General features: G+C 56.2%; 45 protein-coding genes, 2 tRNA genes and 2 pseudogenes (2 of these 49 only partly in view). 14 read left to right on the top strand and 35 right to left on the bottom strand.

Annotated features, from left to right (window positions below; translation table 11 throughout):
• The 3 genes from polA to BISA_RS04120 all read right to left on the bottom strand — a co-directional run.
• Positions 1-1437: the 5' portion of a DNA polymerase I gene (gene polA, locus BISA_RS04130; RefSeq protein ID WP_033890382.1), read on the bottom strand. Its footprint begins 1452 nt before the window's first position; 1437 of the gene's 2889 nt are visible here — the first part of the coding sequence; it begins with the start codon at positions 1435-1437; its stop codon lies beyond the left edge, outside the window.
• Positions 1427-2215: an ANTAR domain-containing response regulator gene (locus BISA_RS04125; protein WP_033890381.1), complete on the bottom strand. Its 789-nt coding sequence runs from the start codon at positions 2213-2215 to the stop codon at positions 1427-1429. Before BISA_RS04125 ends, polA begins: the two co-directional genes overlap by 11 nt.
• 73 nt (positions 2216-2288) lie before the next feature.
• A tRNA-Leu gene (locus BISA_RS04120) sits at positions 2289-2362 on the bottom strand.
• Between the two features lie 251 nt (positions 2363-2613).
• Here BISA_RS04120 and BISA_RS04115 point away from each other — a divergent pair.
• Positions 2614-3210 carry an NUDIX domain-containing protein gene (locus BISA_RS04115; protein WP_033890380.1) on the top strand — a complete coding sequence of 199 codons (597 nt, stop codon included), beginning with the start codon at positions 2614-2616 and terminating at the stop codon, positions 3208-3210.
• A 137-nt stretch (positions 3211-3347) separates the two neighbouring features.
• Here BISA_RS04115 and pyk read toward each other — a convergent pair whose 3' ends face one another.
• The 6 genes from pyk to BISA_RS04085 form a co-directional block, all read right to left on the bottom strand.
• On the bottom strand, positions 3348-4790 hold the full coding sequence (pyk, locus tag BISA_RS04110; RefSeq protein ID WP_033890379.1) for a pyruvate kinase: 1443 nt from the start codon (positions 4788-4790) through the stop codon (positions 3348-3350).
• Between the two features lie 166 nt (positions 4791-4956).
• Positions 4957-5943 carry a TerC family protein gene (locus BISA_RS04105; protein WP_033890378.1) on the bottom strand — a complete coding sequence of 329 codons (987 nt, stop codon included), beginning with the start codon at positions 5941-5943 and terminating at the stop codon, positions 4957-4959.
• A gap of 256 nt (positions 5944-6199) precedes the next feature.
• Positions 6200-8311 (bottom strand): excinuclease ABC subunit UvrB, encoded by a 2112-nt coding sequence (gene uvrB / locus BISA_RS04100; protein ID WP_033890377.1) that lies wholly within the window; start codon positions 8309-8311, stop codon positions 6200-6202.
• 315 nt (positions 8312-8626) lie between these two features.
• On the bottom strand, positions 8627-9244 hold the full coding sequence (gene coaE, locus BISA_RS04095) for a dephospho-CoA kinase (protein ID WP_033890375.1): 618 nt from the start codon (positions 9242-9244) through the stop codon (positions 8627-8629).
• Between the two features lie 72 nt (positions 9245-9316).
• On the bottom strand, positions 9317-10792 hold the full coding sequence (rpsA, locus tag BISA_RS04090; protein WP_033890373.1) for a 30S ribosomal protein S1: 1476 nt from the start codon (positions 10790-10792) through the stop codon (positions 9317-9319).
• A gap of 114 nt (positions 10793-10906) precedes the next feature.
• Positions 10907-11791, bottom strand: coding sequence for a bifunctional methylenetetrahydrofolate dehydrogenase/methenyltetrahydrofolate cyclohydrolase (locus BISA_RS04085; protein WP_033890372.1), 885 nt, complete (start codon positions 11789-11791; stop codon positions 10907-10909).
• Positions 11792-11887: 96 nt separating this feature from the next.
• On the opposite strand from BISA_RS04085, the gene BISA_RS04080 reads away from it, so the two are divergent.
• The 3 genes from BISA_RS04080 to BISA_RS04070 all read left to right on the top strand — a co-directional run bounded on the left by BISA_RS04080 (position 11888) and on the right by BISA_RS04070 (position 15043).
• On the top strand, positions 11888-13183 hold the full coding sequence (locus tag BISA_RS04080) for a metal ABC transporter solute-binding protein, Zn/Mn family (RefSeq protein ID WP_033890371.1): 1296 nt from the start codon (positions 11888-11890) through the stop codon (positions 13181-13183).
• 139 nt (positions 13184-13322) lie between these two features.
• Complete coding sequence (locus BISA_RS04075) at positions 13323-14177, top strand: ABC transporter ATP-binding protein (protein WP_033890469.1); 855 nt, start codon at positions 13323-13325, stop codon at positions 14175-14177.
• Between the two features lie 29 nt (positions 14178-14206).
• Positions 14207-15043 carry a metal ABC transporter permease gene (locus tag BISA_RS04070; RefSeq protein ID WP_033890370.1) on the top strand — a complete coding sequence of 279 codons (837 nt, stop codon included), beginning with the start codon at positions 14207-14209 and terminating at the stop codon, positions 15041-15043.
• Between the two features lie 356 nt (positions 15044-15399).
• Here BISA_RS04070 and ispF read toward each other — a convergent pair whose 3' ends face one another.
• Positions 15400-15912: a 2-C-methyl-D-erythritol 2,4-cyclodiphosphate synthase gene (gene ispF / locus BISA_RS04065; protein WP_033890468.1), complete on the bottom strand. Its 513-nt coding sequence runs from the start codon at positions 15910-15912 to the stop codon at positions 15400-15402.
• 142 nt (positions 15913-16054) lie between these two features.
• Positions 16055-16648 (bottom strand): CarD family transcriptional regulator, encoded by a 594-nt coding sequence (locus tag BISA_RS04060; RefSeq protein ID WP_033890369.1) that lies wholly within the window; start codon positions 16646-16648, stop codon positions 16055-16057.
• A gap of 178 nt (positions 16649-16826) precedes the next feature.
• Between BISA_RS04060 and glgB the strand changes: the two genes are divergently transcribed.
• From glgB to BISA_RS04045, 3 genes are read left to right on the top strand one after another with little or no spacing between them, the layout of a single operon-like run.
• The gene (gene glgB / locus BISA_RS04055; RefSeq protein ID WP_033890368.1) at positions 16827-19079 is read left to right on the top strand and encodes a 1,4-alpha-glucan branching protein GlgB; all 2253 of its coding nucleotides are present in this window, start codon (positions 16827-16829) and stop codon (positions 19077-19079) included.
• 32 nt (positions 19080-19111) lie between these two features.
• Positions 19112-19834 (top strand): response regulator transcription factor, encoded by a 723-nt coding sequence (locus tag BISA_RS04050; protein ID WP_033890367.1) that lies wholly within the window; start codon positions 19112-19114, stop codon positions 19832-19834.
• Entirely contained in the window at positions 19834-20904 is a 1071-nt protein-coding gene (locus tag BISA_RS04045) for a sensor histidine kinase (RefSeq protein ID WP_033890366.1), read from the top strand. Before BISA_RS04050 ends, BISA_RS04045 begins: the two co-directional genes overlap by 1 nt.
• Here the strand turns inward: BISA_RS04045 and BISA_RS04040 are convergent.
• Both BISA_RS04040 and BISA_RS04035 read right to left on the bottom strand, forming a co-directional pair.
• Entirely contained in the window at positions 20886-21626 is a 741-nt protein-coding gene (locus BISA_RS04040; protein WP_237746089.1) for a ComF family protein, read from the bottom strand. The genes BISA_RS04045 and BISA_RS04040 overlap by 19 nt on opposite strands.
• A 66-nt stretch (positions 21627-21692) precedes the next feature.
• Positions 21693-22511, bottom strand: a complete 819-nt coding sequence (locus BISA_RS04035; RefSeq protein ID WP_033890365.1) for an HAD-IIB family hydrolase — start codon at positions 22509-22511, stop codon at positions 21693-21695.
• A gap of 86 nt (positions 22512-22597) precedes the next feature.
• Here BISA_RS04035 and BISA_RS04030 point away from each other — a divergent pair, with 86 nt between their 5' ends.
• On the top strand, positions 22598-23026 hold the full coding sequence (locus tag BISA_RS04030) for a metallopeptidase family protein (RefSeq protein WP_081890007.1): 429 nt from the start codon (positions 22598-22600) through the stop codon (positions 23024-23026).
• Between the two features lie 24 nt (positions 23027-23050).
• Here BISA_RS04030 and BISA_RS04025 read toward each other — a convergent pair whose 3' ends face one another.
• The 3 genes from BISA_RS04025 to BISA_RS04015 all read right to left on the bottom strand — a co-directional run bounded on the left by BISA_RS04025 (position 23051) and on the right by BISA_RS04015 (position 28100).
• On the bottom strand, positions 23051-24592 hold the full coding sequence (locus BISA_RS04025; RefSeq protein ID WP_033890363.1) for a DUF5719 family protein: 1542 nt from the start codon (positions 24590-24592) through the stop codon (positions 23051-23053).
• The gene (locus BISA_RS04020; protein ID WP_033890362.1) at positions 24589-27687 is read right to left on the bottom strand and encodes a glycosyltransferase family 2 protein; all 3099 of its coding nucleotides are present in this window, start codon (positions 27685-27687) and stop codon (positions 24589-24591) included. Before BISA_RS04020 ends, BISA_RS04025 begins: the two co-directional genes overlap by 4 nt.
• 113 nt (positions 27688-27800) lie before the next feature.
• On the bottom strand, positions 27801-28100 hold the full coding sequence (locus BISA_RS04015; RefSeq protein WP_033890464.1) for a WhiB family transcriptional regulator: 300 nt from the start codon (positions 28098-28100) through the stop codon (positions 27801-27803).
• A 271-nt stretch (positions 28101-28371) separates the two neighbouring features.
• On the opposite strand from BISA_RS04015, the gene BISA_RS12490 reads away from it, so the two are divergent.
• The 3 genes from BISA_RS12490 (at position 28372) to BISA_RS03995 (ending at position 32210) form a co-directional block, all read left to right on the top strand.
• Complete coding sequence (locus BISA_RS12490; protein WP_081889996.1) at positions 28372-29769, top strand: LCP family protein; 1398 nt, start codon at positions 28372-28374, stop codon at positions 29767-29769.
• 270 nt (positions 29770-30039) lie between these two features.
• Positions 30040-31818: an FtsK/SpoIIIE domain-containing protein gene (locus BISA_RS04000; RefSeq protein WP_033890359.1), complete on the top strand. Its 1779-nt coding sequence runs from the start codon at positions 30040-30042 to the stop codon at positions 31816-31818.
• A gap of 113 nt (positions 31819-31931) precedes the next feature.
• Positions 31932-32210 carry a WhiB family transcriptional regulator gene (locus BISA_RS03995; protein WP_003835265.1) on the top strand — a complete coding sequence of 93 codons (279 nt, stop codon included), beginning with the start codon at positions 31932-31934 and terminating at the stop codon, positions 32208-32210.
• Between the two features lie 132 nt (positions 32211-32342).
• Here BISA_RS03995 and BISA_RS03990 read toward each other — a convergent pair whose 3' ends face one another.
• Positions 32343-33830: a sensor histidine kinase gene (locus tag BISA_RS03990; RefSeq protein ID WP_033890358.1), complete on the bottom strand. Its 1488-nt coding sequence runs from the start codon at positions 33828-33830 to the stop codon at positions 32343-32345.
• A gap of 249 nt (positions 33831-34079) precedes the next feature.
• Here BISA_RS03990 and trhA point away from each other — a divergent pair, with 249 nt between their 5' ends.
• On the top strand, positions 34080-34994 hold the full coding sequence (gene trhA / locus BISA_RS03985) for a PAQR family membrane homeostasis protein TrhA (protein ID WP_051917326.1): 915 nt from the start codon (positions 34080-34082) through the stop codon (positions 34992-34994).
• Positions 34995-35091: 97 nt separating this feature from the next.
• Here trhA and BISA_RS03980 read toward each other — a convergent pair whose 3' ends face one another.
• From BISA_RS03980 to BISA_RS03965, 4 genes are all read right to left on the bottom strand, one after another.
• Entirely contained in the window at positions 35092-35571 is a 480-nt protein-coding gene (locus BISA_RS03980; protein ID WP_033890357.1) for a GreA/GreB family elongation factor, read from the bottom strand.
• 86 nt (positions 35572-35657) lie between these two features.
• Positions 35658-36065: an FKBP-type peptidyl-prolyl cis-trans isomerase gene (locus BISA_RS03975; protein ID WP_033890356.1), complete on the bottom strand. Its 408-nt coding sequence runs from the start codon at positions 36063-36065 to the stop codon at positions 35658-35660.
• 175 nt (positions 36066-36240) lie between these two features.
• The gene (locus BISA_RS03970) at positions 36241-37701 is read right to left on the bottom strand and encodes an L-serine ammonia-lyase (RefSeq protein ID WP_033890355.1); all 1461 of its coding nucleotides are present in this window, start codon (positions 37699-37701) and stop codon (positions 36241-36243) included.
• 104 nt (positions 37702-37805) lie between these two features.
• Positions 37806-38399: a hypothetical protein gene (locus tag BISA_RS03965; protein ID WP_033890354.1), complete on the bottom strand. Its 594-nt coding sequence runs from the start codon at positions 38397-38399 to the stop codon at positions 37806-37808.
• A 268-nt stretch (positions 38400-38667) separates the two neighbouring features.
• Here BISA_RS03965 and BISA_RS03960 point away from each other — a divergent pair.
• Positions 38668-38746 (top strand) — tRNA-Leu (locus tag BISA_RS03960).
• Between the two features lie 10 nt (positions 38747-38756).
• On the opposite strand, the gene BISA_RS03955 is transcribed toward BISA_RS03960, so the two are convergent.
• From BISA_RS03955 to glyA, 13 genes and pseudogenes are all read right to left on the bottom strand, one after another.
• Entirely contained in the window at positions 38757-39758 is a 1002-nt protein-coding gene (locus BISA_RS03955; RefSeq protein WP_033890353.1) for a Ppx/GppA phosphatase family protein, read from the bottom strand.
• 17 nt (positions 39759-39775) lie between these two features.
• Positions 39776-40339 carry a DUF501 domain-containing protein gene (locus tag BISA_RS03950; protein ID WP_033890352.1) on the bottom strand — a complete coding sequence of 188 codons (564 nt, stop codon included), beginning with the start codon at positions 40337-40339 and terminating at the stop codon, positions 39776-39778.
• The gene (locus BISA_RS03945; protein WP_033890351.1) at positions 40336-40890 is read right to left on the bottom strand and encodes an FtsB family cell division protein; all 555 of its coding nucleotides are present in this window, start codon (positions 40888-40890) and stop codon (positions 40336-40338) included. The genes BISA_RS03950 and BISA_RS03945 overlap by 4 nt, the downstream gene beginning before the upstream one ends.
• Positions 40891-40980: 90 nt before the next feature.
• Complete coding sequence (gene eno, locus BISA_RS03940; protein ID WP_033890350.1) at positions 40981-42279, bottom strand: phosphopyruvate hydratase; 1299 nt, start codon at positions 42277-42279, stop codon at positions 40981-40983.
• A 154-nt stretch (positions 42280-42433) separates the two neighbouring features.
• Positions 42434-43329 (bottom strand): annotated as a pseudogene (locus BISA_RS11905) (aldo/keto reductase).
• Positions 43326-46931 carry a transcription-repair coupling factor gene (gene mfd, locus BISA_RS03930; protein WP_033890349.1) on the bottom strand — a complete coding sequence of 1202 codons (3606 nt, stop codon included), beginning with the start codon at positions 46929-46931 and terminating at the stop codon, positions 43326-43328. The pseudogene BISA_RS11905 and the gene mfd overlap by 4 nt, the downstream one beginning before the upstream one ends.
• Complete coding sequence (gene pth / locus BISA_RS03925) at positions 46921-47520, bottom strand: aminoacyl-tRNA hydrolase (RefSeq protein ID WP_033890348.1); 600 nt, start codon at positions 47518-47520, stop codon at positions 46921-46923. The genes mfd and pth overlap by 11 nt, the downstream gene beginning before the upstream one ends.
• Positions 47521-47578: 58 nt before the next feature.
• Positions 47579-48082: a GNAT family N-acetyltransferase gene (locus BISA_RS03920; protein WP_033890346.1), complete on the bottom strand. Its 504-nt coding sequence runs from the start codon at positions 48080-48082 to the stop codon at positions 47579-47581.
• Between the two features lie 72 nt (positions 48083-48154).
• On the bottom strand, positions 48155-51301 hold the full coding sequence (locus tag BISA_RS03915) for a UPF0182 family membrane protein (RefSeq protein ID WP_420308624.1): 3147 nt from the start codon (positions 51299-51301) through the stop codon (positions 48155-48157).
• A 147-nt stretch (positions 51302-51448) separates the two neighbouring features.
• Positions 51449-52174, bottom strand: a complete 726-nt coding sequence (gene nadD, locus BISA_RS03910; protein ID WP_033890344.1) for a nicotinate-nucleotide adenylyltransferase — start codon at positions 52172-52174, stop codon at positions 51449-51451.
• Positions 52171-52719 carry a hypothetical protein gene (locus BISA_RS03905; RefSeq protein ID WP_033890343.1) on the bottom strand — a complete coding sequence of 183 codons (549 nt, stop codon included), beginning with the start codon at positions 52717-52719 and terminating at the stop codon, positions 52171-52173. Before BISA_RS03905 ends, nadD begins: the two co-directional genes overlap by 4 nt.
• Entirely contained in the window at positions 52716-54011 is a 1296-nt protein-coding gene (locus tag BISA_RS03900) for a glutamate-5-semialdehyde dehydrogenase (protein WP_033890342.1), read from the bottom strand. The genes BISA_RS03905 and BISA_RS03900 overlap by 4 nt, the downstream gene beginning before the upstream one ends.
• A gap of 125 nt (positions 54012-54136) precedes the next feature.
• Positions 54137-55443: pseudogene (gene glyA / locus BISA_RS11900) on the bottom strand (serine hydroxymethyltransferase).
• A 242-nt stretch (positions 55444-55685) separates the two neighbouring features.
• Between glyA and thrC the strand changes: the two are divergent.
• Positions 55686-57176: a threonine synthase gene (gene thrC, locus BISA_RS03890; protein ID WP_033890341.1), complete on the top strand. Its 1491-nt coding sequence runs from the start codon at positions 55686-55688 to the stop codon at positions 57174-57176.
• A gap of 71 nt (positions 57177-57247) precedes the next feature.
• On the opposite strand, the gene BISA_RS03885 is transcribed toward thrC, so the two are convergent.
• On the bottom strand, positions 57248-57671 hold the 3' portion of the coding sequence (locus BISA_RS03885) for an ABC-2 transporter permease (protein ID WP_033890339.1). Its footprint extends 296 nt past the window's final position; 424 of the gene's 720 nt are visible here — the last part of the coding sequence; the start codon falls outside the window, past its right edge; the stop codon is at positions 57248-57250.

Here is a 57671-nt window from a genome sequence, read left to right as displayed (position 1 = left end):
CTGGCTGATGTATCCGGCAAGTTTGGTATCGAACATGGGCAGATCCATGTTGAGTCCGACTTGCTTGAGGATGTGCAGCAGTTCCTTGTATCCATGAACGATGATGCACCCATGCTGTGAATCCAAGAATTCCTGTAATTCCTGAACCAGTTCCGAATTCAGCGCAGCGTCAGCCGGCGTGTTGACGATGGCTGCCGAATCACTAGCGGCAATAGCCAACGCCTGACTGGTCGATCGACCCGGACGGGCGCTCCCCCACGCATGCAGCGTCCATGCGTGTGCCACGGCATTACCGCACGTAATACTGCGATCAGCTGATTCTGAATAATCCGAAGCCCTGAAATCAGCGATATCGTCAGGCACATTGATTGTCGCCTGATGTGCTGCAATCCAATCACGAAGCTGCTGGGTCGATTCGATGACCACCGCATCCGGAATCTGCAATGCAGTATCATCATCGGCCTCAGTATCTGCATCATCAGTGGACGTGGAGGTGGCCGTTGACGTGGCTACCGTACTGCCAGCGTTAAAGGTCTTCAGCACACGGCTTTTGGTGCGCACGCCAAATTCAAGTTCCTTGAACAGTTCATCGACTTGTTTGGTGTCAACGGCGCCGAAGCCCAAATCATCAAGGCTGATGCCCAGGTCGACATCTCTCACCAACGCATTGACTTTGCGGTTGAGCTTCACCTGATCGATGTTGGCGCGCAGGGCTTCGCCCTTCTTACCGCCGATTTCATCAGCGTGTTCGCAAATGCCTTCCAGTGAACCATACTGATTAATCCACTTGGCGGCGAACCCATCGCCCACGCCCGGCACTCCGGGAATATTATCCGCGGTTTCGCCACGCAAGGCCGCCAGATCAGGGTATTGAGCTGGAGTGACCTTGTATTTATCCACGATGGATTGTGGGGTCATATGCTTCAAATCTTTGAAGTGATGCCCCGGGTACAGTACCGTGACATTGTCATCCACCAGCTGGAACGCGTCGCGATCGCCAGACAGCACCAGCGTATGGTAGCCGGCTTTGTCTCCCATAGTGGCAAGCGTGGCAATAATATCGTCACCCTCAAAACCAGGCTTTTCAATATAGGTGACACCCAAAGCCTTCAGCATGCGCTGAATAAGCGGCAGCTGGGTAAGCAGCTCCTCAGGAGCGGCCTCACGCGTGCCCTTATACTGCGGCAGCATCGTGTTGCGGAAGGTACCGCCCTTAACATCAAACGCAACGCCAAGACGAGTTGGCTGTTCCGCGGTGATGACCTGCGACAGCATGGAGGCGAATCCCCATACCGCGTTGGTGGCCTGACCCTCAGAAGTGCTGAAATTCTCTACTGGAAGCGCAAAAAAAGCGCGGAAAGCCAGCGAATGACCATCTACTACAAGCAGTGTATCGTTGGCTGCCGCGCTTACAGGCGCTTGAGCGTCAGCGCTCATCAGCGTTCGAAGGCTTCGGATCGCCGTACTTGGCGATGATAGCCAGGGCCAGACGCTTCTTCGGAATGCGCTGATCCATAGAGGTCTTCTGAATCCAGCGGAAGGCTCCCTGCTCGGAGAAGTCCGCCTTGTCCATCAGCAGGCCCTTGGCGCGATCGACCAACTTACGCTCTTCCAGCGTATCCTCGGCCTTCTTGAGCTTCTCTTCGGTTTCCTTCAGCTGATCAGTGGTTTCACGCAGCTTCTGCTCGCTACGCTCTACGTTGTCCAGCAGGTCGTTGATTTCAGCGAAACGGCCCATAGCCACTTCAAGCGTCGGCAGAAGCTTGGATTCCTCGTACGGCTTGGTGACATACGCCATAGCGCCGGCACCGGTTGCCTTCTTCACCAGATCAGTCTGGGAGAAAGCAGTAAGCATTACCACTGGAGCGATGTTTTCATCGCAGATGATGCCGGCTGCGGCGATGCCATCCATGCGCGGCATCTTAACGTCCATGCACACAACATCTGGGCGGAACTTACGAGTCAGCTCAACAGCTTCCTCACCATTTGCAGCCTGACCCACTACTTCATAGCCGTTATCTTCCAACATGGCGACCAAATCCATGCGGTTCACGGCTTCATCTTCAGCCACGACTACAGTACGAGGAGCGTCAGAAGGCTTTTCCTTACGTTCTGCAGGAGCTTCATCGCCAGCGGCTGCAGCCCTCAGTTCCTCATCGGTAAGCACCTCATCCATATCGATGCTTGGTTCTTCAGACCTCTTCCTTGCAGCCATGCCAACCTCTTTTCTGTGAGATTTACTTGCTAGGGAAATATGAATTACTTCTCAGTAATAACCATATTAAGGGTGCCCTCGGTGGGACTCGAACCCACACTGCGCAGATTTTGAGGCTGCTTCCTCTACCAATTGGGATACGAGGGCGTGCTCAAAGCACTCTTCGAGAGATTAGCATATCAATTCGACCTATGCGGCCAAGACACGCATATTTCTTGATATTTTCTTTCCTTCAACCTTGGGCAACAGCCGGTAAACCTTTGAAAAATCAGGCATGATGGCTGGTGGAAAAACTTTGCATGACATGTTATTGCTTGCGTGTGTTGCCCCAAACAATCTGAAATCTCTCGGCATACAATAAGCGTAGTTTCGATGTATTACCTTGGTGAGGAGGGGTTATGAGCAACGAAACATATCGTCAATTTGACCCGTGGCGCACGGCTCCAGTGAAGGAAACGGGACGTCAGCAAATCGTTGAGACGCATTATTTCAATATCGATCATGTGTCTTATGAGTCAGCCAATGGTAAGACGTTCGACCGTTACTGCATTCAAGACAACAGCGGAGATACAGTTGCCGTACTTGCCTTGACCGATGACGGCAAAATTCCGCTCGTGGAACAGTACCGTGTGGCCAACCACCGTTGGACTTTGGAGATTCCTGGCGGTCATGCCGCTGATTCTGAGCGCCCGCTTGAGGCTGCTCAGCGTAAGCTTGCCGAGGAAGGCGGCTATGAGGCGGCTAAATTCACGCAATTCGCGCGATTCCTGAATACGCCGAGCTATTCCACCCAGCACACGTCATTGTTCTTTGCCACTGGTCTTTCGCCGGCTTCTCGTCAGTCGATCGGGCCTGAGACGCCGCGTTCGCAGGTTCGTCTGGTGACCGTTGATGAAGCGTATGAAATGATTCTCAACGGAACGATTGTGGACGCTAAGACGATTATTGCTGTGCTGCGTCTGAAGTGCGGCAACTTTGATCATCTGAATGATTGAATTGACATGTGATTGATCGCGATGGAATGCGATTAATCACACTAACTACAAAATATTTGAAGTACAGAGAAGCCCCATCCATATGGATGGGGCTTCTGCTATCTACAACGCGTTATGCGTAGCTTGGCTGACGGAAATCAGTCGCAAGCGCCAACGGTGTGGACGTAGATGGAGTCGGTGCGGCCCGGCTGGTGATCGCCCTGAGCGGAGCTCAGGATGACAATCTTGTCGCCGTCAACAACCTTGCCGGCATCCTTGAGGACCTTGTCGGTGAAGATCATGAGGTCCTTGCGGGACTTGTCGTGGTAGTCTTCCTCGGTCAGGAAGGCTTCGGTGCCCCAGGACAGAGCCAGCCAGTGGTAGGTGTGCTCGTTGTTGGTGATGCCGTAGATCGGGGCGGCCGGACGCTCGCGGGAAACGCGGTGCACGGTGGAACCGGTCTGGGTGTAGGCGACGATGGCCTTGGCGTTGAGCTTGTCGGCCAGGTCAACGGCAGCGGAGGAAACAGCGCCGGTGGAGGACATATCCAGATTCTTGAGCTCCGGGATACGGTCGAAGCCGTGATCGGTGGCGTAGCCGGAGATACGGGACATGGTGTCCACGGTGACGGCCGGGTACTTACCAACAGCGGTCTCGTTGGAGGTCATGGTGGCGTCGGCGCCGTCGAGGACAGCGTTGGCGCAGTCGGAAGCCTCTGCACGGGTCGGGACCGGGTTGTTCACCATAGAGCCGAGAACCTCGGTAGCCACGATGACCGGCTTGGCGTACTGGCGAGCCAGCTCGATGATGCGCTTGGTGGCCAGCGGGACCTCTTCCAGCGGGCACTCAACGGCCATATCGCCACGAGCAGCCATCACGCCATCGAAGGTCTTGACGATGTCTTCGAGGTTCTCCAGAGCCTGCGGCTTCTCGATCTTGGCAACAATCGGGATGCGGCGGCCTTCCTCGTCCATGATCTCGTGAGCGCGGTCGATATCGGTGGCGAAGCGCACGAAGGACATAGCGATGATGTCGGCACCGGTGCGGATGGCCCAACGCAGGTCGGCCTCATCCTTCTCGGTCAGAGCCGGCAGGGAGACGGCAACGCCCGGCAGGTTGATGCCCTTGTGGGAGGACACGGGGCCAGCCACAACAACCTTGGTGTGCACGTTGTTGCCCTCGACCTTGGTGACCTCGAGACGGACCTTGCCGTCATCGATCAGGATCGGATCGCCCGGGTGGCAATCGCCCGGCAGGCCCTTGAAGGTGGTGGAGGTGATGTGCTCGTCGCCCTCGATGTCATCGGTGGTGATGATGAATTCCTGGCCGAGCTGGAGCTGAACCTTGTCCTCGCCCTCAGCGTTCTTCTTGAACCAACCGCAGCGAATCTTCGGGCCCTGCAGATCAACGAGAGCGGCGACGTTGCGACCGGTTTCCTTGCTGGCCTTGCGGACGTTGTTGTAGACGCGGAGGTGATCCTCAGGAGTGCCGTGGGAGCGGTTCAGACGAGCAACGTCCATACCAGCTTCAACGAGCTTGAGGAGGTTGTCGTAATCCTCGGTAGCGGGACCGATGGTGTCTACGATCTTGGCTTTACGCATGAATGCCTGCCTATCTTTTCTTTGTTGGTTCGAGGCTTGAAGCCTCACTTGCCGTGCAATAGTCTACTAGCGCTCACCGACGCATGACAAGTTTTTTACTCGGTGTGTTGTGAGCGCTCACATTGTTCTGCCCATTGGGTTTCGAGGAGATAAATTCCTCGTGAAATCAGGCCTTTTCGACCTTTTCCATACTCTTCATCTTGATAATGGAGGCAATGGCTGCACCACCAATTGCCACCACAATCACAGCCAAAGACAGCCATGTCGGAATTTCCGGAACCCAGTGCACGCCTTCGCCACCGTTAATGAACGGCAGCGTATTGCCGTGCAGAGCTTCCATCACAAGCTTGATGCCGATGAAGCCCAAGACAATGGAAAGACCAGCCGGCAGGTACACAAGCTTGTCCAGCAAGGCACCCAACAGGAAGTACAGCTGCTGCAAACCGAGCAGAGCGAACACATTAGAGGTGAAAACCAGGAACGGATCCTTGGTCAAACCGAAGATGGCCGGAATGGAATCGAATGCGAACATCACATCAGTGGTGCCGATGGTCAGGAACACAATGAGCATCGGGGTCCAGTAGCGTACGCCGTTACGCGTGGTGCGCAATTTCTCACCATCGTATTCATCAGTGATCTTGATGACCTTGCGCAACGTACGAATCAAACCATTCTCATGGTATTCCTCGTCTTCATCACCGCCGACGACCAGTTTGATGGCGGTGTAAATCAGGAATGCTCCGAAGATAAAGAACACCCACGTAAAGCGGGAAATCAAGGCGGCGCCAATCAGAATAAACAGGCCGCGGAAAATCAGTGCGATAGTAATGCCGACCGACAGCACATACTTCTGAATCTTCTTCGGCACTGCAAAATTCGACATGATGATGACGAACACAAACAGGTTGTCAATCGACAGTGAATATTCAGTCAGCCATCCGGAATAGAACTCGATGGCGGGCTTAGATCCGGCGAAATACCAGATGCAGCCGCCGAAGATCAGCGCCATGACCACAAAGAACGCGATATGCTGCACGCATTCCTTGGTGGACGGCACATGCGGTCGTCGACCGATGATGAACAGGTCGACGATGAAGAACAGCGCGAGCACCACAAACGTGGCGATTTCAAATGCAAGAGGGGTTTCTGCCATGATTCCCTACCCTAACTTATGTAGTTGACGGCCATTAACCGCCGGCTGGCAGGGATGTGCGTATCTCGACACACTCAAGGCCGTTCGGCCTCGTTTCGACGTGTGCTCGCAAAGCTTAGCACACGCCTGCGCTGCTTACGGTCGAGATACACACATCCCTGCCAGCCGTCTACGCATATCGAAAACACAATCACTTATTCGCTTCCGCGTCTTGTGCGACGCTCGCGACGCTGCCGCTGCTCGCTGCTACGGAAGCTCACTTATTCGCTTCCGTCATTTGACGGAGTTCTTTTTTGAGGTCGCGAATTTCGTCGCGTAGGCGGGCGGCGAGCTCGAATTGAAGTTGTTCGGCGGCGGTATGCATCTGTTCGGAAAGTTGGCGGATGAGATCCGCGAGATCCTGGGCCGGCAATCCAGCCTTGAGAATCTCCTCATGGCGCTTGTCGGCTTCCTCAGGGTTCATAGTCGGCACGCCAAGATGGGTGTTGCCGGCCTTGCCGGCGTTTCGATAGCCGCCTTCAAGCAGGGTCTGCGTGTCCACATCCTCCTTGGCGAGCATATCGTTGACGTCGCTGATTTTTTTAATCAGTGGTTTCGGGTCGATGCCATGCTCCTTGTTGTAGGCAATCTGCTTGGCCCGGCGTCGATCGGTCTCATCAATGGCCTTGCGCATGGCCTCAGTGGTTTCGTCGGCGTACATGATCACCGTGCCGGACACATTTCGTGCGGCACGTCCGATGGTCTGAATCAGTGAACGATACGAGCGCAGGAAACCTTCTTTATCAGCATCCAGAATGGCGACTAACGAGACTTCCGGCAAATCAAGGCCTTCTCGCAGCAGGTTGATGCCAACAATCACATCGATCTTGCCTTCGCGCAGCATACGCAATAGCTCCACTCGACGCAGCGTATCCACATCGGAGTGCAGATACTCGACCTTAATGCCGCGTTCCAGCAGATAATCGGTGAGGTCCTCTGCCATTTTCTTGGTGAGCGTGGTGACCAGCGCACGCTCATTCTTGGCTACGCGAGCCTTGATCTCACCGAGCAGGTCATCAATCTGCCCTTCCACCGGTCGCACATCAATCTGCGGATCAAGCAGACCGGTAGGGCGTATAATCTGCTCCACTACCCCATCGGAAAGCCCCAGTTCATAGTCACCAGGAGTTGCGGAGAGGTACACGGTTTGGCCGACTCGTTGCAAGAATTCCGGCCATTTAAGCGGACGGTTATCCATAGCGGATGGCAAACGGAATCCATGTTCCACCAGCGTGCGCTTACGCGACGCGTCACCCTCATACATCGCACCAATCTGCGGAACGGTCACATGAGACTCATCAATAACCAGCAGGAAGTCATCAGGGAAGAAATCCAGTAGCGTATGCGGAGGAGTGCCAGGCGCACGACCGTCGAAATGCCTTGAATAATTCTCGACTCCAGAGCACACACCCACCTGAGTGAGCATCTCCAAATCATAGGTGGTGCGCATGTTAAGGCGCTGCGTCTCCAGCTCCTTGCCTTGCTTGTGCAGTTCGGCAAGACGCTCATCCAATTCTTCGCGAATGGTTTTGAGCGCGCGCTCCATGCGGGCCGGGCCTGCCACGTAATGCGAGGCCGGGAAAATATGCACTTCGTTTTCTTCAGCTATCTCGTCGCCGGTCAGCGGATGCAGGGTGGAAATGCGATCGATCTCATCACCGAAGAATTCGATGCGAACCGCAAGCTCCTCATAGACAGGAATGATTTCCACCGTATCGCCTCGCACGCGGAACGTACCACGGGTGAAGGCGATATCATTGCGCTTATACTGCATGGCCACGAATTGGCGCAGCAGATCATCACGATTGATCTCCTGCCCCACTTTAAGCAGCAACATGCGGCCGGCGTATTCTTCCGGAGTACCCAAACCGTAGATGCAGGAGACCGTGGCCACCACCACGCAGTCTCGGCGGGTCAGCAGGTTTGCGGTTGCCTGATGGCGCAGGCGCTCCACGTCATCGTTGATGTTGGAGTCTTTTTCGATATAGGTGTCGGTTTGCGGAATGTAAGCTTCCGGCTGATAGTAGTCGTAATAGGAAACGAAGTAGCTGACGGCGTTATCCGGCATCAGCTCACGGAACTCCGCGCACAATTGCGCGGCGAGCGTCTTATTGGGTTCAATAATCAGCGTCGGGCGTTGCAGCCGCTCGATCAGCCATGCGGTCGTGGCGGTTTTGCCGGTACCGGTGGCACCCATCAGCACTACATCGTTCTCACCGTTTTCGATGCGTTCGGCCAGTTCTTCGATGGCCTGAGGCTGATCACCGGCTGGCTTGTACGGTGATTTGACGACGAAAGGCTTATTGGCGCGCTCGATATTGAATCCCATGCGGCCATCATAAGCACTGTAGGTTTTCCAACACAAAATGTAGGGAATCCAACGTTGACTGTAGGTTTTTGAACACTGACTGTAGGATTTTCAACAACGACTGTAGGTTTCTGAACGGATTCTGTTCAAAAACCTACAGTTAACGTCCAAAAACCTACAGCCAGCGTTAAGTCTCCTACAGTCAGTGTTGAAAAACCTACAGTCATAACAGTCATAGGTAGGAAAACCATCTTATAGAGGTTCCAGAGGTCCCCTTATCGGAGGTTCATCTCCTTATTGAGGAACACCTCTCCTTTATCAAGTTTGTCTTATGAATTATTGGATTTGCTCTAGCAGGCGCCGGTATATTCCGTCCACCTGATCCATCATTCGGCTCATCGGCTGAGCCGAGTCGATGATTATATCCGCAATTGCCCGACGTTCAGCTTCACTGGACTGATGACGGATACGCCCCTCCGCCTGTTCCAAGCTCATGCCACGCTCCTCAATCATGCGGTCAAGTCGCACACACACCGGCGCTTCCACGGTAATAATATGGTCGAAGCTGAAGGGAATGCTGTTGATGACTTCAGCAAGCAGCGGTACATCATGAATGATGATGTCTGAAGAGGTACAGGTCTGCTCTTGCTGGGCAGCAAGCTGATAAATCAGCGGATGCTCGATGGCATCCAACCGTTCCCGTGCGTCTGGCTTGGCGTGAGCGCCGAAAACATGGTCAGCCATCCAAGCACGATTCAACGTACCGTCAGCCAGCAATGCTTCCGGTCCAAAAACCTCGGATATTTTGGCAAGAGCCTCTCCCCCGGGCTCAACAATCCGATGCGCCAATGCATCATAGTCAATGATTACCGCTCCCAGTTCGGCAAAGCGCGCTGAAACCGTGCTTTTGCCTGCTGCGATGCCACCTGTCAGTCCAATTCTCATAATGGCCATGCTAATACGAGAAAACCCGGCCCATATGGACCGGGTTTTCATTACGCACTAAGCGCTAGCGTTGCGGCAAACTCACTTGCCGAGCAGCTGGTCGCGCAGAGCGGCGAGCTGATCGGAATCAGCGAGGGTACCGGTAGCCGGAGCAGCGGAAGAGTAGTTGGAGGTCTCCTCGACCGGCTTCTCTTCCTTCTGGCCCTGGCCGTCGGCAGCAGCGGACTCGGCTGCATTGGCCAGTTCCTTGGCGACGAACTCCTTGTGCTCTTCCCACAGTTCGTGAGCGGCAGCGTACTGGGATTCCCATTCCTCGCGCTGCTTCTCGTAACCAGCGATCCACTCGTTGGTGTTCGGGTCGAAGCCTTCGGGGTACTTGTAGTTGCCCTGCTCGTCGTACTCGGCCGGCATGCCGTAGATAGCCGGATCGAAGTCCTCGGAAGCCGGGTCAACGGAGTCGTTGGCCTGCTTGAGGGACAGGGAGATGCGACGACGATCGAGATCGACGTCGATCACCTTGACGAACACGGTCTCGCCCGGCTTGACAACGGTCTCCGGGTTCTCGACGTGACGGTTGGCGAGCTCGGAGATGTGCACCAGGCCCTCGATGCCGTCTTCGACGGAGATGAAGACACCGAACTGAACGATCTTGGTGACCTTGCCCTTGACAATCTGGCCAGGAACGTGGGTGCGAGCGAAGCGCTGCCACGGATCTTCCTGGGTAGCCTTGAGGGACAGGGAGATGCGTTCGCGATCGAGATCGACGTCGAGCACCTCAACGGTGACCTTGTCGCCGACCTTGACAACCTCGGACGGGTGATCGATGTGCTTCCAAGACAGCTCGGAAACGTGGATCAGGCCGTCAACACCACCCAGGTCAACGAAGGCGCCGAAGTTGACGATGGAGGACACAACGCCCTCACGGATCTGGCCCTTCTTGAGCTGGGAGAGGAAGGTCTCACGGACTTCGGACTGGGTCTCCTCGAGGTACTGGCGACGGGAGAGGACCACGTTGTTGCGGTTCTTGTCGAGCTCGAGGATCTTGGCCTTGATCTTCTGACCGATGTACGGGGAGAGATCGCGGACACGACGCATTTCGACGAGGGAAGCCGGCAGGAAGCCACGCAGACCGATGTCGACGATGAGGCCGCCCTTGACAGCTTCAATGACGGTGCCCTCAACCACGCCGTCAGCTTCCTTGATCTTCTCGATGTCGCCCCAAGCACGCTCGTACTGAGCACGCTTCTTGGAGAGAATCAGTCGGCCTTCCTTGTCTTCCTTGGTGACGACAAGGGCTTCAATCTGGTCGCCGACCTCGACGACTTCGTCAGGATCAACGTCCTTCTTGATGGAAAGTTCGCGGGAAGGAATCACACCTTCGGTCTTGTAGCCGATGTCCAGGAGAACTTCGTCGTGATCGATCTTAACGACGGTGCCCTCAACCAGATCACCATCGTCGAAGTTCTTGATGGTGGAATCGACTGCCTTGATGAAGTCCTCTTCAGTGCCGATGTCGTTGATGGCAACCTTGGTGACTTCAGTGTTGTTCTCTGCCATGTAAATATATGGTTTCTAATAGTGGATGGATAATTACTCGATATTCAGTTATGCTTGTACACCCTTTCAGGCATACAAGCATTCAGAATACATAGAGCTATAGCCAAGAAACCGCTACTTATTCATAGCGTGTCGTTCGGCCATTTCCACTACGTTGGCGAGCAGCATGGCGCGGGTCATAGGGCCAACGCCTCCGGGATTGGGCGTGTAGGCGGAAGCCTTGTCATAGCAGGCTTTGTCAACGTCACCCTTGATGCGGTAGCGACCAGCCTCCTCATCGAAGACGCGGCTGACGCCAACATCGACCAGCACCGCACCTTCCTTGATTTTGTCCGGAGTGACAAAGCCAGCCGAACCCATAGCGGCAACAATCACATCGGCACGACGCATATGATCTGCCACATCCTTGGTGCCGGTATGGCACAGAGTCACGGTGGCGTTCACGGCATTGCGGGTCAGCATCAGACCAATCGTGCGGCCGATGGTGATGCCGCGGCCAAGCACGCAGACTTCCTTGCCATTCAAATCAATGTCGTAAGCCTTAAGCAATTCGATGACACCGCGCGGCGTGCAGGGCAGCGGCGTAGAGATATCCCCACGCACATGCAACACCAGCTCGCCGAGATTGTACGGATGCATGCCGTCAGCATCCTTGGCGGGGTCGATGAGATCAATGATGGCGTTCTGATCAATACCCTTAGGCAATGGCAGCTGAACAATGAAACCATTGCATGCCGGATCTTCATTGAGGTCCTTAACCGCTGCTGCAATATCTTCAAAGGTAGCGGTGGCAGGAAGTTCCTTCTTGACTGAATTAATGCCGATCTCCTGGCAGTCGGCATGTTTGCCGGCTACGTATTTCACTGACCCCGGGTCCTCTCCCACCAGCAGCGTGCCCAAACCCGGCACTATACCCTGCGCCTTGAGACGCTCAACGCGTTCAGCGAGATCAGCCTTGATGTCGGCAGCGACCTTCTTGCCGTCGATTCTTGTAGCCATCGAAGCCCTTCCTTGCATGTTTCGGGAACAGTATCGAAACTGTAGACTATCGTTGAAATAAGTCAGGTATGTATCTCACGATGAAGAAGGCTTGCCATGAGGACTCGATTTGCACGACTTACGCGTTTCGCCGCTGCTTCGATCAGTGCAATGATGCTGCTTGCAACGGCCGCCTGCGGGTCCCAAACATCTTCGGAACAGCCTTCTACCAATACCGATAGCACCGCTAAGCAACAAACAGATCCGATCACTGTTGTTTCTTCCTTGAATCAGTGGGGTTCGCTGGCTGCGGAATTGGGCGGTGATGATGTGAAGGTCACTTCTATTGTGAATTCCACGAATGTGGATGCGCATGACTTCGAGCCGAAGACGTCGGATGTGGCCAAACTCGCCAAAGCGCAAATCGTGGTAGCCAATGGTGCCGGCTATGATTCTTGGGCCACCAAGTCTTTGGGCAAAACTTCGAATCTGGTGTCTGCGGCATCAGTGGTTGGTGCTATGGAAGGCGACAATCCTCATCTGTGGTTCTCCAAAGATGCTCGCTCCGGCATGGCGGAAGCTATTACCGAAGCATATATTAAAGCGTTGCCCAGCAAGAAGAAGGATTTTCAGGAACGGCTGAAAACATGGCAGCAGGGTGAAAAATCCTTGGAAAAGTGGACCGGTGACTTCACCAAGAATCATTCCAAGCTCACCTATGCGGCCACCGAGCCGGTTGCCTATTATCTGATGGCCGATCTTGGTTTTGACGACTCCACTCCTAAGGGCTATTCGCAGTCCGTGGCTTCCGGAGGCGAGGTGGCACCCGCCGATTTGCAGTCGTTCCAGGAACTCATTGAAGATCGCGATGTGGATGTGCTGGTCAACAATACGCAGGAAGCCAGTGACGCCACGAATATGATTACCGGCACTGCGGGCCGTTCCGATGTGCCTGTGGTGGATGTTTCCGAGCAGATGCCATCAGATGCCACTTCGCTGAACTCGTGGATCAATCAGCTGGTCAACACGATTATCGATGCCGTCGATCCTACATATGGTTGCGATGCAGACGCTGATGATGATGCAGACTCCACTGACGCTGATAGCAACAGTTCCAATGATGACAGCAACAGCGATGCTGACTCGAGCGATACCGGCGCAACCGACGGAACCAATACCGACGACGCTGCCAACAGCGGAGCCACCGGCGACGAACAATCGAGCCAGTCGGATAATTCTTCGGAGCAAAGCTCCACCGAGGAGAACAAAACCCCGAATTTCATTCGCGAATGCAAGGCCTCCGCCAAGAACAATTCGACCACCACCGCTGGCCAGACCTCATCCGATAGTTCAACCAGCACTGAGGATGATTCCGCGCCATCCAATGCCGGCCAAACCGACCCCGGTAAGTAATCCTGCAGGACGGACAGCACTATAGACAGAAGTTGCCGCACCGCTGGATTATCAGTCCGCCTCAGTCTTACGCAATCTGCCTCACACCCACATCCGCTATTGAGAACGATTGTCAGCATCATTTGCCACAATCGGAGTCATGAACAGCAATTCCGAGTGCATCGTATTTAACGATGCCGCCATCAAACGCGGCGACCACATCATCTGGCAGCATGGCACGTTCACCATTCCCTACGGATCAGTCACAGCCATCGTGGGCACCAACGGCGCGGGCAAAACCACGATGATGAAAGCGGAACTCGGCTTGCTACCGCTGGCACACGGCACCGTGCACGTACTGGGCAAGCCGGCAGGTCAATCAAATCAGCGTATTGGCTACGTACCTCAAAGTTATGTGGCGAATGTGGACTCCAATCTTACCGCCGAGCAATCCGTGCTGTTGGGGCTCACCGGAACCCGCTTTGGCATTCATCCCGTCACTAAAGCCCAACGAGCCAAAGTGCATGAGGCTATGGAATTCACCGGCATCGCCGACAAAGCAAAATACCGGCTTTCCGAACTTTCTGGTGGTTTGCGTCAACGAGTGGCCATCGCACAGGCACTCGTCTGCGACCCCCAGTTGCTCATGCTCGATGAACCGCTCGCCAACCTTGATTTGGCCAGCCAACGTGCCGCCGTGCATGTGCTGGCCCGCCTCAATCAGGAACTGGGCATGACCATTCAAGTGGTGGCGCATGATCTCAATATGCTGCTTCCCATTCTTACCGGCGCGGTATATCTGCTGGATGGTCATCCTCATTACGCGGATATGGGCAAGGTATTGGATTCCGATCTGCTCACCCATCTGTATGGCACACAGGTTCAAGTAGTCACCACTCCGCAGGGCGACATGTTCGTGACCCCGACTCCGGATGAGCCCCGCAACCAGGAGCAGGATATGCATTCCGCCCGTGAGGTGGCGCAAATGCATCACCATAATCACAGCGTCAATTGAATTGATACAGGCAACGGTTTGGATAAGCAATGACTTCTATTGATTTCTCGTTTGATCCAGAGTGGATGAGCACGCTCACCGCCCCATTCATGATGAACGCCTTCATAGCCGGACTGTGCATCGCCCTGGCAGCCGGCGTTATGGGATACTTCACCATCGCCAGGCATTCCACGTTCGCCGCGCATGCGTTGGCCCATGTCGGATTGCCCGGCGCTACCGGCGCGGTTCTGCTCGGACTGCCGGTCTCACTGGGTATGGGAGCGTTCGCTCTTGGCGGCGCGCTGGTGATCGGTGCGCTAGGCAAAAGAGTATCCGAGCGCGAAATAGCCACAGGCACTGTTCTGGCTTTCGCCACTGGTTTGGGCCTGTTCTTCGCCAGACTTTCCAGCTCCGCATCGCAGCAGATGCAGTCCATTCTGTTCGGCTCGATTCTGACCATTACTACTGGTCAGATCATCGGTTTCGCCATTTTTGATGTTCTACTGCTGGCATTGCTTGCCATTATTTACCGTCCGTTGCTATTCAGCTCGCTGGATGAGCAGGTCGCCCAAGCCAAAGGTGTGCCGATTGGATTGATGAATGTGGCATTCATGGCGATTATGGCTGGCGTTATTACCATCGCCGTGCCGGCCGTAGGCACTTTGCTGATTTTCGCACTGGTCATTACACCGGCCGCAGCCGCCAATATTCTTGCAGGCTCGCCGCTGAAAGCCATGATCATCGCCAGCGTGCTGTGCTTGGTTTCCATTTGGGCAGGTTTGGTGCTTTCCGCTATGTTCCCTGCTCCCCCAAGCTTCATCATCGTGACGATTTCCACGCTGTTCTGGGCTATCGCTAAAGGTATGGCCGCGCTGAAAACCCGTTAGCTCCCACCACGCGTCGACTTAGTACAATCAGACTCTCCTAGCGCAAGGATTTCAGGAAGAGAACCCATACTTCCCGAATTTCTTGCACTGAGTCATTCTCAGTGCAAGAAATTCGGGAGAATTTGCTACATCTCCCGAAATCTTTGTACTGAGATACTGTCAGTACAAAGATTTTGGGAAGTGTGGACTATTTTCCGGAATTTCTTGCGCCGACTTGTTCACACACCAATAATGACTATGACTTGGCAATAGCAGCGAGACTTGGAGCCCAACCGTATGGATCAGTCCATACATGTAGCGAAGGCATTCCCCCCCCCCTATTCCCGATGGAGGCCACGTTCGCTTAGGCGCATGAATCAGTCCGTACATGTAACGAGGGCATTGGCAATGGCGGCAATGCCCTCGTCTCGGCCGGTGAATCCCATATGATCCGTTGTGGTGGCCGTGACGGAAACGCGGCACCCTATCGCTTCGGATAAAACGGCTTCGGCTTCAGTACGGCGCGTACCGATTTTCGGGCGATTGCCCACAATCACCACCGATGCCGAAGTGGGTTTATATCCGTGCTGCGCAAGATGACCTACGGTTTCATGGAGCATATCAACGCCATGCATGCCGGCGCCATGAGCATCGGCACCCACGCCGAATAATGAACCGATGTCTCCCAGCCCTGCGGCGGAGAGCAACGCATCGATAAGCGCGTGAGCGGCCACATCGCCATCGGAATCGCCTTCGATGCCCTCAAACCGAGCCGCCACGGTCGAATCGGCATTTTCCGGCACCGGCCAATGAAGACCTGCGACCCACAATGGGCGGCCAGTACCAGCCGGAGCGAAACGGTGAGCATCGAATCCTTGACCAATCATCATGTTGCCGCGAGTCACGAATCCTCCAATATCCTGTGCTATCCAACATACGCATGAGGTTGAGCTCACGAGTCTGAACGCCATGCGTGCGGTAAAGACAGATACAAAAATCCCGGCTCATCATTCCAGATGGCCGGGATTATGCTCACTTCTTCTTGGACTTCTTTTCGGCAGCCACGCGAGCAAGCGTATCCGCCGCAGCCTCTTCCGGCTCCTCGGTGTGATGCTTCTCATCACCCGGCTGAGCGGGTTCGTAGCCAAGGTTCACGTCAAGCAGACGCTGTGCTTCCGGCTCGTCAATCTTCTCAGACAGAGCAATCTCGGATGTGAGAATCGCGCGGGCCTTGGTCAGCATGCGCTTTTCACCGGCAGAAAGACCATGCTCATCCACATCACGCTGAGCGAGGTCTCGAACCACTTCGGCGATCTTGTTCACATCGCCGGTGGCAATCTTTTCCACGTTCAGCTTGTAACGACGAGACCAGTTCATCTCTTTTTCGATGATCGGCGTACGAAGAATCTCGAACACCTTGGCCACTTCGGAACCGGAAACGATGTCTCGCACACCAACCTTCTTGGCGTTATCGACCGGCACGTTAATGACCAGACCATCTGAAGACAGCACGGACAGCTGAAGATATTCGCGCGTCACACCTTTGACCGTCCGTTCGGTGATGGCCTCCACCTTTGCTGCACCATGACGTGGATAGACGACCATATCGCCGACTTGATAAGACATGAATCCTCCGAGAACTGACGGCTCACACACAAAAACTCGAATAATTGTGCCACTTGGCATGGACCGGCCCCAATGAGAACGCTCACATTACCTAAGGCAGGACAAATTTGACAGAAATTCGATATATTTACCGCGTTAATACGGCGTTTTCAACTTCTACACACGTAGACTTTGGGGCATGGATACTGAAAAGCAGATCAAAGAAGATACCATCACCGTGCCTGTTGCTCAGGGCGATCTCGACGCTGTGAGCAACGCCGAATTCTACAACCCCCACGAGGTTCTCGGCGGCCATCTTGGCATCGGCAAGCATGCCGACACCGTGACTATTCGTGTCCTGCGTCCACTCGCTAAAGCCGTTACCGTCATCACTCAGGATGGCGAATACCCGATGCGCCATGAGCACAATGGTGTGTTCGTGACCACCGTGCCGGCAGCGGGCGACGCCAAGAACCCTGCCGTTCCGGATTACCGCGTGCGCACCGAGTGGGAAAGCGGCGAAGTCATTGTTGAGGATGACCCATACCGTTACCTGCCCACCCTTGGCGAAATGGATACCTACCTGTTCGGTGAAGGCCGTCACGAGAAGCTGTGGGAAGCCCTTGGTGCCCATGTGCTGCGTTACGACGACCCGATGGGCAGCGCCAATGGCACCGAAGGCGAGCAGCTGGTCGGCACCGCGTTCTCGGTCTGGGCACCGAATGCTCATGCCGTGCGTGTTGTCGGCGATTTCAACGGTTGGGATGGCCGTCGTCACGCTATGCGTGAGCTTGGCTCCTCCGGTGTATGGGAGATCTTCATTCCGGGCGTCGAAGCCGGCGAACACTATAAGTTCCATATTCTGAATGCCAACTATCAGTGGGAAATGAAGGCTGACCCGATGGAACGTCAGCACGAAGTACCGCCGAACACCGCCTCCATCGTGACCGACTCCCATTACGAGTGGCAGGACGATGCATGGATGGCCCATCGCCGCGCCACCAATCCGGCCAATGGCCCTGTGGCAATCTATGAGGTGCATGCAGGTAGCTGGAAGCAGGGTCTGACCTACCGTGATCTGGCCAAGCAACTCGTGGACTACGTCAAGGAAGAGGGCTACACCCACGTCGAGTTCATGCCGCTCGCCCAGCACCCGTTCTCCGGCTCCTGGGGCTATCAGGTCACCGGCTACTACGCGGTCGACTCCCGCCTCGGCTCCCCCGATGATTTCCGCTACCTTGTGGACCAGCTCCATCAGGCCGGCATCGGCGTAATCATGGACTGGGTGCCCGCCCACTTCCCGAAGGACGCCTTTGCACTCGGCCGCTTCGACGGCACTCCGCTGTATGAGGATCCCGATCCGCTGCGCGGCGAGCACCCGGACTGGGGCACTTACGTGTTCAACTTCGGACGCCGCGAGGTGCGCAACTTCCTCGTGGCCAACGCCCTGTTCTGGCTTGAAGACCTGCACATCGACGCCCTGCGCGTGGATGCCGTCAGCTCGATGCTGTACCTCGACTACAGCCGCGAACCTGGCCAGTGGAGGCCGAACATCTACGGCGGTCGCGAGAATCTGGAAGCCATCGACTTCCTCAAGGAAGCCACGGCAACCGCGTACAAGAACAATCCTGGCATCATGATGATCGCCGAAGAGTCCACCGCATGGCCGGGCATCACCGCACCGACTTCCGCAGGTGGCATCGGCTTCGGTCTGAAGTGGAACATGGGCTGGATGCACGACACCCTCGAATACCTGCACGAGGAGCCCATCAACCGCAAGTGGCATCACGGTGAGATTACCTTCTCTATGGTGTACGCCTACTCCGAGCATTATGTGCTGCCCATCAGCCATGATGAGGTGGTCTACGGTAAGGGCTCCGTCTATGGCAAGATGCCTGGCGACGGCTGGCAGAAGATGGCTGGCGTGCGTTCCCTGTTCGGCTACCAGTGGGCTCACCCGGGCAAGAAGCTCTCCTTCATGGGCAACGAGCTGGCACAGTGGGGCGAATGGAATCACGATGCTTCCATCGATTGGGATTGCCTGAATTGGGAGGAGCATCGCCAGATTCAGAAGTATGTGGCCGATCTCAACGCCTTCTACAAGGCCAACCCAGCTCTGTGGAGCCAGGACTTCGATCCGGCCGGCTTCCAGTGGCTCACCAGCGACGATGCCGATCACAACACGCTGAGTTTCCTGCGCATCGGTTCCAAGGGTGAGACTCTGGCCGTCGTGGTCAACTTCTCCGGTGAGGCTTGGTCCGACTATCAGGTGGCTCTCCCGACCGGCGGTAAGTGGACCGAAGTGTTCACCAGCGACGACGCTAAGTACGGCGGCTCCGATATCCACAACGGTACGGTTGAAGCTGAGGAAGGCGAATACCATTCTCGTCCGTTCTCGGCAAAGATCACCGTTCCGGCTCTTGGAGTTGTATTCTTGAAGCCAGAAGACTGAACTAGTCAACAGGCTGAAAGGTAACTGTTTTTATGCTCAATACCACAGCGCGTCAGAACACTGCGGTGCGTACGGTGTTGGTGGTGGAGGACGAACCTACGCTCGCCACCGCCATCGCCCAGCGCATCACTGCCGAAGGTTGGAGCGCACGCGTATGCGGAGACGGCGCATCGGCCGTGCAGGCGGCTTCTCAGCTCAGGCCTGATCTGGTCATCATGGATATCATGCTGCCGGTGATGGATGGGCTTGAGGCCACCAAGCGCATCGTTGCCGAGCGCCCTGTGCCGGTGCTAATTCTTACCGCCCGAGATGATGAGGCTGATAAGGTCATCGGATTGGGCGCAGGCGCAGACGATTACATGACCAAGCCGTTCTCCATGCGCGAGCTTATCGCCCGCTGCAAGGCGTTGCTGCGCCGTGTGGAACGTGCCAAGGTCATTGCCAAGAACTCCGAGAACGAGAAGATTCTCGATTTCGGCTCTATGGTTATCGATCCGGCTCAACGTATCGTCACGCTCAACGGCAAACAGGTGCATCTGACTCCTACTGAATTCGATTTGCTGGCCACTTTGGCACGCAGGCCGAAATCAGTGCTCACGCGAGAGAAACTGCTTGAAGAGGTATGGGACTGGGTCGACGCTTCCGGCACCCGTACCGTGGATAGCCATGTCAAGGCGCTGCGCCATAAGCTCGGTGCGGATATGATTCGCACCGTGCATGGCGTCGGCTATGCATTCGAGCCTCCTACTGAGTAATGGCCGCAGCAAAGAAACCTACGAAATCCCGGCTTGGCGTTATCGGCGTCAAGCCGGTTGATTTATTCTCCTCCCTCAAGCTGGAACTTAGCGCACTCATTGTGTGCGCCACAGCCATTGCTTTTGCTATGTGCTGGTTCCTGCTTAAATTCGGCTGGTCCGGCTGGATTGCCATGCCGCTGACCTTGGTTGTGGCACTGGGCATCACCTACGTGTTCTCCCGAGGCATTACCGCTCCCCTACGCCAGATGCGCGATGTGGCCGAGGCGATGGCAGACGGCGATTACACCGTGCGCGTCACCATCGACCCGACCCGCCATGATGAAGTGGGGCAATTGGCCCGTTCCTTTAACGAGATGGCGGAAGAGCTCGAGCATGCGGATAAAATGCGGCTCGATATGATTGCCAACGTCAGCCATGAGCTTCGCACGCCTGTTTCGGCATTGCAGGCTATGGTGGAGAACATGGCGGATGGTGTTACGGAACCGACGCCAGCCAATTTGGAAAGCATCCTTACCCAGACTCAGCGTCTTTCCGATCTCATCGCCTTCCTGCTTGATTTGAGCCGTATGGAGGCGGGAGCAGCAAGCCTGAATATCGAACAGTTCAATATGGCTGAGTTCCTTGACGAAACCGTAGAGCCATTGGAGATTACTGATGGCGGCCATGCTCATGATATTCAGATGCATGTGCCCGGCGATATCACAATGGAAGGCGATCAGGACCGACTCAGGCAGCTGTTCACCAATATCATTGCCAATGCGCTCAAGCACTCCCCTGATGGCACTACGGTGCTTATCGAGACTCACGAAGACACGAATAACGGCACTATTGTGACCAACGTGGTGAACTTCGGTTCACAAATCGCCGCAGCGGACCGTTCTGCCATATTCCGTCGCTTCGTCAAGGGAAAGTCCGGCCCCGGTACCGAATCCGGAGGTACTGGCCTGGGATTGTCCATCGCCCGATGGGCCGCCCAGCTTCATGGAGGCAATGTTAAAGTCGTTGACGACGAACGCGGCGCCGACTTTGAAATCACACTGCCCAAATATCATATTTCAGCACTCTGAAGCATATTGGAATGCTGACCAGCTACATCGGCAAGCGCCAATGCGCCAAGCACCTGAGCTCCTGACTGCCTCAATGCTTGCGCGCATTGGCGCAATGTAGATCCCGTTGTAACAATGTCATCAACCAGCACCACCGCTGCACCACGATATGCGGATGGTGCAGTCACATGAATATTTCCACCTATGCGTTGTGCTCGCTGCGCCGATGATATCTGCTGCACGGATCGTCCACCCGATGCACGGCTTTCCAATGCCTGAGTCATCATTGCGGCAATGGATTGCGATTGAAGAGCATTCACTACCGCTTGGGCTAACGGCAACGTATGCCATCGCCCTCGTCTGCGCATGGACGCGCGTGACGATGGCGCGGGAACCACCAATACCGACGTGCATCCGGCAGCAGCACAACGTTGAACAATGCCGCAGCGCAGAGTCAGCGCCTCCATAATCTGGGAGAATACGGCATCAAGTTCCACATCATCGTGATCTTTCCACTCCAAAATCGCATGACGAGCCACTCCCTGATAGATCGCGGCGGACCATACAGGCAAGCCGGCTCCCGCGGTGGCGGATTCTACCTCTAAATCACGCAACCTGCACTGGGCAAATAATCCTAGGCAATCCGCGCATAGTATGTCATCAGGAGCATCGCAGCCTGCACATCCGCGCGGCAACAGTACGTTGAAAGCGGCACGCGCAACTGAGCTCAATGCCGTATGCACCGGAGTGGACCGCGGTGCATCACAATGAAGCGTTGCTCTTGAGGCTCGTGCTCGTGGCATAAGGCATCAGACTACATGCGAGCCAGACACCGCTGGTATACGTTCTAATACCGCGTCCAGAAGCCCTAATGTGTCCTGAGGATTGCGCACAGCCGCTCCCCTGGCTCCAGCCATCACTGCTGGATAATCATTGCCTCCGGGGCTCATGCGATCGCCCACGAACACAATGCGATCAACGTTGATGGACATCACACTGGCGAGTTTACGTACGGCATAAGCCTTATCAATGCCATGTTTGCTCACATCCACGCTGGAATAGCCACCGGTGCGGACTCGCAGATCAGGGAAATCCTGACTGACCAATGCGCATAGCGCCTGCTTTTTGCTGTCGTCAGGATCCCAATGCTGCTTGACTTCCACCGGCGCATACTGGCCCAATGCCGAGAAGGTGATTTGGCTGCCACGGTTCTCGATGCGCGGCCCCCAGACCTGTTCCTCCCACAGTCCGAGCTCTCGGGCGTGCCGCTCCAAACTGGATTCAATGGCTGCAACTGTAGGTTGGTCCAAATCATGCGCGTATATCAAAGTCCATTGATTATCGAGCCAACGGTAGTATCGGGAGCCGGACGTGGGCATTACATGTAGATTGCTTTTCACGGCGTGCTCATTAAGTACATCAAGCACCTGCATGGTGACCACAGCCATGCTGCCACCGGAAATCAACGCCACTGGTATACGCGCCGTCAGTTCGCTGAACCGCGCGATCATCTCCGGTTTCATAGGCTGTTTGGAGCTCGCCAAAGTATTGTCAAGGTCGAATCCGAAGACGCTGGCGTTGGCGCATAGTTCGTCCAAATCAAGTTCACTCCACGACTGCACTGGCATTCGCCGGGTCCTCCTCGCTGACGAGATTGCAACCAATGAACCAATCCTAGCGCATAATGCCTTCGCCTTGGCCTATGGTGGAAATCATGCTTCAGCCACCTTGGAACGCCAGAATCTATCGAAACCGTCATGGCAGGGGTATGCGCACCCCCATGTTCGGCATTCGCATGCCTCGCTATCGCACCCGCACCGGTATGTTCGACGATATGGTGGCGGCGCAAATACGCAGGTTGAATACCGCTTGGCCTGAATTGATCAGGCCGCTGCAGTTCGCCGTGGAAGATGTGCCACCCTCCGATCCCGTGCCGTGGCAATCTGAACCGAATATGACGTCGCAATGTTTCCCCGCCTCGCACGGCATTCCCGCACGCGTGGTGCTGTACCGTCTGCCGATGCAGACCGAAGCACCTACAAAGCTGGAGCTTCAGCTGGCGATACGCGACGAAGTGGTGTCGCGCGTGGCTGAATTGTATGGCCGCAGACCCGAGGAAATCGATCCTGATTGGGGAATGTGAGGCATTCCCCAATCAGCAGGCGCATCAGCGAACGATGGCCTCGTTGCTTCGCGCCCATACATGAGAGGTGACGGGCATCAATGAGGTTGCTGAGATGGCGGACAGCCCAGCGATTTTGCCGTCGCCAAGATTGTCATGCTCAAGCCGTGCTCCCCAGCCCACCGTCTGTGAATCATCTTCCATCGTGAAAATCGTTGCCGCGGTATCACCATCGTTGAAATCCTTGGCGGCGATGGTCTGGGCAGCGTTCGCTCCCAAGGTTATTTCCTTGCTGTTTACCGTCTTGCCATCCGCATCATACGCATTGATTGTCACCGTATGCTCGCTGTTAGACGTGTTCACCACGGAGAGAACAGCCGTAACATCATCCGGCACCACCAGAGCCGAAAGCTTGGTGGGCGATGCCGCATTCATCAGCGCGAAATCAGCCTGATCGGACTCACCGGAACGCGTGGCTTTGACACTGAAGGACAACTTGTCTTCAGAAGTGGACATAACGCCCAAGGCTTCCTTCGGAGCCTTGCCCAAATCAACGACTTCCACTTGTTCGGCGGACACATCAACATCCTTGGCATGAACCAAACCATGTTCGGTAATCCAAGACAGTTCAGTATTGGTATCAGTACGAGAGAACAGGTAAGCGCTGACGGTATCGGAATCGTTGACCGAAGGAACCACGGCAGCATTCGATGCCGAGGAAAGCGGCAGCGCGAAATCCGATCCCTTGGAGGTCAAACCATCCATCACAACCGTGCGCACCACGGCGGCAATCGGGGTCTCCTTGCTGGAAACCACGACATACAAGCCATTCTGATCGGATACCGAAGCTGAAAGATCAATCGAAGATTCGCCTTGTGCCGGCACGGATAGCGAGGATTGCGTAGACAAGGCCAGTTTGCCGCTGCTCGCCGTGCCCCAAATCGACAGATCCACCGCAGTTGGCTTAGTGGAAGGGTTAGCCACAATAAGCTGCTGCGTTGTGCCGGTGGAGGAACCAGAAAGCAAGAAGGACTGCGACAGGGCCGTAGCGATGCATGATGCGGCGGAAACACCCTTCAGATCGCCTTCATCAGCCCATGATGCGATAGCGCCTGCGGTACCTGTGCCCTCGGTTGCCTGCAGCATGCGCGTATCCATCAGTCGTGAACTGTCAAGATCCTGCGAGCCGGTTTTCACATCGGAATCATCGGTGACATCGCTATCCTGCAGGGTTACATCATCGGAACTCGTACCATCCACGAATGCCGAAACCGTGGACGTGTACACGGAGCCGAACGCCGCATACCGCGCTTTGGTACTCAGATTACCCACCGTGGCTTGGAAAGCGCTATCGCCGTAGGTACCGGTATCGGCCAGCTGCATTGGCGCAGGGCAATACATTTCGGATTGCGTCGGGCTCACGGTCTGATCAATGGCATCATCGGTCGCGGCAACGGAATCCACCCAAGATTTCGGCCCCGGCAGGATAAATAATGCAGCCAATGCCGCAATAAGGATGATGGTGGTGATAGTGCCCAGCACAATGTTGGTCACTCGTCTCGAACCAGATGTGATGTGCTTGCTCATGCTTCCTCCTCCAGTCCGGCCGACAGCTTCCTACGCGGTACCGCCACCAGGCAGTAGAAGACCATGATGACCGCAAGACAGGTCAGCCATGCGTATCGCCATCCGCTGCGCTGAGTGCGCTGCTGCCATGAAGTATCCACGTTCTGATCGTTGACGTTCTGCAAAGTCAAGCGGAAATAGCTACCGTCATCCGTAGCCACCAAAGATTGCGTGCCATTGGAAGCCGCGATATTGGCGCTCAACTGCTCATAAGGTGAAGAGGCTTCGCTTGCCTGACCATTGGCAACCACATAGATGCCGCCGAATCCAAGCTCGCTGATAGTGGCGATGGCTTGCTCATCCGGATTGGACAGCAGCGTCGCGCAGGCTTCAGCAAGTTTCATATCGACATCATCATGCTTGCCATCCAGCAGACGAGCGCGCGCAATCGGCGAACTATCGATCAAATCGCCTCGGGAAGTGCGCATCACCGAATAATCGACTGCCGTGCGAGTTTCAGCACTGATGGCAAGTACGCGATGGTCAGCGCCGGATTGCAGATAATCAGTGGTCACCATCGGCAGACCGGCATTGGAAACACCCAGTCCCTCATCCTGGTAACGAACAACGCCATACCAGCATTGCACAGCCACGCATGCGGACAACACCACCGCAAGCGCCACACGGCCCACGGAAATCATGCGCTGATTGCCAGCCGCCTGCGCATCGGATTCAACATCCGATGCCGAAACATGCAATGGATTGAATCGCTTGACCGCACCACCGGCAACCAGACAGGTGCAGGAGAGGAATCCAAGAATCATCAGGAGATTGCCCGGCTGGGCGGAACCTGCGATAACACCATCGGAGTCCACGGCGATAGCCACACGACTGGAGACTAAGGACAGTGCGCCGCCGCATACAATGAGCACCCACATCAGTCGAGAAGCTCGCAAAGCAAACGGCAACACCAATGAGACAATGGCCAGCAGCGTAATCAACGCGAACAATACCGCCAACGCCACATCAACAGCATGACCGGACATGGGGTCCCAGCCCAATGCGCGTTGAGCGGCATCAAACAGGCTCAGCGCCGCAGGAGATCCATTCATCGCGCTGGAAGGTTGCATGATATCGCCGAAGATCTGGCGCCATGCCCCTTCTTGTGCATATCGAATCGAATTGACGAGCGTTGGGGCTACGGCGAAAGCGGCCGGTACAGGAATCAACAGCAATGCCGAACGCTTGCGCTTCACGAACATCAGGAATGCGAGGAATGCCACGATCAGCGCCAATAACAATTGGGGCTCGGAGGCCACAACCGGCACGAAGCACAATGAGGCGATGGCGGCAGCCTGCACCGAGGGACGAGGCTTCAGCGGATCCTCCGTATGGTACATGCCCACGGCGCGGAATACGAAGGCAAAAGCGGCCGGCAGGAACACCAGCACCGTCAGCATGGGCAGATCGGCCTGCGCATACCATCCGAACATCACGCCGGTGGAAGCCCACAGCAGACCGCCTAGAATGCGCACCGCATTGGAACGGGTAAAAATACCAGCCAAAGCCCAGAAAGACAGCGCGCTCAATGGCGCGGATGCAAACAACATGAGCGCCAATGCCGCACTGACATGACCGAAAGTCACCACGCTGGCCAGCAACAGTACAAGCAGCCACGGCGTAGGCGGTGCCGGAACACCGGTACCGGAGCCGAATACCCATAACGTTGTGGCGGATTGCGCCAGCTGTTTGAAGCTTGCACCGGTCGGCAGCAATCGATTCGAGTACAGGGAACCGCCCGAGAATACGTCTTTGAACACTGACCAGTACATCAGCATCACTGCAAGGAAACAGAACAATGCCATGCAGCAGGCGGCAATCCAACGGCGTACCAGGCGTGCGCGTAGATGCGCGCGCTCCAGAGGGCTCAGCAATACAAGGTTCCGCTGAGCTTGGAATGCATCACGCCGATCATGGAACTGTTTGATTTGGCGACGATCCGCAGTGAGCACCTGCAATGAGGACATGCCGACTTTGCTTTGGCGAGCCACCAGTCGCCTTGAACGAATAGCTCCCGGTATTGATGTCAGCGCGAGCCACGGCAAGCACAATTGCACCAGCGCCTGATACGGCTGTTTGCGGAAGAGCAAGGCGATGGTCACGCCAAAGCTACGAACCAAACGCCATAGCCATACCAGAATCCATGTGGACATATGCACATCAGTGTAGAAGTAACGCTGCTGAGTCCGGGCAACGGTCATTGCCGCGGATTTGGTGTGCTCATGGTCCAGAGGCTCGCCGTTGCGATTGCGCACGCCCTCGTAACGGGCGCGGCGGTGCGAAATCTCCGCCTTCGGCACCACCACCACTCGGCCACCGCTCAAGCACACACGACGGCAGAAATCCACGGATTCGCTATATGTGGTGAACCATGAATTGATCTTCAGCCGTTTGAATTCATCAAACGAAACGAGTGCGCCAGCCAAGGAAACCGCGAATACATCCTGACGGCCATCATATTGTTCCTGATCGGGTTCGCCATCCACCACCAGCGAGTGCACGGCATGAGAACCGGCATACATGCCGACGTCATGAAGCTGGGTGCCTTCCCAATCGCATTGCTTGCAGCCCAGCACACTGGCACCGGGCGCGTTGCGCCATGCTTCAAGCAGGTGCTCCAGACAGTATGCATCGGATGGGCGTGAATCATCGTGCAGCAACCACAAGGCACGAGTTGAACCGTTAAGATCGGCTTTGGTCAAGGCTTTCGCTACTGCGTCGCCGAACGAGCGGGCTCCCTTGGCGCGCACGATCTGGATGCTGACTTGTTTGGCCTGTGGCATTTGCAATACCGGGCCGGACGGTGAGGGAATGACCTCGAATGATGTCTTTAATGATTGAGTGGTGCTGCCAGTAGCATCGGCAATAACGATGACACCCGGTAGCACACTTTGCGTCAACAACGAGTGCAACGTGGCTTCAAGGAACCGGGTATCGTCTTCAACGGTCACCACGGCCACAATTCCGGCATCCACGTCCTGCCTGTGCGTGTACGGACGCGCAGCCATTGCATTGGCCAAAGCATTATGGATATCGTTATTCGCTGTTGAACTCATAAACTCCCAGTGTACGCATGAACCTTGAAAGGGCTGTGCATGCGCGCATACTTCACGCAGACTGTTTGCTTAGCGAGCCATGTCACTCATTCGGCAAGCGCACCATGCCTGCATCATGCCTGCTCGCGGTGCTCTTTCTTATAGCGGCGGCGTTCACGCTCGCTCATACCGCCCCATATGCCGAATCGTTCATCGTGATCGATGGCCCACTTCAAGCATTGTTCACGCACCTCGCATTTGGCGCATACCCGCTTTGCGTCGCGGGTAGAGCCGCCTTTTTCCGGGAAAAAGGCTTCGGGGTCGGTCTGCGCGCACAATGCCTTGTGCTGCCATGACACATCGCCATCCGGCTTGAACAGTCCCCATAATTCATTCAATGGCTCTTCGGCGGAATCGTCGATCACACCCCACATGCGATCCTCCTTGCCTTTGAGCTTTTTCATAACGCCTAAATTACACACATGCTACTTCGAGTTTGTCAAATTACTTCTCGTGTCAATACATATGTTTATTGAAGTTTGTGCTATAAGAGCATCTGGTTTGTCTGACAAACCGCTGTGCGGCAAGAGTCAATTATGGCGCGTATGTGCCGTTCCTGCGTAGGAACAAGGCACCCCAGCTATCGCAGGCGAACGCTGTGCCAAAGTGTCATTCAGACAAGCGACGACATTGGGAGGGTTTTGCATGACGCAGGAATCAGGTGAAGCGGATCAGTACATTAATCCGCCAAGCTTCACTCCTCCTGCCGGCCGCCGTACCAGGCCATCCGGTCAGGTCCCTCGATCCTCCAGCGCGGCAGCACCTTCCTCTGTGCCGTCCTATCAGCCGCAACGTTCAATTGGCAATGCAGGGCAAAGTGCTCCGGCATCTTTTGCTCCCCCCGCTTCCCGACGCACATCATCGGGGCGTTCAGCCGCACCGAGTTTCTCTCCCTCGAGTACTCGCCGGCAGATCAGCGAATCAGCCCATCATAATGATGCACCGCAAAGCATTCCACCCGCTCGCGCCAGACGTTCTACCGGTTCATCGCGCAACGCGAGTCGTTCAACCGCCATTCGTTCCAATCAAATTCAGCCGACCGCGAAATCATCGGCTGCGACTTTTGCCCGCAGCGCTGGGACCACATCAGCCGTGCATGCAATGAAACCTCATCGGGCAAGGCATATCATCATAGGCGCTCTTGCTCTTGTGCTGGCCATTCTGGCCATTAGTGTCTTCAGCGCTTGGAATTGGGTGGACGGACAGCTGAACAAAACCGCTTGGCTGACCAACACCGCCGATACGCCGGCATCCACATGGCTGATTCTCGGTTCAGATGAACGCGATGACCCAAACAGTGACATCTCCGGCTTCCGTACCGACACGATTCTGGTATTGACCAAGCCCAAGAGCGGCCCGAGCTCACTGATCTCCATTCCGCGCGACTCCTTAATGGAAGTCGACGGACAATACATGAAAATCAATGCCGTGGCTCAGGCCGTGGGCAAGAAAGCCCTAGTACAGCAGGTCGAAGATATTACCGGCCAAAAAATCGATCATGTGGCTCAGATTAAATTTGGCGGCCTGGAACAGGTCGTGGACGCTTTGGGCGGCGTGCAGCTGTGCTATGACGAGGATGTTGAAGATGCCTATTCCGGTTTGACCTGGCAGGCCGGTTGCCATAACGCGGACGGCGGCGTGGCACTCGCATTCTCCCGTATGAGGTATTCCGACGCCAATGGTGATTTCGGCCGCAACGCCCGCCAGCGTCAGGTGATTGCCGCCGTTATTCAAAAGGCCTCCAGCAAGGAAACGTTGACGAACCCCAAGAAGGTCATGGCCGTAGCCAAAGCCGGATTGGGAGCACTGACCGTAGATGAAGACGCCTCCACGATGAGCCTGATTAACATGGCGCTCGCGTTTAAGGACGCCACTGGCTCCAAGGGCGTTTCCGGCAGCGTGTATTGGACCGACCCTGATTATTACGTGGATGGCGTTGGCTCATCGGTATTGTTGAACGATGAGAAAAACACTGAATTGTTCGCTCAGCTTGCTGCCGGCACTCATGCCGCGGGCACTGTGGGCACGCTGGCTGAAGGCTGACCTGCATGCAATCGGCTTATGGCCGGTGTATGACGTGTGGCCATAAGTGCGCTATCGGTCAATTCATCAGACAATGTGGATAACTCGGCAAGCTAGAACCACATACCCCGTTTCAGCTTGCGCATCAGCGGCAGTGTCCTTCACGCTGGAGGTATGAGCAAACCATCAGCATCAAACGGCCAGATTGCACAGCGACCGCACACGGCTCGAACAAGGCAGAGCCGATCCCGCCATCGTGGTCTGTCGCATCATCGTTGGCGTGCGAGGCTTATGGCATTCGCGATGGCAGCTCCACTTCTGGCGCAAATCACAATGGTCGCAATCATGATTGTGCAGGGACACTGGCTGTATGCGCTCATGATCGTGCCCGGAGCTGTTGGCTGCCTGGCTTCCATACTGGTTTCCTTGCCTGCTCCCCCACTTGATACGCCATCGGATAGTACGCGCAATCATTCCGCTCGCGCCGGTAAGTCATCTGATGCCGCGTTGTTTAGCACACCTGCGGCAGCACGTCACACCCAATATTCGTATGATTTCACAGTCATTCAGGCAGCCGAACTAGAGCAATTACTGGAATTCGACTCCCTTCCTTGGAGAACAATGGTGCGTTATTGGCTTGGCTCACCTCAGTGGGACACTCCGCTGGGCATGGCGGAGAATGGGCCCTGCATCGTCAACCTGCGCAGGCAGGGGCCACATGCTCTTGTGGCAGGGACCACCGGCTCCGGCAAATCCGTGCTGCTGCAAAGCTGGTGTTTGGCTTTGGCCGCGCGCAACGGGCCTGACCGTCTGAATTTTGTATTCCTTGATTTCAAAGGTGGTTCGGCGTTCAGAGAGCTCGAACAACTGCCGCACTGCATCGGCAGCGTGTGCGATTTAGACCTTGCCCATGCCACCCGAGCATTGCGCGCCTTGGAACGAGAACTCACACGTCGAGAGCGGCTTACCGCCGAATACCGCACGTCATATATCGACGATCTGCCCGACCCGCCAGCACGATTATTCGTGGTTATCGATGAATTCCACGCATTGAAGGACCAGTTACCGGATTACATCAACCGTCTCGTACGAATCGCTTCCCTCGGACGATCATTAGGCATGCATCTTATCGCATGTACGCAAAACCCAATGGGTCAGATAAGTGCCGATATGAAGGCCAATATGGCCATGAATATCTGTCTTCGAGTTCGCGATGAACTTCAATCAGCCGAATTGTTAGGAGATGGCAGAGCGTCACGCATCAGTCCCACCATGCCAGGAGCCGCCTACTGCAATGATTCCGAGCATGTTGTAGCCCTGCGTTGCGCGAGCGCCGCCAATATGGGAAGCATTATCGGCAATATCGCGCTGACTGCACGATTCATGGGAAAGCAGACGGCTCCTCAGCTATTCTCCGCTCCTCTGCCTGTTGCTGTTCGCGCTCGTCCGCAAGCGCTCGCCGCACAACAACATGCCAATCAGCGCCTCATCTGGTTCGGCCTGTGTGATGACGGCATCACGGTGGGTGATGCCATGTTGAATCCGTTTCGCGGCAATATCGGTATTATTGGCGGTCACGGTCGTGGCAAAAGCACGGTTTTGGAGACTATTGCCGAACAGGTAGAGCATATTGAGGGGCTTGTGGCACGCATCAGTAGACCTGTGCATGGTATTTGGCGGACGCAAACCATTCATCAGTCCTCACGTAGCTTTCCCTGCAGAGAAGCTATATCTGCACCGCCTGAGCCACCGAGATTATTGTGGCTGGTCGATGATGCCGATGGCTTGTTTGACCCGTTTCTCACCGATGAGCATGCGTTGCATTTCAGGCAGGCTTTGGCGAATCCGTCCATCACCGTGGTTTTTACCGCTTCTTCCTTACGCCATATACGAATCCCTGAACACTGCATCACCAGAATCGTGTTTCCCAGTGGCGAGAAAACGGCTGATGTTATGGCTGGTATTCCTTCCTCATTACTTACATCACTCGGTCATCATGATTACGAAACCCCGGGCAGGGCCGTGCTCATTACCGGCTCATCGGCACAACTAGTGCAGTGCGCTTCATAAAATACCTGATATTTTCTCAGTGAAACCTCTTGAAAATGGACACAGTTCGTGGTTTCCTAGTGTAGGAATCAAGGAATAACAATCAGCCACGTGGCTTTTAAGGGAGGCAAGCAATGAGCAGCGCTTTTGATTGGCGAGCCAAGGCCGCATGTCGCGATAAGGATCCGGAACTGTTCTTCCCGGTGGGCAACACCGGTGCCGCATACCAGCAGATTGAGGAAGCCAAGGCCGTGTGCCGTACCTGCAAGGTGATTGACGCTTGCCTGAAGTGCGCGTTGGACACCAATCAGGATTACGGCGTGTGGGGCGGCTTGAGCGAGGATGAGCGTCGTGCGCTGAAGCGTCGCGCCATGCGCGCCCGCCGTTCGCAGGCCATGCAGATGCAAATCTGATATTCGCGTAGCATATCGCCGTCGTATACGAAGAGACCCTCCCATTCGGGAGGGTCTCTCTTTTTGTGGGGCTAACTCCCCTCAGGCAGCTCCGCTGACGGCTCCCTCTCAACAAGGGGAGTCGGGAACAGACTATTCTTCCTGAGCGGCGCGCAGCTTCATATCGAGCACTACGCGGGTGCCTCCTTCACGCCTCGGCTCCCAGTGCACGGAACCGCCAAAATCGTTGGTAACGAAGGTGTTGATGATTTGCGTACCCAAGCCGGATCCGGAGGATCGTGCCATACCGCCCTGTTCTTCGGAGCCAAGACCGGTACCATCGTCCTCGACCACCACGTTGAGGTTGGAGCCGGAACGTCCAACGGAAATCGTGATGTTGCCTTCCTTGCGCCCTTCGAATCCATGTTCAACGGAGTTCGTGATGAGCTCGGTCAACACCAAGGAAAGCGGCGTGGCATCCTGAGCCGGCATCATGCCGAACTTGCCCATGAAGTTCACGCTGATGTGTTGATCCTTCATTGTGGCCAGATCCACCGCCATGCGCAGCAGGTTGGAAATAACCTTGTCGAAATCCACGATCTCATCAGCGGTCTGGCTCAAACCTTCATGCACCATTGCAATGGTTTGTACGCGACGCTGAGCCTCCTGTAGCTCCTTCTTGACTTCCTCGGACTTGGTCTTACGAGCTTGCAGCCTCAGCAGGGCGGACACAGCCTGCAGGTTGTTCTTCACACGGTGGTGAATTTCGGAAATCGTGGCGTTCTTGGTCTGCAGTTCCTTTTCACGGCGTCGCAGTTCGGTCACATCACGGCACAGGATGATAGCGCCCACACGGCCGTTGTTGTCGTACAGCGGCAGCGAGCGCATGGAGACTGCGGAACGGTTCGCGTTGATTTCGGAATCGACGGCCGCCTTGCCGGAAAGCACCAGCGGCAGTGTTTCGGGAACCGGATCGTTTTCCTTCAGCAACTGGGTTCCCAGCTCGCTCAGGTATTGGCCGGGCATGGTGTTCAGCAATCCCAGACGTCTGAAGCAGCTGATGGCATTGGGAGCCGCGTAGCGTACCACACCGTCGATGGTCAGAATGATGAAACCGTCTGCCACGCGAGCAATATGACGCTGGCTCATCACGGAATCCTGATATGGGAATTGGCCGCGCGGAATCATCTCATAGAGCTGTTTGCCGGCGTTGATGCTTTCCGACTCATAACGACCGTTGGACTCTCGTGTGGCCATGTTGGTTTCACGCACCACCAGACCAAGCGTTTTGCCGTTATGCCGCACCGGAGCGTACACGTTGCACACCGTGGCCTTGCCTACGGAGCGCAGCACGGTGGAACGGAATACCACGCTGGACTGCATTGCGGCATCCAATTCACCGGTCATGTCGTCGGGCATGACATCGCCGACTACATCCTCGCCGCGAAGAGTCATCACTGTGGAGGGGCGGCATTGTTCGGCAACCACATACTTGCCGTCACCGTTCTGTACCAGCAGCAATAAATCAGCGAAACTCAGGTCGGCAATCACCTGCCAATCAGCTACCAGGTGATGCAGCCATTCACGGTCCTCATCGTCGAAATCCGGGCGGGTCGCAAGAATATGTGAAAAATCAGCCATGTCTTACATCATACGCAATGGCTTCGCGAAATGAGCGTTACCGGTAGCCATTGTTATGCTCTTAGCTCGAAGCGGAAAAGCATGTAAGGCCATAGGCGAGGACACCTGTCAACTGACTCATGCTGGCAACCTGCTTTGGTGTCATAATGTGAATGGAAATGGCGGGTTGCCATTGACAATCCAGCTGCTTACGTTAACGTAGGTTACGGTAACGTAAGCAATGTTCGCACTGCATCAGGAGGGGCAATCATGGCAGAGGAACACAGCGGCAGCAACGCCACAAGCAAGCTGGATTCCACCATCGAAGCGAAACGCGCCATCGCCATCAAAGCACGCGAACAAGCGCTGCAGGCCAAGGCGGACGCCGTGCGCGCCAAGGCACAGTTCAAAGCCGAAGCCATACGAGCCAAAGCTGAAGAGAAGGCACGTAAGAAGCTCGCCAAAGCCGAGAACCGCGCGCTGAAAATCGAAGGCATCGCCCCAGCTGAAGTGGCCCGTAAGATTCGTCTGGATGTGCATGGGCGTCCAAAGCCCGCCATGCGTGGATGGATTCATGCCGTAGCCTCTCCCCTATCGCTGGCCGCAGGCATCGTGCTGATCTGTTTGGCGCAGGGTGCCGGACTCAAATGGGCGTGCGCCGTGTTCATGACCGCCTCGTTGATTCTGTTCACGAACTCCGCGTGCTATCACTTGGGTGATTGGAGCCCCCATGTTACCGATGTGCTTCGCCGCATCGATCACGTCAACATCTTCCTGCTGATAGCAGGCACCTATACGCCGGTTTCGTTCGCCTTGGAACCGTTCTGGCGCAATTTCATTATTACTTCCATGTGGTCGTGCACACTGATCGCACTGATTATTCATGTGATTTGGATCAATGCTCCACGCTGGCTGTACACCGTGGTGTACATCGTGTTCGGCATCTACGGTCTGGCGTTCATGATGCTGTTCTGGAATTCACCATATGCTGGTCCTGCCGTGGTGATTCTGCTGTGCGCGGGCGGAGCCTGCTACATTCTGGGTGCCATCGTCTACGCATTGCGCAAACCAGATCCTTGGCCGCGTATCTTCGGTTTCCATGAGATCTTCCACTGCGGCACCGTCGCCGGATACGCCTGCCATATGGTGGCCATCTATATGGTGATCGTGGCGTTGTGGAGCTGATTCCTCTCCGGTCTTAAAAACACCCCGTAATAACGTGAATGGGCTTCTCCTAATACAAGGAGAAGCCCATTCACGTTATAGATACAAGCTGAGAAGCTCAGGCAAGCGGCTTGGAGGCCTTGACCACCACGGACAGCTCACGACCGTTCGGAGCGGTGTAGGTCACGGTGTCGCCCACCTTGGCACCTTCGATGGCCTTGCCAATCGGGGAATCCGGGGTCATGATGTCGTAATCAGTGCCGGCCACGATATCGCGGCTGCCGAGCACGTAGGTCATCTCGTTGCCGTTGAGCTCGATGGTCACCACGGAACCGTTGCCCACGGTACCTTCCGGAGCGTTTTCGATGATTTTGGAATCACGGAGCTTCACGGTGAGCTCGGTGATACGGCCTTCGTTCTTGCTCTGAGCTTCACGGGCGGCCTGGTAGCCACCGTTCTCGGAAAGGTCGCCTTCAGCACGGGCTACGGCAATCTTGTGAGCAATCTCCTCACGCAGCTCGCTCTCACGGTAAGCGAGCTCTTCCTTCATCTTGTTGTATGCTTCCTGCGTCAGCAGGTAGACCTTATCTTCAGCCATAATGTCCTCCTGAACTTACGATCAATGCTGAATGTATAGCAAAAACGCCGGCTATGACACCGGCGTTCCGTCATACTGAATATGTCTCAGCGAGTGGAAATGATGTCGATGACGAACACCAGGGTATCGTCGCCGCCGATGCCGGCCTGCGGGACGCCACGGGAACCGTAACCGTACTCCGGCGGGATGGAGACCACCAGACGGGAGCCCACGTTGTGGCCCGGCACAGTCTGATCCCAACCCTTGATGACCTGGCCCACGCCAATACCGAAGCTGGCCGGCTGGTGGCGGTCGAAGCTGGAATCGAACGGGGTCTCCTTGCCCCACACCACACCGTGATAGTTCACGGTAACGGTATCGCCACGACGAACCATCGGGCCGTCGCCCTCAGTCAGTTCAACAGCCTTGAGACCCTTGGGAGCCTCGTCGGTCGGGAACTCAATAACGGGCGTGGTGCCGAATTCTGCGTTCACCTTGGGCATCTGTTCTGCCATACGTCCTCCTTGTCAGACACAATGCGCCCTACATTATCACCATTGGCGCAACGGCGAAAGTCGTTCTTCCCAGTGCGATACAGGAATCGGACGGGCTGCGCCCGCAGAAGTATTTGCTTCTCTCCCTCAGTCTCGCCTCGCTCGACAGCTCCCTCATCAGAAGGAGCCGAGGGGGCTAGCATTCGACAACGTTGACGGCGAGACCGCCTTTGGAGGTTTCCTTGTATTTGGCCATCATGTCTTCGCCGGTCTGCTTCATCGTAGCAATTGCCTGATCGAGGGTCACGATATGCGAGCCGTCGCCAAGCATGGCCATACGCACGGCATTGATGGCGGTGTTCGCGGCCATCGCATTGCGTTCAATGCAAGGAATCTGCACCAACCCGCCCACCGGATCGCAAGTCAACCCAAGATTATGTTCGATGCCGATTTCCGCAGCATTTTCCACTTGTTCGGAAGTGCCACCCATCACTGCGGCCAGACCTGCCGCAGCCATTGAACAAGCCGAACCAACCTCGCCCTGGCACCCTACCTCAGCACCGGAAATCGAAGCATTGCGTTTGAACAGGTAGCCGATGGCTCCAGCCGTGAGCAGGAACGTCACAATACCTTGCTCATTGGCATCGTCCACAAAATGCCAGTAATAATGCAGCACTGCGGGAATAATGCCCGCCGAACCGTTGGTAGGAGCGGTGACGATGCGCCCTCCCCCAGCATTCTCCTCGGAGACAGCGAGCGCGAACAGGTCCACCCATGCGGCATCGGAGGATTCCAATACCGCATCCTTACGTCGGCGGTCTCGTCGCAGCAAATCGGAATTGGAGGATAGCCGCTGATACATTTTCGGCGCTCGGCGTGGCACGTCAAGGCCACCGGGCAGTGTGGTTTCGTTCGAGGTGCAGCCATTGTTGACGCATTCACGCATCACGCGCCAGACATTGTCGATGGCCGTGCGCACCTGCACACCTGAGCGAGTAGCTGTTTCATTGGCCCACACGAGCTCGGCGATGCTCATATGGTGCTCGCGGCACAATGCGACGAGTTCGGCACATGATGAGAATGGGTATGGGATTTCGGGCCCGAAGTCGGTGGAGGATGATTCATCCTCATCGGCAAAGGAGGTGCCTGCCGGTGGCTTGTCATGAATGCCGATCATCAAATCGTCTGGATTGCCTTGGCGAATGAATCCACCGCCAATGGAATACCACACTTGTTCGAGTACCAGTGAGCCGGCTGCATCAAACGCTTGGAACCGCATACCGTTGGGATGCGCTGCCATACGCTTCCAGAGTTCGAAGACCACATCGCGCGCGTAGTCGAAGTGGATGCGTTTGATGCCGGCCAGGTTCAACGTGTCGTCAAGCGCGCAGGTTTCACGGATGTGCAGCATATGTTCCGTATCCACGCTGGCAGGCATGTTGCCTTCCAGACCTGCCATTGCCGCGCGATCAGTACCATGTCCCATGCCGGTCAGGGCCAGAGAACCGTACAGCGTAACCTTGACGCGTTCGGTTCTTTCAATGAGACCGTCTTGCGTGAGCGATGCCGCAAAGGCGTGCGCGGCTGCCATCGGCCCTACGGTATGCGAGGAGGAAGGTCCCACTCCGATGGTGAACATATCGAGCACGCTGAACATGATTGCTCCTTTGTGGCTGTGTTGCTTATCGCGCTACACCATCCTATGACAGATGCTCGTGGCCGTGGATGCGGCAGCGCAACAGATTGTAATAGGGCGTTGTTTTACTTCGAGGAAGGCAGCTGGCCGAAAATCATCACCATCACGATGATGCCGAGTACCGCCAACACCACTTGCACTGCCAGCAATGCGAATGCGACCGGCTTCTTGGTGGCCAGCTTAGTGCCATAGGCTTGGGCCAGCAGGAATGCGATGAAGCCGAAGACCGCATAGTTGAGGGTCAGTGCGGCAATATCCGAGTTGGCGAGCACAACGCCGTTGAGCGATTGATTGAGCGAGTTCATGGTGGAGCTCATCACGAACATGCCCCAAATGCCGTAGCCGATAAGTCCGATGACGGCATACGCCCACGGCTTGAATTTATCCTTCATGCGATTAGTGAATGCTTCAGCGCACCACAAGAGCGCAAAACCAACGACATACGTGAAAATGGCGGCGATAAGCACGGTCACGGTCATCCACGGCACTAAAGCCACCACCGGAGCATTGGTGGTAGGGTCGGCAATCATGGTCAGATAGAATCCTGAGCAGGCGATGGCTCCAACAGTGAGCGCAGTGCCAACAATCACGGCTTGGGCGAACATCGTGGGCAAAGCACCTTGTTCGACTCGATCGACTGCGGTCCAGCGTGAGGCCATAGGAATCCCTCGTTTCATCAAACATTCAACACAACGAAGAATAGGGTAACGAGGGAATGTTTCGAGAAGATGCCTCTATTCCAAGAGAAGGCATCTTGGAGAATGCCCAATGGGTGCCTCCACTGGGCTGAGCCATGAGGCGGACAGCCCAGTGGGCTGTCCGTAGGCGAAGGGAGCAGCTATACCGCGACGGCTGAGCGAAGCTCAGCACCCCGCAAGCCGCATCCGTCTCGGGGTGACGTACAATAGTACGGTTGGTTTATCCAACGCCTCCGTGGCGAAATGGTATACGCAGTCGACTTAAAATCGATCGCTTCGGCTTGTGGGTTCGAGTCCCATCGGAGGCACCTTAGCACCTTATTGTGCGAGCAGTCGGCGACCGTAGTCGAGGACGATGCCGTCCAAAAGACCGTGTTCACTGGCCACATAGGAGTCGATAGGTGTGCCATGATCTTGTTTGGCTGCTTCGCTCACCTTGGCAAGCACGCGATTCCATACCACAGCGCCACCGCCGACCACGTCGATACGGCCGGGATGAATGGTCTTGTATTCGCGGCGTTCGGCGCGCGTCATCTTCAGGAACTTGTCATCGATCGCATAAGCCTCTTCAAGTCCCAGACGGTACCCGTCGACCACGCTGTGATCGTATTCCTTTAGTCCGATGGCAAGTGCGGTCATCGTGGTTACAGTGCCGGATACGCCGATGATGGTGCGTGCTTTGCCGGCATTCACATACTTGAATGCCTCATCGATATGTTCATCGATGTCGGCAATGGCGTGAGCGATCTCTTCATCGGTAGGTGGATCGTTCTTCAGATGGCGTTCGGTCATACGCACCGAACCAATATTCATTGAGAATGCGCCCTGCACCTGAGTGGTGGGAGCGGTCACGCCATCGCCACCGATAACCAGTTCGGTGGAGCCGCCGCCCAGATCCACCACCAGATACGGTGCTTCCAGATCGTCACGATCAACTACCGAAGTAGCGCCAAGGAAGCTTAAATCGGCCTCTTCCGTGCCGGGAATCACTTCGGGGCGCACACCGAGAATCTTCTCGATGCCGTCTTCGAATTCCTCACGGTTCTCCGCGTCTCGAGTGGCGGAGGTGGCCACGAACCGCAGTCCGTCCACCGGATGCTCGGCAAGCACGTCGGCGAATTCGCGTGCGGCCACGTAAGCGCGCTCCAGCGCTTCGTCGGCGAAGCGATGGGTCTTGTCCACATCCTGTCCAAGACGAATCACCCTGAGAATACGCGGCACCACCTCATGCATGCCATTGGCATCCACGCGCGCTACCTTCAGACGAATGGAATTCGTGCCGCAATCAATGCCGGCAACGGTTACGGAATCCTTGCTCATGTTCTTCTCCTCGTATCTCACAGCACGGTGCAACGGCAAACAGTAGGATCGAATTCGTCTTTGACGCGCTCCAGTACCAAGTCGCCAATCGGATTGGCGCCCGGCCCCATGATCAGACTCTGCGCCAAAAGTGCATGCAGGCACTTGACGCGCACAGGCATGCCACCAGCGGAGGTGCCTTCGATATGCTCTTCGCTATCGCCCAACCGAGTGGCCAATTCATGACGGAATGCCAGATACAGCTGATGCGCCTGCTCGTAAGCGGCCTTCAATTCCTCATCTTCGCCAAGCATCTCGTTGTACTGTTGCATCACACCGGCTGCTTCTACATGAGATGCTGCTTTTACCGCTTCCGGACCAGTCAAATAGCAAGTAGTGGGGAAAGGAATGCCACCGGGCAGCAACGGGCGAGTTACCACCGCAAGCGGGCGACCGCATACGCAGCGTGCTCCCACCGCCACCATGCCTCGCGGATAACGGCCAAGCTGCCGCTGCACCAGCTCAATATCCTGCTCGGTGGCCGGCTGCGCTAATACGGCGTCAACTAGAGACACTGCCTTGACGTTGATGTCGTTGGTCACTGTTGGGTTCCCTCCCCTGTGGTGTTCTGTTCATTACTTTGCGAATCCTGTTGATTCTTTTGCGCAGACGAGTCCGCGGAATCATTGTGCGATGACGATTTGTCAGTCACCGGCTCATCAGCTTTTTTGAAAGAGTAGGCAAGCTCGCTATACCAAGGCAACACCTTTTTGGCAGTACTCTGGCTCGTGGATGAATCCTCCTCCTGCGTATCCGTGCCGGTTACCGCTTCAGGATGAAGCACCTGTACGGCTTGTTCATCTGGAAATACGAATCCAAGTCGCTCGCGAGCTTGGGCAGTGACGTAAGCCTTGTCATTCCAGCGCTTGATGTTATTTTCAAGCTCCTGCTTCTTTGCCACCAGCGAAGCTTCCTCACGCTTCAAACCATTCAGCTCAGCGAGATTCAGCGCATATGTATGGAACGTTGAGACCAGTTGGATAGTACCCAACGCCACAATAAACAACGAAAGAAAGAATGCGATAGGCCCCGCGGCACTCTTTCGTTTCGATTTCTTATTACCGTTCGATTCGGTGCGGGACGACTTACTCATGTTTCACGAAAATACCCGCCACATTCGACTTGACGAATGCAGCGGGTATTGAGCTTCAGTGGAATATCACGCCTTTACAGGCGTTTCAATTCACTTGGCCAGGTACTTCTTGCAGGCCTTGAAGGCGCTGTAGCCGGCGTACTGAGCGGTGGAGCCGAGCTCCTCCTCGATCTCGAGCAGGCGGTTGTACTTGGCAACGCGCTCGCCACGAGCCGGGGCACCGGTCTTGATCTGGCGGGTGTTCTTAGCAACAGCCAGGTCGGAGATGGTGGTGTCCGGGGTCTCGCCGGAACGGTGGGAAACCATAGAGGTGTAGCCGTTGGCGGTGGCCAGCTCGATGGCGTCGAGGGTCTCGGTGACGGTGCCGATCTGGTTCAGCTTGACCAGCAGGGAGTTGGCAGCGCCGAGCTCGATGGCCTTCTGCAGGCGAGCCGGGTTGGTGACCAGGAGGTCGTCGCCGACGAACTGCAGGCGGTCGCCCAGCAGCTTGGTGATGGCGGTCCAGTCTTCCCAACCCTCTTCGTTGAACGGATCCTCGATGGAGACGATCGGGTACTCCTCAATCAGCTGCTCGTAGAAGTCGAGCATGTACTGGGAGTCGCGCTCGTCACCCTCGAAGTGGTACTTGCCGGTCTCCTTGTTGTAGAACTCGGAGGAAGCGACATCCAGGGAGATACCGATCTGCTTGCCCGGCTCGTAGCCAGCAGCGGAGATGGCATCCATGATGTAGTTCAGGGAGTCCTTGTTGGACTTCATCTTCGGAGCGAAGCCGCCCTCATCGCCGAGGCCAGTGTTCAGGCCTTCCTTCTTCAGGACGTTCTTCAGGGTGTGGTAGACCTCGACACCAGCCTGCAGAGCCTCAGAGTAGGTCTTGAAACCGTACGGGGAGATCATGTACTCCTGAATGTCGGTGGCGAAGTCAGCGTGAGCGCCACCGTTCATGATGTTCATGTTCGGGACCGGCAGGATGTGGCCGTTGGTGCCGCCGATGTAGCGGTACAGCGGTTCGTCTGCGGACTCAGCGGAAGCGTACAGAGCAGCCAGGGAGACGCCTAGGATGGCGTTGGCGCCCAGCTTGCCCTTGTTCGGGGTACCGTCGAGCTCGATCATCAGGTCGTCGAGAGCGCGCTGGTCGGAAGCATCCATGCCGATGACCTTCGGAGCGATCTCTTCGTTAACGGCCTTGACAGCGTTCAGAACGCCCTTGCCGCCGTAGACGGACTTGTCGCCATCGCGACGCTCCCAAGCCTCAGCTTCACCAGTGGAGGCACCGGAAGGAACCAGGCCCAGGCCACGAGCACCGTCTTCGGTGTCCAGGACGACCTCAACGGTCGGGTTGCCACGGGAATCGAGAATCTGACGTGCGTACACGCTTTCAATTGCTGCCACAACTACTCCTTAAAACGGTTGTGTATCTAATGACAGTCATAAGACTAGTGCGATTTGTGGACGTTGTGAACGACACGCCCAAAAATAGTGTGAGCGCTCACATTTATTTGTTCTCCGTCATCAGTCGGAAATCCGCAGCCTGCATAAAGACCAATCAGCTCAGGTATTCGAGCTCATCTTGGGATAAATGCAGCGCTACCGCTTGGAATGAATCCTCGATCTCATGCGGATTGCGGGCAGAGGGAATCGTAAACAGATGCGGGTATTGCGCGAGTTCCCAAGCCAATGTGACCCGCTGATACGAGCAGTCATGCGCTTTGGCGACTTCGCGGAACCGATCGAACACATGCTCGTTGAACGGGTCGAGGAATCCGCCGAGCGGCGACCAGCAGACGAATGCCAAACCGAGCTTTTCGCAGGCCTCCATCGTATGCTCCGGATCGCGATGCACTGGCGAGAACTGGTTTTGTACTGCAACCAATCGGCCACCGAGGATTCTATGCGCGGTTTCGATGTCTTCGTTGCCGATTCGCGAGATTCCCACCGCTTTGGCCACGCCCTCATCCACAAGCTGTTTCAACGCTTCCATCTGCTCCGCATAAGGCACTTGCGGATCGTTGCAGTGCGAGTACAGCAAATCGAGCGTATCCACGCCGAGACGACGAGCGGATTCCTTGGCATTGGCGATCATGGTTTCCGGGCGGGCGTCGGCTTGCCAGCGTAGTGGCCTTGGCTGTCAAGCGTGCGCAGCCAACCGGTTTTGGTTGCTACAAGCACTTCATCTTGAGGACCGTGCCAGCTGGCGAGCGCATCACGCACCAAGTATTCGCCATAGCCCATGTCTTCCGGCTCGCCGGTACCGGGTTTGCTCGGCAGATAATACGACCACGCGGTATCGAGGTAGCGCACGCCGAGGTCGAGAGCCCTATGGATTGTTGCGATGGCTTCGTCGCGGTTTCCCGGACGGCCTTCAATCGCAAGCGCCATCGTACCCATGCCGAGGCGCGGGATTTCATGACCGGCAAGCGTTGCCGTGTTTCGATATTTCATCGTTGTGGCCTCCATGCTAAATCGTCAAGGAGTTGGTTGGCCCATAGGACGATTTGGTCGGAGCTCATTGGGCCCTGACCGAGCGAACCGTTGAATGGTGCAGGTACCAACAATTGATGCGTGACCGGACGGTATTGGGCTCCCTTGTAGATTCTCGCCATACGCATTTGGATGGATTCAGGCGGATCGATGCGACCAATACGCACGCGGTTCGATTGCGCGAGGATTTCCGAGATTCCGAGTTTGCGTGCTTTGAACTTCAAGCGCGCAACATCGAACAGGGTCTCGAATTCGACCGGCGGCTTGCCGTAACGATCGGTAAGTTCCTCTTGAAGATCCTTGAGATCGTTCTCGTTGCGGGCGGAGGCGAGCTTGCGGTATGCCTCGAGACGCAGCTTGTCCGAATCGATGTAATCCACCGGAATGGATGCTTCAATCGGCAAATCCACGGATACGGAAATCGGTTCGACGGTTTCCTCGGGCTCCTTGTATTTCTCCACGGCTTCGGAAACCATGCGCACGTAGAGGTCGAAGCCCACGCCTTCAATATGACCGGACTGTTCGTCGCCCAGCAGGTTGCCGGTGCCGCGCAATTCCAAATCCTTCATGGCCACGTCGAAGCCGGAGCCCAATGCAGTGTTCTGCGCGATGGTGGCCAATCGGTCGTGAGACTGTTCGGTCATCGGCTTGGTCGGGTCATAGAGGAAGTAGGCGTATGCGCGTTCGCGCCCTCGGCCCACGCGGCCGCGCAACTGGTGCAATTGAGAAAGACCGAAGCGGTCGGCATGGTCCACGATCAACGTATTGGCATTGGAGATATCCAGACCGGTTTCGATGATCGTAGTGCACACGAGCACGTCGATGTCGCGATGCCAGAAGTCGCGGATGATCTGGTCGAGCTGTTTCTCCCCCATCTTGCCGTGCGCGATGCCCACGCGCGCTTCAGGCACGAGTGTGTGAATCTTGTCGGCGATGTGGGAGATGTCCTGCACGCGATTATGCACGTAGAACACCTGGCCTCCGCGCAGCAGTTCACGGCGTACGGCCGCAGTGACCTGCGCGTCCTCGTAGGCACCCACATAGGTGAGCACCGGCAGTCGGTCCTCAGGTGGCGTGGCCAGCGTCGACATTTCGCGAATACCGGTCACCGCCATTTCAAGCGTACGAGGAATAGGCGTTGCAGATAAGGAGAGCACATCCACGTTGGTACGCAGAGCTTTCAACGTTTCCTTATGTTCCACGCCGAAACGCTGCTCCTCATCGATGATGACGAGCCCCAAATCCTTGAACTTGATCTTCGGGTTCAGCAGCTTATGGGTACCGATGACCACATCCACCGAGCCGGCTGCCAAACCTTCAATGGTGGCGTTGATCTCCTTGGTGGTTTGGAATCGACTCATAGCGGCCACATCCACCGGGAATCCTTCAAAGCGCTCGGTGAACGTCTCATAATGCTGCTGGACAAGCAGCGTGGTGGGCACGAGTACGGCCACTTGCTTGCCGTCCTGTACGGCTTTGAAGGCGGCGCGCACGGCGATTTCGGTTTTGCCGAAGCCCACGTCGCCGCAAATCAAGCGGTCCATCGGCACAGGCTTTTCCATATCCGCCTTGACTTCATCAATCGTGGTGAGCTGATCGGCCGTTTCCTGATACGGGAACGCGTCTTCCAGTTCCTTCTGCCACGGCGTATCCGGGCCAAACGCGAAGCCTTTCGCACGCTGGCGAGCGGAGTACAACTTGATCAAATCATCGGCGATTTCACGCACATGCTTGCGAGCTTTGGCCTTGGTCGCCGCCCAATCCGAGCCACCGAGCTTGTTAAGCTTCGGAGCTTCAGCACCGATGTACTTGCTGACCTGATCGAGCTGGTCAGTGGGAATAAACAGCTTATCCGCGGGCGCACCTCGTTTGGAAGGCGCGTATTCAATGACCAAATACTCGCGGGTGGTGCGGTTCGCGCCGGTACCGATGGTGCGCTGACGCATTTCCACAAACCGGCCGATACCGTGCTGCTCATGCACCACATAGTCACCCTTTTTGAGCTCCACCAGATCGATGACTTTGCGGCGGCGCTTCGGCGTTTTGGCTACGGCCACAGCCGAAGTACGACCAGTCAGGTCGCGTTCGGTAAGCAACGCGATTTTGGCGGCTTTGTCTACGAAACCGTCGATGGCTTGAGACCGGATGCAATCGAATGTAGTAATACCGGTGGTATTAATCGCACGTTTAAGTCTGGCCAAGGTACCGGCTGCGGCGGCGGTGATGGTCACTTGGCAGCCGGCATCGATTAATCCTTCGATACCTTGAGCGGCTTTGGTTTCATCTCCACGAAACTCTGCTGGATTCTGCGCATCCAATTGCACATGGCCGGGCAGAGTGGCGTCCACGCCAAAGCTGGTCAAGCGAATCACATCATGCTCGGAATATTCAAGCGAACTGATGGTTTCCGAGTAATCCAGGAAGCTGGCTTCGTCGAAGCTGATGGGCGCGCCGGCACCGTGGCCGGATGCGGCCACATGCCAGCTAGCTGCAAGGAATTCGTTGGCGGTCTTTGCCAAGTCTTCAGCGGAACGGCGCAGTTTTTCCGGGTCGCTCAGCACAATCACGGCATGCTCGGGCAGCATAGAGCCCACAGGCTCGAGATGATCCACAAGCGCAGGCATCAACGATTCCATACCTTCGACAGGAATGGCGTTGGCGATGGATTCGAGCATATCTTCGGCATTGGGAATCGAGCCGATCAGCGCTTTGGCACGCTTTCGCACTGCATCGGTGAGCTGCAGTTCGCGGCATGCGGTAGCCCAAATGGTTTTGAGACCATTGCCGTAGGTGCGCTGGTCGGAGGCGTGGAATTCCTTGATGGTGTCGATTTCGTCGCCAAAGAATTCGATGCGCACCGGGTGCGGGGCTGTTGGAGGGAATACGTCGAGGATGCCGCCGCGAACCGCGAATTCACCTCGGTCCATGACCAAGTCCACGCGCGTGTAGGCGTTCTCGATGAGCCGTTTAGCGGCCTCATCGAGCGCAAGCTCCTCCCCCAAGGTGAACACCAAAGGTTCCACGTCGCCCAAGCCTTTGACCACCGGCTGAATCAGCGAACGAATCGGCATAACAAGAATGCGAATCGGACCGAACATCGGATTGTTCTGGTCGGGGTGCTTCAATCTGCGGAATACGGCCATACGACTGGCCACCGTATCCGCGCGCGGGCTTAGTCGCTCGTGCGGCAGGGTCTCCCATGCCTCCAATTGGGCGATGTCGTTCGGATCGCCATCATACCAAGAGCGCAGCGCGCCCACGGTTTCCTCAGCTTCACGGCCAGAGGCCACGACCATAACCACTGGTTTGCCGGGTTTGCCGTTCATTCCTTGCCCGATGGCGGCCACCAGTGCCGGGCGTAAACCTTCCGGCATGCCGACCAGCAATGAGGGGTCTGCGGCGTTTTCGCTGGGCTCAATCTCGCCGGCCGTAAGTGCTCGAAAATTCGGATCGCGGCCCAGCTCACTCAATACGCCTGAGAGCGAACCATCGATGGGCTGACCGTTCGCCGCCGCTGCGGTGATGGCAGACGCGTCAGCGGACTTTGCGGCGTCAGCGGCCATTGAACTTCTCCTGGGTCTTGGCAAGCCCCTTGAAAATGATGTCTTCAGCGGCATCGGCACCATCAGCTAGGAAATCCGGCAGCTGCTTGCGCTGATCCGGGCCGAACCCGCCGAGCACCCAGTTCACCGTATTGTCATGCGCGTTGGGACCACGCTTGGCATGGCCAACACCCATACGCACGCGCGCGTATTTCGGTGTGCCCAGCGAACGGTCGATGGACTTGATGCCGTTGTGCCCACCCGCGGAACCGCCGGATTTGACCTTGATGCGGCCGAATTCCAAATCCATATCATCGTGAATCACCACGATATGATCCGGCTCAATCTGGTAATAGGCCGCGATGGAAGCCACGGCGTTGCCGGATTCGTTCATATAGGTCAAAGGCTTGGCGAGGAAGAACTTCACCGTGCGGCCATCGAGATTCATCGTGCTTTTACCGAGCATGGCCAAGCCCTTGTGGTCGGCGAAGTTCACCGTCCAACGTTCGGCGAGCACATCCGCCACCATGAAGCCCATGTTGTGGCGGGTGCCTTCATATTTCTTACCAGGGTTGCCCAATCCTGCAATCAGCCAAAAGTCCGATGCCATGTTTCTCCTTCAAAGCCTAATTAACTTTGAAGATTGTACCCTGACCCCTTCAGCAGGATCACAAATCCAAATACCAATAGGACATATCCCGCATAGCGCCGGTGGAATCGGTCGCGGCAGCCGGCATCAGGCCGAACTGGGTGAATCCAAAGCGATGCATCAGTGCAATGGAGCCGGCATTGTCGGCGAAAATGATGCCGCACGCCTTGCGCATGTGGCGGTTACGAGCTTCATCCAAGAGATGCTGAAGCATAAAGGTGCCCACGCCTTTGCCCTGCCATGCGGGGTCGATGTAGTAAGCGAGATCGGTGACACCATCGTAGCCGGCACGGTCATAGAACACGGACAGTGCGCCGAAACCGATAACAAGACCGGGTTGCTCCGATGATTCGACCACGAACACACCGTACGGCGGCTTGTGAGAATCCACCCAATCCTGACGCTGTTCAAACGTTCTTGGAGTCAGATCGGCGGTGGAGCCGCCTGCGATGACGGATGCGTTGTAGATATCAGTGATGGCTTGAGTATCGGATGAGGTTGCTGCGCGGAATGTGTATGGCATGGTTGTAGAGAATAGCATTCGGCGCTGGTGCACAGCACAATCTGCTCACCAGCGCCGAATCCTAATCAATTATTACTTGTCGAGCTCAATGGCCTTGTTGATGGCGTCTTCGAGCTTCTTCTGGGCTTCACCGTAGGCGGTCCAGTCACCATTCTTCATGGCGTCCTGGCTGTCCTTCATGGCTTGAGCGGCATCGTTCAGCGCCTGCTGGAGTTCAGGGCTGCGCGAAGTGGTTGCTTCATCAGAGCCATTGGCGTTGGACTGGTTGGAACCATTTTGATTCTCGGACTTGTTCGATTCCGCCGACTTGTTGGATGAGCTCGAAGAATCCGAACCGTTCACGTTCTCGGCGTCACCGGCGCTGGCACCGGAATCACCACCGAACACCTGATCCAATGCCTCATCCAACGTATCCGCGAAACCGACTTGATCGCCAAAGGCCACCAACGTCTTCTTCAACAATGGGAAGGACGTGGCACCTGAGGACTTCACGTACACCGGTTGCACGTAGACCAGACCTCCACCGAGCGGCAGGGTCAACAGGTTACCTCGCACCACCTTGGTGTCGCCGGACTGCAGCAGGTTCAGTTCCTTGGACACATCGGCATTGGCGTTGAAATTGTTCTGAGCCTGTCCAGGGCCCGGCACATTGGAATCCTTCGGCAATTCCTGCAGTCGAATAGTGCCATAGTTCGGGCCAATCTTGCCCTTCTGATTACCGGCGTCGGAATCCACTGAGAGGAATCCGGTCAGAATCTCACGAGTGGACTGGCCTGCCGGAATATACGTAGAGGTCAAAGAGAAGATCGGCTCCTTAGTGCCACCGGTTTGCAGCGTCAGGTAATACGGCGGCTGCAGAATGTCCTGATCCTGCTGGGCCTGGGACTCAGTGGGATCGACCGGCGTCTGCCAGAAGTCCTCACCGGAGTAGTACTGGCTGGCGGAAGTCACATGGTACTTGGAAAGCAGTTCGCGCTGCACCTTGAACAAGCTTTCCGGGTAGCGCATATGGCTCATCAGATCACCGGAAATATCGCTCAGCTGGTGGTACTGACCAGGGAAGATCTGCTCCCATGCCTTAATCACCGGGTCGGAGGTATCCCAGACGTATAGGTCCACGGAACCGTCGTATGCATCGACGGTGGCCTTAACCGAGTTGCGGATGTAGTTGGCCTGCTGAGAGCCCAGCGAGGAAACCGTCGAGGAGGAAACCGTGGTGGAATCCTGAGTGGCGGTGCCAAGGTTGGTCATCTGCGAGTACGGGTAAGCGTCGGAGGTGGTGTAACCGTCCACAATCCACTTGACTCGACCGTCGACCACTGCCGGGTAGACGCGGCCGTCAAGCGTCAGGTATGGAGCCACCTTGGCCACGCGTTCCTTGGGGGAACGATCGTACAAGATCTGCGATTCAGAGGTCACACGGTCAGAGAACAAGATCTGATCGGAGCCGAAACGAATCGCATAGAGCAAACGCGACAACAAATTGCCCACCGAGGGGCCACCGTTGCCCTTGAAGGTGGTTAATGCTCCTTCGGAACCGGTTGGGTAATCGAACTCCCACGGCTGAGTGCCGCTTGGGGCGCCAACGATGGAGTATTCGGTGGTGTTCGGGGAGAAGTAGATACGCGGTTCATACTTCTGGGATTCGGTGAGCTTGCCTTGTGTCGGGATGCCGGATTCGAAGAATTCCGGCTGGCCATCGGCGGTAACCTTGTTACCATAAGCGGCCACCACACCGTAACCGTGGGTGTATACCGTGTGGTCGTTCACCCAGTTGCGGTTGTCGTTACCATCCAGATCAAGCTCACGAGCGGCAATCACCGTGTCTTGGGAGACGCCATCCACATCGTATTTATCAACGGCAAGCGTGTCCGCGAAGGTGTAATACTGCTTGGATTGCTGCAGCTGCTTGAACGTGGGGCTCACCACCTGCGGATCCAGGAGACGAATCTGAGCAGTGGTGTCTGCTTCCTTGGCAAGCGCACCCTGTTCACCCTTGTTGGTGACCTTATAATTTTCGGTCTTGAGCTTATCCAAGCCATAGGCAGCACGAGTGGCGTCGATATTGCGCTGAATGTAGGTGGATTCCATTTCCTGTGCATTCGGGTTCACACGGAAACGCTGCAACAGGGCCGGCCATGCCACAGTGAGCACCAGAGCCACCACTATGGTTGCGGAAATGGAAATCACCGGCACACGCCAAGCTTTCAGTGCTGCGGAAGCGCGCACGCCAAGGGAAGCGGGACCTTCCAGTGCATGCGATTGCATCAGCCAGACGCCGAGCACCACGCCGAGAATGGCTGTCAATGCAGCCATGATGATGGTGACCGGGATATTCGCATGTACAGCGGTGTATGAAGCACCTGTGATGCGGGAGCCTTGCACGGTGAGCTGATCGAATACGCTGAACGCCTGACGAACCGCCCAAGCCAACATGTTGAGAATCAGCCAGATACCAAGCTGACGGCGGGCACGCTTAGTGATGGAAAACAGACCGCGGCCGTTCACCGGCATGGTGATGCGGATGCCGCCCATCAGCACATGGGTGATCAGCGAGAAGACCAGCCCCACGCCGAGCAGCATGGAAATGGCTGCCAGCACCAGCTTCAATCCCGGCAGCACGAACACATAGAAGCCATTATCAAGACCGAATTGCGGATCGTTGGCACCGAAGCTTTGCGCATGGAACATGAGCAAGATCTCGCTCCAGTTCGCATTGAACTGTGCACCGAAGATTGCGCCGACAATCAGTGATATCACCACGGCTACGCGGCGCGCGGTTTTGGAGCTGAAGGATTTGCCGACTTCCACCACGTCACCGTTGATGCGGATGGTGGAGCCGTCTGCCGAATCAGGGCGTGCGCGGATGGCCAGCCATGCGGCAATGAAGCCGGTCAAAGCCATAAGCAGTGCATAGGCCACCCATAGGCCGACTTTGACGCCGAGCTGCACCCAGACCACGGATTGGAAGCCAAGCTGGCCGTACCACATCAAATCGGTGATGAAGCGAGATAGTGCGAAGAACAGGCTGACAACAATGATCAGCGCCAGCACAATGCCGAGCATGATCTTGGTGCCGCGATTGTTGTGCGAAGAGGCAGTATTGCGAGTCAAACGCGGACGGGCAGAGCCGCCAAACGGCGGATGCCCAGTGCCGGAACCGCGCGTATTGTTGCCGGAAGCGGGGCCATCCCCATCAGCCTCGACGTTGAGAATAATCGGATCATCGTTGTTCGACTGGTTGCGCGCACGATTATCGCCGCCACCATTGCCGAAGAATACGGAGAAAGGATCATTAAAAGACATGCCTTCCAGCGTACAGACAGGCCGCGAACGGGCATTATGCCGCTAGCGCACAGGCAATAATCAGCTGCGCGAGTAGAGGCCGTGTTTGCCTATGTATTGCACTACGCCATCCGGCACCAGGTACCAGACCGGCTCATTGTGCTCGGCACGGCGACGCACATCGGTCGAGGAGATGGCCAAGGCTGGAATCTCCAACGTGTCGACTTTGCCTTCCGGCAGTTTTACGCCTTCCGGAGAAGAGTAGCCGGGGCGTGTAACTGCCACGAAGTGCGCCAAGTCCCACATTTTCTCAGCGTCTTTCCACTGCATAATCTCTGCAACGGCATCAGCGCCGGTGATGAAGAACAGCTCGGCATCCGGGTGTTGGGCGCGAATGTCCTTCAACGTATCAATGGTGTAGGTGACGCCTGGGCGGTCGATATCCACGCGGGAGACCGTGAACTTTGGATTGGAAGCCGTGGCAATCACCGTCATCAGGTAACGGTCTTCCGCATTGGTGACGTGCTTATCCAATTTGAAGACCGGCCGACCGGTGGGCACGAAAATCACTTCATCTAAGTCATACACCCACGCGACTTCGGAGGCTGCAACCAAGTGCCCATTGTGAATCGGGTCGAATGTGCCGCCCATGATGCCAATACGCAGGCGCGTGTGCCAGTTGCCGCGTGCGGAAAGCCGACCTTTGCCGTGCCCATTCACACCGGATTGACCGGATAAATCAGACATGCGGCGACCGGTCTCCTCTTGGGAGATGGCCACAAGTTCCGCGGGCTCACTCGCACTCATGCCTGCCCGCCTTCATTAGCCTCATCACCCTGACCGTCTGCGAATTCGGTTTCCTGCTCCATCTCATCAGCGGTGGGATCGTTCTCCTGAGGGTCAATCTTGCCCATATCCTCATCCCACTCGTCCTGCACCACACGGCGGATTTCCGCGAAGGTTGGCAGCGGGAATTCCGGCTGGTACAGGCGGCGAACTTCAGCCACACGCTCGGTGATGCGAATCAGCGTGTCGGTCATGCCGTCAATATCGCCATCGTGCTCCATCTGGCTGAACTTGGAAATATACCCTTCCATCAGTTCCATGTGCTCGCGCACGACTTTCAACTGAGCGTCAGTCAAATCAACGACCTCGGAAGAATCGGTCTCCGGCCAGCCGATGAGTACAGCATCCGCATACTCCAATGAGGCGCGCTGTGCTGCGGATGCAATGCCATCCTCAATCTGCACGAGGAAGACATAGCGGACAATGCTCAATCGTTCAGCGGCGATTTTGAGGCCGATTTTCGGGTCTTGAGGCTCTACGGTGTTGGTCTCAACGTTTTCGCTCATGCGCGCACCTGTCCTGTTCCGTATCCAATCCATTTGGTTGTGGTCATTTCACGCAGTCCCATCGGTCCACGAGCGTGCATCTTCTGCGTGGAGATGCCCAGTTCGGCACCAAAGCCGAACACGCCGCCATCCGTGAATCGTGTGGAAGCGTTGACCATCACTACTGCTGAGTCTATACGCTTCGTGAACGTTTCGATGGCTTCATAATCCTCAGCAATGATGGATTCAGTGTGGCCGGTGGAGTGCTGGTTGATATGGACGATGGCTTCATCAAGACTGTCCACCACTTTGACGCCCATCTTCAACGCCAAGTATTCGGTGTCCCAGTCCTCTTCTGTGGCATGGTTGAGATCGATGCCCTCGATGGCTGCGCCTTGAATAATGTCATAGGAGATGGTGTCCGCTTGCAGCACGACGTTTGCTTGGGCCAAGGATTCGGCAATGGTCGGCAGAAAATCGGCAGCCACATCCTTATGAATCAACAGTTTTTCGGCGGCGTTGCATACGCCAACGCGCTGGGTCTTCGCATTCAAAATAATCGGTATGGCTTTGGCGAGATCGCCGGATTTATCGATGTAAATGTGCACGTTGCCAGCACCGGTTTCGATAACCGGCACTTTGGAATTACGCACGACAGCTTGGATGAGGCCTGCACCGCCGCGTGGCACCAATACATCGATATGGCCGCGCGCTTCCATCATGGCAGTGGCGCCCGGGCGCCCGTACTGATCAACCGACTGCACGAGTGCAGCATCAAAACCGTGCGCTTCAAGCACCGGCGCGATTACATTGAGCGTTGCCGCGTTGGTACGTTCTGCGGCGTGACCGCCACGCAGAATCGCGGCGTTTCCGGATTTCAGGCATAGGCTGGCAACGTCCACGGTGACGTTTGGACGCGCCTCGTAAATCATGCCGATGACGCCAAGTGGCACACGAGATTGCGTCAGGCGCAGACCATTGGGCAGATTGTAGCCACGAACGATTTCCCCCACTGGGTCAGGTAATGTGGCCACATGACGCACACCCTGCGCTGCAGCTGCCACGCGTGGTACGTTGAAAAGCAGACGGTCAAGCTTACCGGCGTCCATGCCGCCTTCCTTGGCTTCAAGCATGTCAAGGCTGTTGGCCGCCTCAATATCATCGGCATGCTCATCCAGCGCATCAGCGATAGCCAGTAACAAATCGTTCTTAACCACGGTGTTTGCCCGAGCAAGTTTTTCCTGTGCGCGCGCCGCCCGATCGGCTTGCTCGCACACGGCATCGAATACTTCAGGACTCAGTGCTTCGCTCATAACAGATAAGGGTAGCTCACAATGCGGCACACCGCTTGTTTCGGCTCGGTTTTAGGCATAGAAAAGGCTCCCCTTTCAGGGAGCCAATATGCTATTGCGGCCGAGTGGCAGACTCAGCGCACAGCTCAGTGAATCTGGTCGAGGTCCGGGTAGAGCGGGAAGTCCTCAACAAGCTTGTCCACGCGAGCCTTCAGGGTCTCCACGTCTGCGGACGGGCCGGCTGCGAGAGCGGTACCGATGATATCGGCGACCTCCTCGTATTCCTTCGGCCCGAAGCCACGGGTGGCCAATGCGGAGGTACCGATGCGCAGGCCGGAAGCGACCGAGGCCGGGCGTGGGTCGAACGGCACGGTGTTGCGGTTGATGGTGATGCCGCACTGAGCGAGCAGATCCTCGCCCTGCTTGCCGTCCATCTCGGAGTTGCGCAGGTCGACCATCACCAGATGTACGTCGGTGCCACCGGTCAGCACGGAGATGCCATTGGCCTTGACGTCATCGGCCATCAGACGGTCGGCGAGAATCTTGGCGCCGTCGAGCGTGCGCTGCATACGATCCTTGAACTCCGGGGTGCCAGCCACCTTGAAACTCACGGCCTTGCCGGCCACCACATGCATGAGCGGACCGCCCTGCTGGCCTGGGAACACAGAGGAGTTGAGCTTCTTGGCGTACTCCTGCTTGGCCAGAATGAAGCCGGAACGAGGACCGCCGAGCGTCTTGTGGGCAGTGGAGGAAACCACGTCGGCATACGGCACCGGGCTCGGGTGCAGGCCAGCGGCCACCAGACCGGCGAAGTGGGCCATATCAACCCAGAACTTGGCACCGACTTCGTCGGCGATCTCCTTCATGGCCTTGAAGTCCTCAATGCGCGGGTAGGCGGACCAGCCGCCGATAATCATGGCCGGGTGCACTTCGAGCGCGCGCTGGCGGATGATTTCCGGGTCGATGCGGAAGGTCTCCGGGTTCACGCCGTAGGCTTCGGCGTGGTAGAACTTGCCGGAGAAGTTGATCTTCATGCCGTGGGTCAGGTGGCCGCCGTGGTCGAGAGCCAGGCCGAGCACGGTGTCGCCGGGCTTGACGAGCGCCTGATAGACGGCTGCGTTGGCCTGTGCACCGGAGTGAGGCTGCACGTTGGCGTATTCGGCGCCGAACAGTTTCTTAACGCGTTCACGGGCGATGGTTTCGATCTGGTCGACGAATTCGCAGCCACCGTAGTAGCGGCGGCCCGGGTAACCTTCGGCGTACTTGTTGGTGAGCACAGAGCCTGGCACTGCAATACCGCACGCGGCACGAAGTTTTCGGAGGCGATCATTTCAAGACCGCCCTGCTGGCGGCGAAGTTCGGAATCAAGCAGCTCGGCGATTTCCGGATCTGCAGCGCTGATGGGAGCGTTGAAAGCGTCGGTTGCGGTTTGTGCATGGGATGAAGCGGTCATCTGTGCTCCTTAAGGTGTGGATAACGACTGGTTTGCCGTTCGTGTTGCACTGTATTGAACTTTTGTAGCGGTACTGTTTCCTGCTAGTTGTGGCATGTCTCACCACTTGGACTTTTCCATGAAACGCCGGGAACCTGTACCCCACCTGATAAACGAGACGAAAACAGCTGACTGCCCATGCCGCACGGTAAACTAAAGTAGATTTTTCAAACCTTTCTGGCTTCAAGATTCAAAGGATTATCGTGGCTACCACCTTCCATTCCACTCGCAGCACCACCGATTCGCTGACCGCCAAGCAGGCGATTCGTAAAGGTATCGCCGATGACGGCGGCCTGTTCGTCTCGGACGATTTGGGTAAGACCAAGGTGGATATCGCCGACTTGGCCGGCAAGACCTATCAAGAGATCGCCGCCAATGTGCTCGGCGCACTACTGCCGGACTTCACCGCTGAAGAGCTTGCCCAGTGCATCACTGACGCCTATGGCTCGCAGTGGTCCGATGAGCGCATCACCCCGTTGAAGTCTTTGGGCGAGGATTACATTCTCGAGCTGTTCAACGGCCCGACTTCTGCATTCAAGGACGTGGCCCTGCAAATTCTGCCGCGTTTCATGGCGCATACCACGCCGGCCGATGGCGACCAAAACGAAAAGATCATGATTCTCACGGCCACTTCTGGAGACACCGGCAAGGCTGCGCTGGCCGGTTTCGCTGATGCTCCGGGCACTGCCATCACCGTCTTCTATCCGGAAGGCAAGGTGAGCCAGGTGCAGGAACTGCAGATGACTACGCAGACAGGCGCCAACGTGAATGTGGCCGCTGTGGAAGGTAACTTCGATGACGCCCAGTCCGCAGTCAAGCGCATCTTCGGCGATAAGGTTCTGGCCGAGCGCCTTGCCAAGGATTCGCATGTGGTGCTTTCCTCCGCCAATTCCATCAACGTGGGTCGCTTGGTGCCGCAGGTGGTCTACTACTTCTCCGCATATGCTCAGCTGCTCGCCGATCAGGTAATCAATGTTGGCGATGAGGTGGAGTTCGTGGTACCGACCGGCAACTTCGGCGATATTCTTGCCGGCTACTATGCCAAGCTGCTCGGCCTGCCGGTCAAGCACTTGGTGGTGGCTTCCGATAAGAACAATGTGCTGTTCGAGTTCCTGACCACTGGCACCTACAACCGTCAGCGTCCGTTCTTCCAGACTATCTCCCCCTCGATGGATATTCTCATCTCCTCGAACTTGGAGCGTATGCTCTACTACTTCTCCGAGGGTGACACTCGCCTGATTTCCATGCTGATGAACGATCTCAAGAACTGGGGCACGTATGAGGTTCCAGAGCCGCTGCTGGCCAAGATCCGTCAACTGTTCGGCTGCGGTTGGGCCAACGAGGATCAGGTGCGCGAGATGATCGCCGACTGTTGGAACAAGAACCATTACGTGATTGATCCGCACACCGCCTGCGCATACTTCGTAGCCCAGCAGATGCCGCGCGATCCGCTGACCCCGCGTGTGATTCTGTCCACCGCGAGCCCGTACAAGTTCCCGCGCGTGGTGAACGAGTCTCTTGGATTCGATGCCACCGGCACCGATTTCGAGTGCATGGATGTACTCTCGCGCGAAACCGGCATCACCGCCCCGGCTGCCCTGCGAGGACTGGAGAACGCCGACGTGCGTTTCAACGCGGTCGTGCCGATCGACGGCATGGAGCGTTTCGTGGCCAACGCCGCCGAATCGCTGTGATCAGGCCAACGCAGTCGTAGATACTAGGGCTCCCTACCGGGAGCCCTTTTCCATTTCAAAAGAGAAATCGATTACAGCTCTTTAGCACTCCAGATGCGCAGGGAGATGCGGTAGGAGGAGATAAGGGCCACGATGGCGATGGCTGCCATCGCAATCCAACCGATTGGCGATACCGTGATGGACGTAGACAGCACCTGCGAGCGCATGCCGTCAGGCAAAAGCAGCAGGATGATCTGCGCGGCGAAGAATAGGGTGATCGCACCGGTGAACAGCCTTGAATAGGCCTTGACGAAATCAGCGCAGGAATAGAACACCGGAATCACTATGGCAGCCAACACCACGAAAGCGGACATGGCGAGCGGCACAACCGTGGAGAGCGCGCTCAAGCCGATGCCGAACCACAGTTTGGACAATGCGATTTCGATGGCGAGTTCCGTAAAGCAAATCAGGAACAGCACACCTGCCGAGCAGTAGCGCATATTGACCTGCGTGCGG

The organism is Bifidobacterium saguini DSM 23967 (assembly GCF_000741715.1).
Taxonomy (GTDB): domain Bacteria; phylum Actinomycetota; class Actinomycetes; order Actinomycetales; family Bifidobacteriaceae; genus Bifidobacterium; species Bifidobacterium saguini.
This window is presented reverse-complemented; position numbering and strand designations above follow the sequence as displayed.

Excerpts from the sequence above, each read along its gene's own strand:
- BISA_RS04125 (WP_033890381.1), bottom strand. The coding sequence starts at position 2,215 with ATGGCTGCAAGGAAGAGGTCTGAAGAACCAAGCATCGATATGGATGAG.
- BISA_RS04115 (WP_033890380.1), top strand. The coding sequence starts at position 2,614 with ATGAGCAACGAAACATATCGTCAATTTGACCCGTGGCGCACGGCTCCA.
- pyk (WP_033890379.1), bottom strand. The coding sequence starts at position 4,790 with ATGCGTAAAGCCAAGATCGTAGACACCATCGGTCCCGCTACCGAGGAT.
- BISA_RS04105 (WP_033890378.1), bottom strand. The coding sequence starts at position 5,943 with ATGGCAGAAACCCCTCTTGCATTTGAAATCGCCACGTTTGTGGTGCTC.
- uvrB (WP_033890377.1), bottom strand. The coding sequence starts at position 8,311 with ATGGGATTCAATATCGAGCGCGCCAATAAGCCTTTCGTCGTCAAATCA.
- coaE (WP_033890375.1), bottom strand. The coding sequence starts at position 9,244 with ATGGCCATTATGAGAATTGGACTGACAGGTGGCATCGCAGCAGGCAAA.
- rpsA (WP_033890373.1), bottom strand. The coding sequence starts at position 10,792 with ATGGCAGAGAACAACACTGAAGTCACCAAGGTTGCCATCAACGACATC.
- BISA_RS04085 (WP_033890372.1), bottom strand. The coding sequence starts at position 11,791 with ATGGCTACAAGAATCGACGGCAAGAAGGTCGCTGCCGACATCAAGGCT.
- BISA_RS04080 (WP_033890371.1), top strand. The coding sequence starts at position 11,888 with ATGAGGACTCGATTTGCACGACTTACGCGTTTCGCCGCTGCTTCGATC.
- BISA_RS04075 (WP_033890469.1), top strand. The coding sequence starts at position 13,323 with ATGAACAGCAATTCCGAGTGCATCGTATTTAACGATGCCGCCATCAAA.
- BISA_RS04070 (WP_033890370.1), top strand. The coding sequence starts at position 14,207 with ATGACTTCTATTGATTTCTCGTTTGATCCAGAGTGGATGAGCACGCTC.
- ispF (WP_033890468.1), bottom strand. The coding sequence starts at position 15,912 with ATGATGATTGGTCAAGGATTCGATGCTCACCGTTTCGCTCCGGCTGGT.
- BISA_RS04060 (WP_033890369.1), bottom strand. The coding sequence starts at position 16,648 with ATGTCTTATCAAGTCGGCGATATGGTCGTCTATCCACGTCATGGTGCA.
- glgB (WP_033890368.1), top strand. The coding sequence starts at position 16,827 with ATGGATACTGAAAAGCAGATCAAAGAAGATACCATCACCGTGCCTGTT.
- BISA_RS04050 (WP_033890367.1), top strand. The coding sequence starts at position 19,112 with ATGCTCAATACCACAGCGCGTCAGAACACTGCGGTGCGTACGGTGTTG.
- BISA_RS04045 (WP_033890366.1), top strand. The coding sequence starts at position 19,834 with ATGGCCGCAGCAAAGAAACCTACGAAATCCCGGCTTGGCGTTATCGGC.
- BISA_RS04035 (WP_033890365.1), bottom strand. The coding sequence starts at position 22,511 with ATGCCAGTGCAGTCGTGGAGTGAACTTGATTTGGACGAACTATGCGCC.
- BISA_RS04030 (WP_081890007.1), top strand. The coding sequence starts at position 22,598 with ATGCTTCAGCCACCTTGGAACGCCAGAATCTATCGAAACCGTCATGGC.
- BISA_RS04025 (WP_033890363.1), bottom strand. The coding sequence starts at position 24,592 with ATGAGCAAGCACATCACATCTGGTTCGAGACGAGTGACCAACATTGTG.
- BISA_RS04020 (WP_033890362.1), bottom strand. The coding sequence starts at position 27,687 with ATGAGTTCAACAGCGAATAACGATATCCATAATGCTTTGGCCAATGCA.
- BISA_RS04015 (WP_033890464.1), bottom strand. The coding sequence starts at position 28,100 with ATGTGGGGTGTGATCGACGATTCCGCCGAAGAGCCATTGAATGAATTA.
- BISA_RS12490 (WP_081889996.1), top strand. The coding sequence starts at position 28,372 with ATGACGCAGGAATCAGGTGAAGCGGATCAGTACATTAATCCGCCAAGC.
- BISA_RS04000 (WP_033890359.1), top strand. The coding sequence starts at position 30,040 with ATGGCATTCGCGATGGCAGCTCCACTTCTGGCGCAAATCACAATGGTC.
- BISA_RS03995 (WP_003835265.1), top strand. The coding sequence starts at position 31,932 with ATGAGCAGCGCTTTTGATTGGCGAGCCAAGGCCGCATGTCGCGATAAG.
- BISA_RS03990 (WP_033890358.1), bottom strand. The coding sequence starts at position 33,830 with ATGGCTGATTTTTCACATATTCTTGCGACCCGCCCGGATTTCGACGAT.
- trhA (WP_051917326.1), top strand. The coding sequence starts at position 34,080 with ATGGCAGAGGAACACAGCGGCAGCAACGCCACAAGCAAGCTGGATTCC.
- BISA_RS03980 (WP_033890357.1), bottom strand. The coding sequence starts at position 35,571 with ATGGCTGAAGATAAGGTCTACCTGCTGACGCAGGAAGCATACAACAAG.
- BISA_RS03975 (WP_033890356.1), bottom strand. The coding sequence starts at position 36,065 with ATGGCAGAACAGATGCCCAAGGTGAACGCAGAATTCGGCACCACGCCC.
- BISA_RS03970 (WP_033890355.1), bottom strand. The coding sequence starts at position 37,701 with ATGTTCAGCGTGCTCGATATGTTCACCATCGGAGTGGGACCTTCCTCC.
- BISA_RS03965 (WP_033890354.1), bottom strand. The coding sequence starts at position 38,399 with ATGGCCTCACGCTGGACCGCAGTCGATCGAGTCGAACAAGGTGCTTTG.
- BISA_RS03955 (WP_033890353.1), bottom strand. The coding sequence starts at position 39,758 with ATGAGCAAGGATTCCGTAACCGTTGCCGGCATTGATTGCGGCACGAAT.
- BISA_RS03945 (WP_033890351.1), bottom strand. The coding sequence starts at position 40,890 with ATGAGTAAGTCGTCCCGCACCGAATCGAACGGTAATAAGAAATCGAAA.
- mfd (WP_033890349.1), bottom strand. The coding sequence starts at position 46,931 with ATGGCCGCTGACGCCGCAAAGTCCGCTGACGCGTCTGCCATCACCGCA.
- pth (WP_033890348.1), bottom strand. The coding sequence starts at position 47,520 with ATGGCATCGGACTTTTGGCTGATTGCAGGATTGGGCAACCCTGGTAAG.
- BISA_RS03920 (WP_033890346.1), bottom strand. The coding sequence starts at position 48,082 with ATGCCATACACATTCCGCGCAGCAACCTCATCCGATACTCAAGCCATC.
- nadD (WP_033890344.1), bottom strand. The coding sequence starts at position 52,174 with ATGAGTGCGAGTGAGCCCGCGGAACTTGTGGCCATCTCCCAAGAGGAG.
- BISA_RS03905 (WP_033890343.1), bottom strand. The coding sequence starts at position 52,719 with ATGAGCGAAAACGTTGAGACCAACACCGTAGAGCCTCAAGACCCGAAA.
- BISA_RS03900 (WP_033890342.1), bottom strand. The coding sequence starts at position 54,011 with ATGAGCGAAGCACTGAGTCCTGAAGTATTCGATGCCGTGTGCGAGCAA.